A 56,215-nucleotide genomic window follows, 5' to 3' on the forward strand; every position below is an offset into this window, starting at 1 on the left:
ACCTGGCCGGTGACCGATGCGTCCGCGCGCGCATAGCGCTCGTTGCTCACCACCGTGATGCCGGCCTTGGGCGCGGCCTTCATCATCGCGGTGTAGACCAGGTCGCCCCACGCGTCGGAGAAACCGATGTAGCCGACCGTCTTGACGTTGTTGCGCTTCATGCGCTCGACCACCGCGTCGATCATGAGCTGCGTCGGCTGCGCGACCGTCATGACCCACGGGTTGTCCGCGGCGTCGAGCAGGATCGGCGTGAGGCCGATCATCGGCGTCTTCGTTTCCTTGGCCACCTGCGCCATCGCGATGGCGGCCGGCACACCCGAGGTACCCATGATCACGTCGACCTTTTCCTCCTCGATCAGCTTGCGCGCATTGCGGCCGGCGGTGGTCGGGTCGGAGCCGTCGTCCAGCACGATGAGCTGCACCTTGCGCCCGTTGATCTCGCCCTTGTAGGCCTGTGCGGCCGCCATGCCCTTGGAGTACGGCACGCCGAGCGAGGAATTGGGACCGGACAGCGAAACGCTCAGCCCGACCTTGAGATCGGCCGCCAATGCGCTCGCGACGCATGCGGTCATCACGGCGATCGCCACCGTGCTGCGGGTCAGGGTCTGCATCAAGCGATTCATGGAAGAACTCCTCGTGGTGTTGTGGTTCGGGAAATGGAAAGAATCAGATGAAGAGTTGCACGGCCGGCAAGGCGCGCTCGGCGCCCAGCAGGTTCACGCGCTTCTGCCGGATGCGCAGCCCGTCGGCGGTGCGCACCAGCGTGTGTTGGTAGCTGCCGGCAAGCATCAGTTGCTGCTCGCCGCGCGACTCGATATAGAGAAAGGGCGTGCGCAGCACGGCCGTGCCCACGTGCGCGTCGCTGTGCTCCAGGCTCGCCGCCTGCAGCACATGCTGGCAATGGCTTGTCGGATGCTGCGAATGCGCACGCGGATCCTTCAGGCGCTCGATGCGCAGGCGCAGCAGCAGCTTGTCTTCATAGGCGATCGAGTTGTGCGAATACGGGTCGGCCTGCATGCGGCCCAGCAGCGGCACCCAGTAGCGGCCGTCGTCGGCGAACAGGTCCAGCCAATCGTCGAAGCGGCGCTCGTCGAGCAAGGCGGCCTCGTCCGCGACGAAACGGCATAGCGCGGCTTCGTCGAGGCGATGATGCGCAGCGGTGGTCAAGCTGTCGCCTCCCTGCCCAGCGTCATGAAGTGCGACCACGCACGAAACTGGTTGCGCATCAGCAGTTCATTGGTGCCGTTGGTGTCCTGCGTCGACACGTCGAACTCGCCGGCCTTGAAGTCGCGATGCAGGCTCACCCATTCATTGCCCTCGGCGCGCAAGCCCTGCTGCATGCTCTCGAACAGATGCACGTCGTCATGCGCCACCATCGACATCGGCGAGAACACGAGCCGGTTGTAGCTCATGGCCCGCTCGAACAGGATGTCCGGCGCACCGGCCGCGCGGAACGCGTAGGCCTCCACCAGGGTGCGGTTCGCAGCCAACGGCCGGATCACGCGGATCGCTTGCGGCGAGCCCTTCACCGACAGGCTCGGAAACAGCACCGAGTTCTGCGGCGAGCGTTGCAGGATCTCCGTCGCACGCTCCGCCCCGTGGGCCTCGCGCATCGCTGCCTCGTAGTCCGGAACCTGCGCATAGTTGGAGTGGATGCTGAAGTTGATCCCCAGCACGCTGTGTCCGTTCGCGAACACCCGCCCGCCCATCTTGTCGAAGAACTCGTAGCCGGCGCCAAAAGGCAGGATCTGCTCCATCGCCATCGGCTTGGGTTCGTCCGCCGCATGGCCTGCCCACACCGTGTTGGCCGCCCGCGTCGCCGACTCGTGCGTCGACATCGGATGCACCGTGTCGTTGATGTTCTCCAGGTACATCTTCCAGTTGCAGTGGATGATGTTGCGCATCGCGCCACCGGCGAGCGTGAGCTTGCCTTCCGGCGAACGGTCGACCATGTTGTCGATGGCGCGCAGCACCTCGCCGAAGTAGTCCTCGAAGCCCGGGCCTTGATCGCTGAGCCGCACGAACACGAACTCGCGGTACACGGCCACGTGCTTCAGGTCCGTGAGCCCCTGCCCCGACGCGCACTCGCGAAGCTGCGTGCCTTCGTAACCCGCCTTGATCGGAATCGCGAGCGGCGAGCCATCGAGCTTGTAGGTCCAGGCGTGGTACGGGCAGCGAAAGAACTTACCGGTGTTGCCGCAGGCATCGCTGACAAGTTGCGTGCCCTTGTGCGCGCAGCGGTTGTAGAACACGCGAATGCCGCCGTCGGCTTGGCGCACCATCAGCAACGGCTTGCCCGCGATGTCCTGCGCCAGAAAGTCGCCCGCATTCGGCACCTGGCTCGCATGGCCGAGGTAGTTCCAGGTATTCGAGAAGAAGTGCTCCTGCTCCAGCGCGAACAGTTCGTCGCTCAGGTACAGGTCGCGATGCACGCGGTCGTCCTGCACCAGTGCCCGTATCGCGTCAGGGCGGTCGCGGTAGTTCATGCGCACCCTGCCTTCGCAGCGACGGAAGAGCCTGCTGCCGTCGAACACCCTGAGCCCGGCGTGCGGTGCGGGACGGGAGCCGCCTCTGTGCCGCCGAAGCGCGCAGCGATCCGCGGATCAGGGCCACGTGCTGTTTGAGCCGAAGGCGAGTTCACGTGGACCCCGCGGATCGTGAGCACTGCAGGGGAGCCCCGCAGGGGCCGGCACAGTGAAGGCGCCCGGCGCGCACCGCATGCCGGGCGCCCTGTCCAACGACAACGAACAAGAAGGAACGACATAAAAAACGGTCAGGGGACCAGCTTCCACTGCCCCTTCTCCATCCGCACGATCACAACAGCACGCTGGTCCGACCCATACCGGTTGTCCGGCTTGAAGTTGTAGACCCCATGCGTCCCTACCAGCTCCTTCGTATTCACGATCGCATCGCGCAACGCAGTGCGGTACTGCGGCGTCCCCGGCTCCACCTTCACGCGCGACGCGGCATCCGCCAACAACAGATACGCGTCATAGGTGTACGAGGAAAACGCATCCGTCGGCACCACCCCGTTCGTCTTCTGGTAGGCCGCCCGGAACCCCATCGACACCTTCTTGATCGGGTTGGCGTCAGGCAACTGGTCCGCCACCAGCACCGGCCCGCTCGGCACCTGCAAGCCCTCGATCGAAGCACCACCCACGCGCACAAAATCCGCATTGATCAGCCCGTGCGTCCCATAGATCTGCCCCTTGTACCCCCGCTCGGCCAACGCCAGATACGGCAGCGCACCCGGCGTCCCCGAGTTCCCCGCAAACACAGCATCCGGCTTCTGCGCCACGATCTTCAGCACCTGCCCCGCTACCGACGAGTCCGAGCGCGCATAACGCTCGTTCGCCACGATCTTGATGCCGGCCGGCTCCGCGCTCTTCACCAGCGAGTCATACGCCAGGTCGCCCAGCGCATCGGAGAAGCCGATGAAAGCGACCGTCTTCACGCCCTGCTTCTTCATCCGGTCCACCACCGCCGCCACCATCAGCGGAAAGGGCTGCGACACCGTGACCGTCCACGCACCCTCAGGCCCCGGAATCACCACCGGCGTCGGCGAGATCAACGGCGTGTTCAGCTCATTGGCCACCGCCGCGATCGCCATCGCACCTGGCACGCCCGAGGTGCCGATCAGCACATCCACCTTGTCGTCCACCACCAGCTTGCGCGCATTGCGCCCGGCCGTCGTCGGGTCCGAGGCATCGTCCAGCACGATCAGTTCGACCTTGCGCCCGCCGATCGTTGGATGCTCCGCAATCGCCGCGCGGATGCCCTTCTCATACGGAATACCCAGCGCCGCAACCGGCCCGGACAAGGAACTGACCAGCCCGATCTTCAGGTCCGCCGCGAGTGCGCTCGACATGCCGGCGACCAGGGCCGCGGCGAGAAGAATCCGGTTGAGTTTTGGCATGGACGCTTTCAAGGAAAAGGATCGATTTCAGGATGGCCGCGTTGCCGGATTCGCCGGCCCGCTGGCATGCAAGACAGTGGGCCACGCAAGGAAGGCGCGCGCAGCCCGGGCACGGTTCAGGGCACCAGTTTCCACTGGCCTTTTTCAAGCTTCACGATCACGCGCGAACGGTCATCGGAGCCATAGCGGTTGTCCGGCTTGAAGTTGTAGACGCTGTGCGTGCCCACCAGCTCCTTCGTGTTCACGATCGCATCGCGCAGCGCCACGCGGTACTGCGGCGTGCCCGGCTCGCCCTTGGTGCGCGAAGCCGCATCCAGCATCAGCAGCCAGCCGTCGAACGAGTAGGCCGAGAACGCATCCGTCGGCGGCGTCCCGTTGGCCTTCTGGTAGGCCGCGCGGAAGTCCATCGCCACCTTGCGCATCGGATTGCCTTCCGGCAGCTGCTCGGCCACGATCACCGGCCCGGTCGGGGCCAGCAGCCCTTCGACCGATGCACCACCCACGCGCACGAAGTCCGGATTGATCAGCGCATGCGTGCCGTAGATCTGGCCCTTGTAGCCACGGTCGGTCAGCGCCAGGTAGGGCAGCGCACCCGGCGTGCCCGAAGTGCCGGTGATGACCGCGTCGGGCCGCAGCGCGACGATCTTCAGCACCTGCCCGGCCACCGACGTGTCGGCGCGGGCATAGCGCTCGTTGCTCACCACCTTGATGCCAGCCGGCTCGGCCGCCTTGTTCAGCGCGTCGTACACCAGGTCGCCCCAGGCGTCCGAGAAGCCGATGTAGCCGACCGTCTTCACGCCCGACTTCTTCATCTTGTCGACCACCGCGCTCACCATCAGCGGCGCCGGCTGCGGCAACGTGACCATCCATGCGCCCTCCTCGCCCGGCAGGTTGGCATTGGCGATCGAGATCAGCGGCGTCTTGGTCTCGCGCGCCACGGCCGCGATGGCCAGGGCGCCAGGCGAGCCAGCCGTGCCGATGATCAGGTCGACCTTGTCTTCCTCGATCATCTTGCGGGCGTTGCGCGCGGCGGTGGTCGGGTCGGATGCGTCGTCCAACTGAACCATCGTGATCTTGTGGCCCGCCACTTCGGACTTGTAGGCCATGCCGGCCTTGATGCCCTTTTCATAGGGGATGCCGAGCGAGGACACCGGCCCCGAGAGCGAGGTGATGAAGCCGACCTTGAGGTCGGCGGCAAATGCGCTGGCAACGGCCAACGCGCTGAGACCCAGCGCGAGGCCGGTGCGGATGCAAAGACGGGTCGAGACTTTCATGGCTTTTCCTCAGGTGACAGACAGAGTTGATCGTGACAACAACATGATTTGTGAAATGTTTAGCTCTAAACAATATTAGCGAGACGAGGTTTGGGCAACAAGAGGAATTCCCTAGGGTCTTGCTAGCAATTACAGAGCCAGGCTGCCCACACTCGTTCCACCGCAGACGTACAGCACCTGCCCGGTCACGAAGCTGTTGGCCGGATCGGCAAAGAAGCTCACGGCGCGCGCCACGTCGGCCGATTCGCCGAGCCGCTTGACCGGCACCGAAGCGGCCAGCGCGCGCTCCTTGTCGCTGCCCTCCTGCACCACGTCGTAGAACATGTCGGTCTTGATCGGACCGGGCGCAACGACGTTGACGGTGATGCCTTCCGGCGCCAGTTCCAGCGCCCAGGTGCGCGCCATGCCCAGCATGCCGGCCTTGGTCGCGGAATAGCTGGTGCGCGTGGCCAGGCCGACCGCGGCGCGCGACGACAGCAGCACGATGCGGCCGAACTTCTGCGCACGCATCGCCGGCAACGTCGCCTGCACCAGTTGAATCGCGCAGCCCAGGTGCAGGTCGACCAGCGCGTCCAGGTCGTCGAGCTTCACGTCGGCCAGCAAGGCGGCGCGAATCACGCCGGCGTTGTGCACCACCGTGTTCACGTCGAACTGGTGCGCCAGCTGGTGCACGGCCTGCCCGGTGGCCACGCGGTCCATCAGGTCGACCTCGATGCTGTGCATGTGGGGATGCACGATGTCGCTCTTGCGGCGCGCGAGCGAAATCACTTCATAGCCCTTGGCCAGCAGGTCCTCGCAGATGGCCTTGCCGATGCCGGCGCTGCCGCCGGTGACTGCTGCAACTTTGCGGATCGTCATGGTTCAGCCCTCCACCAGTGCAAGGACTCGCAAGGGGCTGCCGCTGCCCTTCTGGATCTTCAGCGGCGGGCAGATCAGCACTGCACCGGCCGGCGGCAACTGGTCGAGGTTGCACAGGCATTGCAGGCCGTAACGGCCGGCGCCGTGCATGTAGTAGTGGCAGGGGTACGGCGGGCGCAGGTGGTAGCCCTGGCCTGCGTCGGTGCCGATGGCCTCGGAGCCGAAGCCCAAGACGTCGCGCTGCTCGACCAGGAAGCGCACGGCTTCCGAACTCGGGCCGGGCGTGTGCTGGCCGGTCTCATCGAAGTTCTGGTAGGCCTCTGGGTCTTGGCGTTGCGACCAGTCGGTGCGCATCAGCACCCAGGCGCCCTTGGGAATGCGACCGTGCGCGGCTTCGTAGCGTTCGATGTCCTCGACAGTCATGAGGTAGTCATGGTTGGCCTTCACCTGTTCCGAGCAGTCGATGACGCAGGCCGGCGCGACAAAGTGCTGCGCGGGGATGGTGTCGACCGAGTTGTTCGGCAGGTCCTTGCCGGAGATCCAGTGGATGGGCGCGTCGAAGTGCGTGCCGGTGTGTTCGCCGCAGGAGAAGTTGTTCCAGTACCAGCCGGGGCCGCGCTCGTCGTAGTGCGAGACCTCCTCGATGCGGAAGGGCCAGCATTGGCCCATCTCGGGCGGCAGCGCGATCTGCGGGAACTCGGGCGTGAGCGTCTGCGTGAGGTCGACCACGCGGATCTGCCCCGTGGCCATGGCGCTCACCAGGCCGCCCAGCAGTTGGGCGGTGGATGTGAGGGTGCTTGTTGTCATTGCTTCGAGTCCTTGTTCTTCAGCTTCCGCCGGCGGCGAGTTCGCGTTCCAGCACCTTCGGGTTGTCGCGCCAGCGCTCCAGCCATTCCTGTGCCACATCGCCGGGGTACACGTCCTCCACGCCGTCGCGCAGCGCCTTCACGATGGCATTGGCGAGCGTGCCCGACAGCAGCTTCGGCGGCGGCACATGCTGGTTCCATTCGTCGTCGATCGGGCCGGGGAACACGTTGATCACGCGGATGCCGGCCGGCCGCATCTCGGCGCGCAGGCATTGCGCGAGCGAATGCGCCGCGGCCTTGGAGGCGCTGAAGGTGCCGTGTGCCGGGAAGTTGCTGAGCGCATAGACCGACAGCAGGTTGACCCAGGCCGTCGCACCGGTCTCGCCATCGGCGGAGCGGCCCTTCAACGCCGGGCCGAACTCCTGCGCCAGCCGCAGCAGGCCGAAGTAGTTGATGTCCATCTCGGCCTTGGCCACGTCGGTGCCGCGCCGTGCGCCGATGCCGAAGGTGCGGTGCACCTCCGCGTTGTTGATCACGATGTCGACCTTGCCGCCGATCTCGCCGGCCAGCTCGGTCACCGAGCGGCCGTTGGTCAGGTCCAGCGGCACCAGCGTCACCTGCGGCAGCGCCGTGATGTCCTCGAGGCCGCCGGTCTTCTTCCACGGCTCGGCATGGCCGACCCAGACGATGTCGGCGCCAGCCTTGACCAGCGCACGGACCAGGGCCTGGCCCACTTCGGTCTTGCCGTCGGTGACCAGCACCTTGCGGAATTTGGGGTCGCTGGTCATTTCACGCAGCATCTTGTCGTCGGCCATATGGGCGCTCCCTTCGTTCGGAAATCCAATCAATACCGCTTGTCCGGCCCGGTCCAGCCGCGCGCCCACCTTGACGCGCGATGGGGCATCGCCCACCTCGCCATGCATGTGGACCATCAGCGTCGGGCCGGCGTCCAGGTGCACCAGGCCCAGGCGCCAGGGCAGGCGCTCGCGGAAGTACATGTCGTTGCTGTGGTGCAGCGTGGTGGTGGCGAGCAGGTTGCCTTCGCCCGACTGCTCGCGCCAGCGCAGGGACGCCGAGAGGCACTTGTGGCAGGCCTCGCGCGGCGGGTACTGCACCGTGCCGCACTCTTCGCACTCCTGCAATTCGAAGCGACCTTCGGCTGCGGCTGCCGTGATGCCCAAGGCGACGCGGCCGCGTGCCCACGGGGGCAGGTTCAGCTGCCGGGTGCGAAGGACCGGGTTCTTCTTCTTGGGGCGCATCAAGGGCATCGTCATGATGGCCTCCCGAGGATGACGGCGCCTGTGCACAGGCATCTGTCGTAAGTCACCATGCCGAAGCCGGCGACCAGGCCCAGTTGCGCATCCTTCACCGACCGCGCGCCGGCGGCATCGGTGAGTTGACGGATCGTCTCGGTCATGCCAAGGAAGCCTCCGGCCGCCCCCGCCTGCCCCGCCGACAACTGCCCGCCGCTCGTGTTGTTGGGAAAGCTGCCTGCTTGGGTCATGTCGTGCGATTGCACGAAGGCCGGGCCCTCGCCCTTCTCGCAGAAACCCAAGTCTTCGAATTGCATCATCACGATCACCGGATAGTCGTCGTAGGTCTGCACGAAATCGAGCGCCTGCGGCTGGATGCCGGCTTGCGCGTAGAGGTCGTCACGATCGACGCGCCAGCCGCCGCGCACCATCACCGGATCTTCGGCAAAGGCGTTGTGGCGCTCGATGGCGCCGCGGATCAACGCATGCGGCAGGCCCAGGTCGCGCGCACGTTCCTCGCTCATCACGAGGAAGGCCTCGGCGCCTGCACAGGGCATGACGCAGTCGAACAGGTGGATCGGGTCCGAGATCGGCCGCGCGGCCATGTACTCGTCCAAAGTCAGCGCCTTCTTGAACATCGCATGCGGATTGCCGAGCGCGTTGGTGCGCTGGTCCACGGCGATGCGGCCGAAGTCCTCGCGCTTCGCGCCATAGGTGCGCATGTAGTTCGCCGTGATGAAGGCGAACACCGAGTTGGGTCCACCGGCGCCATAGGGATAGGTCGCATCGCGCGCGAAGTTGCTGAACGCGCCGAGCGTCTGGCGGAAGGAGTCCACATGGTTGGTGTCGGCCGCCACGCAGGCCACGACATCCGCATCGCCCGACTGCACCGCACGCGCCGCGCGGCGCAGGCACATCACGCCGGAAGCGCCGCCCGTGGGCACATGGTCGAGCCAGCGCGGCGACAGGCCGATGTGCTGCGTCACGCCGACGGCCGTGTCCGGCACCAGCGAAAAGCTGCTGAGGCACAGGCCGTCGATCTGCTCCTTCTTCAGGCCGCTGGCCTTGACCAGCGCATCGACGGCGTGGCCGATGAACCAGTGGGCCGTGCGGGTCGAGTAGCGGACATAGGGGACTGTGACCGGCACGGCCACCGCGACACCCTCGTAAGACATCCGCCTGGTCATGGCTGCCCCCACGCTCGGCACTTCGTGTCCTCGCTGCCCCCCGAGGGGGCTTTCACATCTTGGAGCGGTCCTGCGATGTTCATGGCTGCCTCTTCTTCATCGACCGCGTATCGATGCAATTGGCCTGCCCGGGCAAGGCATGCGCAAGCTCTTTCAGTTGCCCGCGCTGGATCTTCTGCGACGGCGTCAGCGGCAACGCATCGACAAAAGCGACGTATCCCGGCGCCTTGTAGTACGCCAGTTGCGACAACGCATGCGCGACGATGCTGGCGGCGAGTTCCGCTGATGACGTAGTGTTTTCGCGCATCACGATGCAGGCCAGCACTTCGTCGCCGCGCACCGGATCGGGCGTCGCCGCCACGGCCGAGGTCTTCACGGCCGGGTGCTGGTTCAGCACGCTCTCCACCTCCACCGCCGAAATGTTCTCGCCGCTGCGGCGGATCACGTTCTTCTTGCGGTCGACGAAGAAGAAGTTGCCGTCAGCATCGCGGCGCACCAGGTCGCCCGTGTGGAACCAGCCATCGGCCCAGGCTTCGCGCGTGGCTTCTTCATCCTTCAGGTAGCCGGAGAAGAAGTAGCGGCGCGGATCGTCGCCGGCCGAACGCACGAGCAACTCTCCCGGCGCATCGACGGCGGCGTCGCGCCCCTCTTCATCTACCAGCCGCACTTCCAGGAAATCGGGCTGGCGGCCGAAGCAACTGCTGCCCACCAGCCGGGGCTCGCGGTTCGCCATCACGCAGGCGCCGGCACCGGTCTCGGTCATGGCCCAAGCCTCGACCAGCGGGAAGCCGAAGCGCTCCTCGAAAGGTGCGTGGTTCTTGCGATCGACGCCGGCACCGAAGCCCCAGCGGATCGCGTGGTCGCGGTCCGCGGAAGAGGCCGGCGCGCTCAACAGCATCGCCGGCATCACGCCCAGGTAGTGCACGATGGTCGCGCCACTCTCGCGCGCGCTTTGCAGCCAGCTCTTCGGATGGAAGCGATCGAGTTGAACCAGGCAGCCGCCAGCCAGCAGCACCACCATGGTCGAGAACGCCATCGCGTTCATGTGGTTCAGCGGCAGCGGCGTGATGACGCGCTCGGTATCGCGGCGGATGCTGCACACGCCATCCAGCGCCGCATACCACTCGCCGGCACGCAGGAAGTAGCTGTTGTCGAGGATGCAACCCTTGGGCCGACCGGTGGTGCCTGAGGTGTAGAGCAAGCCGCATTCGGTGTTCGCACCGACGGGGTCGCCCATGCGCGGGGGCGCCGTGCGGGCGCGCGGCACTTCGTCGTCGGCCAACATGGTGTCGAAGGCGACGCCAGCCTGCGCCGCAGCGGAACGCAAGTCTTCCGCGCGCTCAGGCAGCGTCACGGCCAGGCCGATCTCGCTGTGGCCGATCAGGTAGGTCAGTTCGGCCGAGCGCATCTCCGCATTGATCGGCACCACGCTCACGCCCAGCGCGTTGAGCGCGAACCAGTGGAAGAGGAAGGCCGGCCGGTTCTCCAACAGCAGCCCGACACGATGGCCATGGCCCCAGCCGGCGCCACGGTAGGCCGCGCGCAGGCGCTCTACCTCGGCCGCAGCGGTGCCCCAGCGAATGGCGCCCGCATCGATGCCGTAAGCGGCAGCCGTCACCGATTCGGTGAACAGGAAATCCGCATCGGGCGTGCGCGCCGCCGTGGCGCGAAAGACGTCGTAGACAGTGGTGTGCATTGAATGAATCAGATGAACAGCTGCACCGCGGGCAAGGCCGCGTCGCAGTTGAGCAGGTTCACGCGCTTGAGCGTCATGCGCAGCGCGCCATCGCTCAGGGTCAGGTGATGGAAGAAGGTGCCGACGTAGAACTGCAACTCGTCGCCTTGCGACTCCGTGTAGTGGAACTCGGTGCGCACGACGAACTGGTTGCCGGCCTCGTCGAAGGACTCCACGGTGGGCGTCTGCAACAGGTGATGGCAACGGCTCGGCGGCTGCTGCGAGAAGGCGCGCGGGCTCTTCAGGCGCTCGATGCGCAGCTCGCGCAGCAGCTTGTCCTCGTACATGTGCGAGGTGTGCTGGTAGCCGTCTTCCTGGTCCGGGACCAAGGGCAGCCAGTAGAAGGCATCGTCGGTGAAGAGCTGGTTCCACTCCTCGTAGCGCTTGGCATCGAGCAGGCGGCATTCGTGGACGACGAAGTCGATGAGGTCCTGGCGGGTCAAGGTCATTTCTATCGTCCTCTCACATCGACGACGTCATGTGGCGTTCCCAGGCGCGGTACTGGTTGCGCATGGAAATCTCGCTGGTGCCGATGGAGGTCACGTCCTTCTGGCCGACCTCCGCCGCATCGAAGTTGCGATGCAGGCTGACCCATTCATTGCCGCCGGCATGCAGCCCGGCCTGGATGCCGCGATAGGCCTGCAGGTCGTCATGGCCCACCACCGAGAAAGGCGAGTTGATGAGCCGGTTGTACATCGTCGTGCGATGCAGCAGCTCCGGTGGCGCACCCTTCAAGCGGAAGGTCCAGCTCTCGACCAGCGTCTTGTCGACGGCGATCGGCTTGACCACGCGGATCGACTGGATCGCGCCCTTGATCGTCAGGTTCGGGTAGTACACCGTGTTGTGCCGCGCCAGGCCCAGGATCTGCTGGGTGCGCTCGGGGCCGTACTTGGCCTGCATCGCCGCGTCATAGGCCGGGATGGCCGAATACTTGCTGTGGATGCTGTAGTGCACGCCCGAGAAGCTGTGGCCGTTGTCGAACACTCGCACGCCCATGTCCTCGAAGAACTTGTAGTCCGACATGAAGGGCACGAACTGCTCGATCGCCATCGGCTTGGGCTCGTCCGCCGGCTTGCCGGACCACATGGTCTTGGCGGTGCCGGCCGAGGACTCGTGCGCCACCATCGGGTGCATGGTGTCGTTGAGGTTCTCGATGAACATCTTCCAGTTGCACTGGTGCATGAAGCGCAGGCAGCCGCCGGCAATCTCCAGTTCGCCTTCGGGCGAGCGGTCGGCCATGTTGTCGATGGAGCTGAGCGAATCGCCGAAGAACTCCTCGAAGTCCGGCCCGGTGTCATTGAGCTTGACGAAGATGAAGCCGCGGTAAAGCCGCACGTTCTTCACCTGCGTGAGGCCCTTGGACGATTCGCACTCGCTGAGTTGCGTGCCTTCGTAGCCGTTCTTCAGCGGGATCGACAGCAGCGAGCCGTCGGTCTTGAAGGTCCACGCGTGGTACGGGCAGCGAAAGAACTTGCCGGTGTTGCCGCAGGGCGCGCTGACGAGGCGCGATCCCTTGTGGGCGCAGCGGTTCATCATCACGCGCACGGTGCCGTCGGTGTGGCGCACCACGATCAGCGGACGGCCGCCGATCTCGTTGCTGATGTAGTCGCCGGGCTTGGGCAACTGGCTGTCGTGGCCGACGTAGTTCCAGGTGTTGGCGAAGAAGTGTTCCTGCTCCAGGTCGAACAACTCTTGGTTGATGTAGAGGTCGCGGTGCACGCGGTCCGGTTGCACCAGCGCGCGGATCGCTTCGGGGTTGCCGCGGTAGCTTGTCATGTGGGGTCTCCTGAATCTTCTTGGCTCAGACGTCCAGCACCAGGCGCGCACCCTTGGCGCGCGAGATGCAGATCTGGATCACGTTGCCAGCGGCCTTTTCGCTGGCCATCAGCACGTAGTCGCGATGGTCGATCTCGCCTTCCATCACCGGCGTCGCGCACACGCCGCATTCGCCGCGCTTGCAGTCGTACATGGGGTCGCAGCCTTCGTCGATCATGCAGTCGAGGATGGTCTTGTCGGCCGGCACCGTGAAGGTCTTGCCGGACATCGCGAGCACCACTTCGAAGGGATGGTCGCCCTCTTCCACCACTGGCGTGGTGAAGAGCTCGAAGTGCACGCGGTCGTGCGTCCAACCGCGCTTCTGCGTCGCGGCGAGCACCGCGTCGAGCATGACCTTGGGGCCGCAGACGTAGAGCTGGTCTTGCGCTTCGCAACCGTCGAGCAGGGCCTCGATGTTCAACGGGGCGCCGGCTTCGACGTCGGTGTGAACGACCAGGTCATCGGCCAGCAGCGTTTGCAGTTCCGGCAGGAAGGCCATCAGGTCGCGGCTGCGGCCGGCGTAGTGCATGCGCACCGGGGCGCCCTCGGCCTTGCGGCGCGCGGCCATGCTGATCATGGGCGTGATGCCGATGCCGCCCGCGATCAGTACCGCGCGCGGTCCGCCCTCATGCACCGGGAAGTCGTTCTTCGGGGCTTCGATGGTCAGCGCATCGCCTTCCTTCAGGGTCTGGTGCATGAAGCGCGAGCCGCCGCGGCCCTCGTCCTCGATGCGCACTGCGATTGCGTACTCGGTCGGCGCGTCGGTCACGCCTTGCTGCGCGGCGGGGTTGATCAGCGAGTAATGGCGCCAGTCTTCCTTGCCATCGGGCAGCGTGACTTTCACACGGATGTGCGCCCCGGCGGTGAAGCCGGGCAACGCGCGCCCATCGTCCGCTCGCAGGCGGAACGTGCGGATCAGCGGATTGAGCTGGCGCGCCTCCGCGACGCGCAAGGTCAGCGTGGGCAGTGGTTCATGTGACATGGTGTGTTGTCTCCCTTCAGTTTCAGGCGAGTGCGTAGCGGGCCAGCACGTCGCGCAGCTTGTTGCCATGCTCATCGGCCAGCGCGGCGTCGCGCAACTCGCGCAAGGTGGCGGGCGCCAGCGCGCTGCCTGCGCGCTGGGCGGCGCCCATCACCAGTTCGTAGTTGCGCAGGCCGCGGACATGCGTGTCGCTGTAGCCCTTGACGAGGCGCTGGCATTCGGCGATTTCCAGCGCCAACGCCGGGTTGATGGCGGCTGTCTGCGCGATGCGCTCCAGCCACTGCTCGATGAAACGGTTCTCTTCCGCGAAGCGTGTGGTGGACCGGCGCCAACGCGCGGCGGCCGCCACGCAACGCAGCAGCAGGTAGCCATGCACCGAACTCGTCTGGACGACGCGCCCCTTCTGCGTCATGCGCTCGACGATGCGCCGCGGCACGCCCGAGTTCATCAACCACCGGCCGATGCCACCGGGCAGCGTCTCGCAAATCTCTTGCAGGCGCGGATGCATGTATTCGTTGATCGCCACGACCTGGTCCGCCTTGGCGGACGACTCGCTGCGCACGCGCTCGAATCGTGTGGAACGCGTCTTCAGCGCTGCAACCCGGGCGGTGTCTTCGTAGGACATCCAGAGCGCCAGGTGACGCGCGGTGCTCTCGACGAGCCGGCCGCCATCGTTGAGTTGCAACGCATGGACCTTCGCCATCCGGTCGAGGTAGATGCCAGCATAGGCCACGTCCTGGTAGTCGATCAGGCGGCGCACGCCTTCGAGCAGCAGGAAGTGCGCGAATTCAGGAAACTCGCGCTGCACACGCTCCACCAGCGCACGCACTTGCGGATCCTTCGGTGCCGGCGCCGCACGTGCAGGCAAGGCCGCTGTTGGTGCGTCCGCTTCAGACCCCGACTGCACCCACTCAAAGGCACCGCCAAAGGCCTTGAGACTGGGCTTCACACCCACGCCCCCACGCTCCACCGTCGCCTCGAACTGCGCGCGGCTGAACGGCAGCACACCCGATCCGGCCAGCGCGCCGAACAACACCGCACTGATCACACTGCCCGCCTGTTCTGCAGCCTGCGCCATGTCGAAGCGGATGAAGCGCTTGGCCGCCTTGTTTGCATGGTTGACAAGCTGCTGGCTGTCGACACGCCCATCGCCCATCGCCGACTTCTCGGCAATCGAATAGACCCGATGCGTGGACGCGATCAGCGTGGTGCGGTCCTGCGTGACCAACCCGCGCTGCACCGCACGCCCGGCTTCCATCAGTTCCGAAGCCAGCACCAGGTCGACATCGCCCGGCAGCGGCATCAGCGCCAGCACCGGCTTGCCGCCATCGGCCTTGGCACGCGCCTCAGGGTACAGCTCGACGTAGTAGATGGTCGCGCCGGTGCGTTGCGCCACGCCGGGTACGGAAGTGGTCTGCGCGATGTAGCCGTTGTGCTCGCCGAGGTCGACGATCCAGTCGGCCAGCACGCCGCCGCCCTCGCCGCCCATGGCCAGGATCGCGATCTTGATAGGTTGTGTAGCGTTCATGAAATCTCAGAAAGCGAAGCGTTCACGACGCTTGGCATCACCGCGTTGCATCCAGCCGATAACGGCGCCGCGCACGCGTTCCAGCAACTTGTCCCAACCGCTCGGGTTGCTCACCACCTGCGCCTTGTAGAAGGACGGACACAGCACGGCCGCATGCGACACATCGCCGCAATTGCCGCAGCCGACGCAGCTGTCGAGCACGGTCGCGATCGGGTCGGTGCGAAGCGGATCGGGATTGGGCTTGATCGACAGCGACGGGCAGCCAGACAAGCGGATGCAAGAGTGGTCGCCCGTGCAGGTGTCCGAGTCGATGCCGAACTTCTCGCGCACAACCCGCTGGCCCTCGGCCACCGCCTTGCGCACCAGTGGCTTCTCGCGGCGCTGCTTGTTCAGCATGCATTCCGACTGCGCGATCAACACCTTCGGGCCCTTCTCCTTGGTCGTCAGCGCGTCGCGCAGCAGGTCGCGCATGCCGGCCACGTCGTAGGTGCGACGCATCGTCTTCACCCACTTCACGCCCACGCCGCGCACGGCCTGCTCGATCTCATGGCCGGTACTGCGCGTCGGGTTGTTCGCCTTGGACGACAGGATGTCCTGGCCGCCCGTGGCCGAGGTGTAGTTGTTGTCGACCACGATGGTCAGGTTGTCGCTGCGGTTGAACACCGCGTTGGCGATGCCGCTGGTCAGCCCGTTGTGCCAGAAGCCGCCGTCACCCATCATCGAGATGGCGCGCTTGCCCGCGGGCACGTTGAGCGCCGCAGCGCCTGCCGCACCCAGGCCATAGCCCATCGTGGTGTTGCCGAGGTGGAAGGGCGGGAGGATCGAGAACAGGTGGCAGCCGATGTCGGCGCTGATGTGGTGCGGGCCGAGTTCGCGCTCGACCAGCTTCATCGCACTGAAGATCGGCCGCTCCGGGCAGCCGGTGCAGAAGCCCGGCGGTCGTGCATGCACGCTGTCCTCCAGCGGCGGCAACGGCAACTCGGCGGCAACCGGTGCGGCCGGCACCTCGATCAGCGGAATGACCTTGCGCACCGGCGCAGGGACCGCCAGGGACGCCACGCGACCATAGCGCTCGAAGAACTCGCGTGCGCCCTTCAACAGCACCGCGGCCGTGTACTCGCCCGCCACCGGCAGCATGTCCTTGCCGTGCAATGCAGCTGTCACGCCGGCTTGCCGCAGGATGGTCGCAATGTTCTGCTCGATGAAGTTGGGCTGCCCCTCCTCCACCAGCAGCACCGCGCGCTTGCCTTCGCAGAAGCGCAGCACCTCGCTGTCGATCACCGGGTAGGCCACGTTCATCACATAGAGCGGCACCTTCGAATTGCCGTACACGTCGGCCAGGCCCAGGCGCTCCAGCGCACGCATCATCGTGTTGTAGCTGCCGCCCTGCACGATCACGCCGACATCGTCCGTGCCGTCGCCGAAGAACTCGTTGAGCTTGCGCTCCTCGATGAATCGCACCGCCGCGGGCCAACGGTCCTTCACCTTCTCCTGCTCATGCACGAAGCTGGCAGGCGGCAGCACGATGCGGCTCACGTCGCGCTGCGGCGACTCCATCGCATCCTTGAGCGTGAACTTCGGCGGCACGTTGTCGGAGGCGACGAACTGGCCGTGCACGTGGCAGGCACGGATGCGCAGTTGCAGCATCACCGGCGTGCTGCTGGCCTCCGACAAATCGAAGCCCTGCTTCACGGCATCCACGATCGACGGCAGGTTGGGCCGCGGATCGAGCAGCCACATCTGCGACTTCATCGCAAACGCATGGCTGCGCTCCTGCATGATGGAAGAGCCTTCGCCGTAATCCTCGCCCACGATGATCAGCGCACCGCCGGTCACACCGCCGGAGGCGAGGTTGGCCAGCGCATCGGAGGCCACATTGGTGCCCACCGTCGCCTTGAAGGTCACGGCGCCACGCAGCGGATAGTTGACCGACGCGGCCAGCGTCGCCGCCGCCGTCGCCTCGCTCGCGCTGTTCTCGAAGCGGATGCCCTGCTCGGTGAGGATGTCCTGCGCGTCGGCCAGCACATCCATCAGGTGCGAGATCGGCGCACCCTGGTAGCCGGCGACATAGGCCACGCCGGACTCCAGCAAACCCTTGGTCACAGCCAGGATGCCCTCGCCGCTGAAAATATCTCCGGCGCCGAGTCGCAACTTCTTCACTTCCTCGACAAAAGACCGCTCAGCCATGGTGCTCCTAGTAAACCCTCGAACCGTGGGTGTCCGATGTGCGTATATTCTTTAGATCTGAATGTATGCACAATCATGAATAACCCTAGACTCGCAAGCGCTGTGCCAGCTTCCAAGCGACCCAAGCAGGCGGTTTCAGCCCCGCTGCCCGAGCCCCGGCACTTTGTCGATGACTACCTGCCGGCGCTGCTGGCCCAGGCCAGCCACCTGATCTCCTCGGAGTTCCACAAGGTGGCGCGGCAGCACGGTTTCTCCGTGTCGGAATGGCGCGTGATGGCCACGCTGGCGGGCGGTGACGCGATCAGCATCGGGCGGCTGGCGCAGGTCGCGGTGATGAAGCAACCGACCGTCACGCGCATGCTCGACCGCATGGCCAGCAAGGGCCACGTGGAGCGCCTGCCCCATGACAGTGACCGGCGCATCACCTTGGTGCGCATCACCGACGCCGGTGAGCGCACCGTCAAGCACCTGATGGAACTGGCGCGCGAGCACGAGCACCGGGTGCTGGAGCCTTTTGGGTTGCAGAGTGCGGAGGCGCTGAAGAACACCCTGCGCCGGATGATCGAGTTGCACGAGGATCCGGGCGCGACGGTCGAAGACGACGAAGAGTGATCCCGCCCGGGCGGCCGGGCGATTGAAGGCTGCGGCTCAGCCGCGCGGCATCGCGTGGCGCGCGTGGTACCAGCCCAGCAGCTTGCGCTCGACGCGCAGCATGCAGGCATTGATGGCCGGCGACACCAGCGCAATCACCACGATCGCCGCCAAGCCGCCCGCGATCTGGAACTGCTCTTGGGCGCGCATCAGGTAGTTGCCCATCCCGTCGGTGGACAGCAGCATCTCGGAGCTGACGCTGATCAGCAGCGCCATCGCCACGGCCAGGCGCACGCCGATCATGATGCGCGGCAGCGCGGCCGGGAGGTCGATGCTACGCATGATCTCGGCCCGCGACAGCCCGATCGATCGGCCGACCTGTACCAGCAGCGGATGGTTCGAGCGCGTCGCGTCGATGGCGTTGATCAGCAGCGGAAAGGCGGCGCTGTAGAAGATCACGCTGATCTTGGCGGCGCTGCCGGTGCCGGCGAACAGCATCGCCACCGGCACGATGGCCAGCGGCGGCAGGGGTCGCAGCAGGTCGATGGCCGGCTCCACATATTGGCCGAAGCGCGGCGTGCGGCCGATGAAGATGCCCAGTGGCAGCATCGTCACCAAGGCCAGTGCAAACCCGGCAGCGGCCCGCAGCAGCGTGATGCCGATCTGCTCGACGAACACCGGCGCGTCCGCCACCAGCTTTTCCAGGACCATCAGCAGGCTCGGATAGCTCGGCGAAGCCACGGCGCGGGCCGACACTTCCCAGGCCAGCAGCAGCGCCAAGGTGAAGACGATGCCGGGCACGTTGATGCGCGAAGAATTCATGTGAGCATCCTTCAGGCTTGCGCCATTGCGGCGAGCTTGTCGTGCCAGCCCGCGAGCGCCCGGCGCAGGCGGACGATCAACGCGTTCACCAGCACGCCATTGAGGCCGGCCACGGCCAGCAACGCGAACATCTCCGGAATGCGCAGCGCGAAGGCGGTGTCGTAGAGCATGAAGCCCAGCCCGTCCTTGCCGGCCAGCATCTCGGCCGCCACGGTCGCCATCAGGCTGCCGGCCGCGGCGACGCGGATGCCGGTGAAGATCTCCGGCAACGCCGCCGGCAGGCGCACCCGCCACAGGGTGTCCCACCCGCCGTAGCCCAGCGTCCTGGCCACATGCAACTGCACGGGCTCGCTCGCGGCCAGGGCGCTCTGCGCGTTGACGTAGATGTTCCAGACCGCCGCGAACCAGATGATGAAGGCGAACAGCTTGGCCCCGAGTCCCAGGCCGAAGATCGCCAGCGGCACCAGCGCCGCCGGCGGCAGCGACAGCATCACCTGGACCAGCGGCGACAGGGCGCGGTCGATCACGCGGTAGCGCGCGCCGAGCAACGCGGCGCCGACGCCGGTCAGCGTGGCCAGCAGCAGTCCGCCCACGGCGCGGACCAGCGTCAGCCCTTCGCTGGTCCAGAAGTCGCGGTCCGTCAGTTGCACCCACAAGGCCTGGGCGACGGCAGGCACGCCGGGGAGATACTCCTCCGAAATGCCTCCCACCAGCACGACCGCCTGCCACAGCAGCAGGAAGCCGGACAGCCCGATGAGGGGTTTGCTCCACGCAGGCACGGCCATGCCCTGGGATCGCAGCGCGGTCATTGGAGGTCCAGCCTTCAGTCCAGCGACATCACGAAGTCTTCCGCCTTCGCATCCGCCTTGAGCATGCCGTTGCGCTGCATCGCAGTGATCAGGGGCTGCACATCGCGCGGCTGCGCGGCGATGTCGCCGAAATCGAAGTAGATCGCGATCTGGTTCGCCACCTCGGGCTTGAGCTTGAACTCCGCCACCATCTGGTTGCGGTAGGCGGCCGGATCCTTCTTGAAGTCATCCGTGGCCTGCGTGACGGCCTTCACCAGCTTGCGCAGCACCTCCTTGTTGGCCTTGCCCCAGTCCTCGCGGACGAACATGCCGTCCTGCGCGATGCGCGTCTTCGCATCCATGTCGGCAATCATGCCGGCGGCCACGGCACGCGCCTTGACGTTCGGCGCGATCTTCGCGGCGGCGAAGAAGGGCTCGGTCAGGCAGGCCGCATCGGCATTGCCGGTTTCGAGCGCGGCCTGCATCTGCGGGAACGGCAGCACGACGACCTTGACCGCATCGAAGCGCACGCCGGCCTTCGCCAGGTGATCGCGCACCAGCAATTCGCAAAGCGCGCCCGAGGCGTTGATGGCCACCGTCTTGCCCGCGAGATCCTTGGGCTCCTTCACCGCGCTGGCGCCCTTCACCGCGATCCAGGTGCCCTGGTGCCCGGCCTCGCCGGTCTCGGTCGCCATGGTCATGAACATCTTGTAGGGCTGGTTGTTGGCCCGCGCGAAGATCCCCGGCACGATGGCCGAATAGCCGACGTCGACCGAGCCGCTGACCACCGCCGAAGCCACCGCCGGGCCGGAGCCCAGCATGGTGAACTCCGGCTTGAGGCCTTCCTTGGCCAGGTAGCCGGCGCGCTGGGCGTGGTAGAGGCGGATCATCGAATCGGCGCGCAGTCCGCCGATGCGGACCACCTTCAGCTCATCGGCCGCGGCCGGCGCGGAGAGGCAGGACAGCGCCGCCGCAACCACGGCGCCGCAAATTGAGAAACGCGAAAGAAAACGCATGGACAACACTCCCTGTGGACAAAATTCGGTTCAGGCGGCCTGCCGCATCGATCGGATCATCGTGATCACCTCGTGGCGCAGGTCGAGGTAGGCGCGCTCCTCGCGCGTGGCAAGCTGGTCGCGCGGCTTGGGCAGGTCGACGGGGATGTCGGCCACCACGCGCGTCGGGCGGCGCGACAGCACGATGATCCGGTCCGCCATGTAGACCGCCTCGTCGACGTCATGGGTCACAAGCACGCAGGACTGGTTGAAGCGCCGCGCCAGGTCCAGCAGCAGGTCCTGCAACTCGGCGCGCGTCTGTGCATCGACCGCCGCGAGCGGCTCGTCCAGCAGCAGCAACCTCGACTGCGCCGCCAGCCCGCGCGCGATGGCCACGCGCTGCTGCATGCCGCCGGAGACCTGCCACGGATAGTGCTTGTCGAATCCACCCAGTCCGACCGCCGCCAGCAGTTCGCCGGCGCGCTGCCGCTTCTCGGCCTCCCCCCAGCGTCGTCCGCTTCATGCCGAACATGACGTTGTCCAGGTTGTTCTTCCACGGCAGCAGCGAGCGGCTGTAGTCCTGGAACACGACCGACAGCCCCGGCGGCGGCGCGCTCACGGCCTGCTGTTCGAAGCGCACGCTGCCGCTGTCCGAGCCGTAGAGGCCGGCGAGGCACATCAGCAGCGTCGTCTTGCCGCAGCCGCTCGGGCCGACCACGGAGAGGAACTCGCCCGGCCGCGCTTCGAAGCTGAGGTCGCCGATGATGACCTGGCGCGCGGCGCCTTCGCCGAGCGACTTGCGCAAGTTGCGGACTTCGAGGATGGCTGTGTCTTGCATGTTGGACTCCCTTCTGGCTTGTTCAGGTGCGGCCGGCCGCATCGATCGCGGCGTGCAGGATGCGCACCGTTTCATCGACGTCGGCGCGGCTAAAGACCAGCGGCGGAGACAGGATCAGGCGGTTGCCCTGCACCCGCACGATGGCGCCTTCCTGGCGCGCGGCGGCCACGAGCTTCTGGATGAAGGGATCGGGCACGGCCAGCGGCGTCTTCGTCTCGCGGTCGACCACGAACTCGATCGCCGCCATCAGCCCCTTGCCGCGCACGTCACCGACGTTGGGGTAGCGCATGAATTCCTGCAAGCGCTCGCCAAGGTAGCCGCCGACCTCCAGCGCACGACCCGGCAGGTCTTCCGCCTCCACGATCGCCAGGTTGGCATTGGCTGCCGCGCAGGCCAGCGCATGGCCGCTGTAGGTGTAGCCGTGCATCAGCGCGGCCGGCGCCTCGGGCTTGTGGAAGGCACTCGCCACGCGCTCGTTGATCAGCGTCGCGCCCAGCGGCACATAGCCCGAGTTGATGCCCTTCGCCATGGCCATGATGTCGGGCGCCACGCCCCAGGCACGCGCGCCGCACATCGCGCCGATGCGGCCGAAGCCGGTGACGATCTCGTCGGAGATCAGCAGCACGCCGTACTTGTCGCACACCGCGCGCACCAGTGGCCAGAAAGACTCGTGCGGCACGATCACGCCGCCAGCGCCCAGCACCGGCTCGGCAATGAAGGCGGCCACGGTGTCCGGGCCCTGGTAGACGATGGTGCGCTCCAGATCGTCGGCACAGAGCCTGGCGAGCCGGGCCGGGTCCGTCTCGTTCCAGGGGTTGCGATAGGGATAGGGACAGTTGACCTGGAAGCAGCCCGGCAGCGCTGGCTCGTAGGCGGCGCGGAAGGCCGGGTTGCCGTTGACCGATGCGCCGCCGATGTGGACGCCGTGGTAGCCGAGTTGCAGCGAGATGAACTTGGTGCGACCGGCCTGGCCTTCGAGCTTCCAGTACTGGCGCGAGATCTTCAATGCGCTCTCGACCGCATCCGAGCCGCCAGAGCTGAAGAAGACCTGCTTCATCTTCTCCGGCGCGAAGATCTTCATGAGCCGCGCCGACAGCTCGATCGCCGGCGGATTGCTGGTGTTCTGGAAGGTGGAGTAATAGGCCAGCCTGTCCAGCTGCTCGACGATGGCCTTCTTGATCTCCGGCCGGTTGTGACCAACGTTGACATTCCAAAGGGAAGCCACCGTGTCGAGGTAGCGCTTGCCGTCGATGTCCCACACATGCACGCCATCGGCCCGCTCGACGATCAGCGGCGGGTTCGCCAGCGCCGCCTTCGGGTCGATCATCGGGTGCAGCTTGTGGCGGGCGTTGGCCTCGCGAAGGGCTTCGACGGTGGGGGATGTGCGGGCTTCCATGCCCTGAAGGTAGGGCACCGACCATCAGTGTCAAAAATCAACTATTCTTGGGACAAACCCGAGTCCCCACGCCCCATGCCCGAGAGAGTGCCCCGCTGGATGGTCGATGAAGTCGGCCCTCCGACGCTGCGGGAGCCACGCAGCATCCTCGACCTGGTCAACTACCAGATCCACATGATCGAGAGTTGCAGCGCTTCCGCCGTGACGCGGATGTGCGAGGGCGAGTTCGGCATCACGCGGCGCGAATGGCGCTTCATACGCGTTGCTCGCGGCACTCGGTCCGATGGCGCCATCGGACATCGCCGTGCGCGCCGGCCTCGACCGCTCGCGCACTTCCAAGGCCTTGATGGCATTGCTGGCCAAGAAGCTGGTCGAGCGCCAGGAGCTGGCAGGGGATCGGCGACGCGCGACGGTGAACCTCACGGCGGACGGGCAAGCCCTCTACGCGCGCATCTTCCCGAGGGTCGTCGAGATCAACACCTCGTTGCTGTCGGTCCTGTCCAGCGAAGACGTGGCCACGATGGAGCGCGTGCTGCCGTTGTTGCGCCGGCAGGCCATCGGCATCGCGAATTCTGACCTCGTCGAAGCGCAGGCCCATCGCCGCCGGGGCGGAAGCCTGAAGATCTGGAAGGGCGGCCGGTAGAAGCCGAGGCGGCCCTTGCTCCTTGCTCCTTGCCTATTCCAGGCCGTCCAGGAAGTCCAGCACCGCCTCGGCGAAAGCGTCCGGCAACTGGTCCGGCAGCGGCACCATCCCGCCTTCGATGTCGACGATGCGCGCGTCCTGCAAATGCGCCGCCAGCTCGGCCGCATGCGGTGACGCAAAAGGATCGTCCGGCGCGCGCAGCACCAGCACCGGCTGCGTGACGCGCCCGATGCGTTCTTCCATCCGATACGACGCCACTGCGCGATGGCCGCCTTCCAGGTCGCCGCGCACCTTCAGCGCATCGAGCACGAAGGCCTCCAGAAGATCGGGCCGTTCCGCCGGATAGAAGCCCTGCCGGTTGCGCCACATCTGCAGGAGATGCGCGCCGTCGCCGCTGCGCTCGACCGCGTCAATGGGCTTGCTCCCCGCACGCGCCGCGCGGAAGGCCGCATCCGTGAAAGGCGTGGAAGACAGAACCAGCGAACCCACATGCTCCGGAAACGCCGCGGCCAACTCGACGGCGATCACGCCGCCCGTGTGATGCCCCACCACATGCGCCTTGCCGATGCCAAGCGCCGCCAGCAACTCCGCCGCGACAGACGCCCAGTGCTCGATGCTCGGCACCCAGGGCGCGGGCGCCGAATCACCGAAGCCGACCGTGTCCATCGCCACCGCGAAATAGCGCTGCCCGACGAGCGGCAGGACCGCGCGGTATTCGGTCCAGCTGCGCGGCGTCTGGTGCAGGAACAGCACGGCCGGCGCACTCGGCTCGCCGGCGCAGGCATAGTGAACCTGCCCGACGGAAAGGTCCGCGAACGCGCGGCGAATGTCGGGCCCGTTCACGCGCTTATTCCTGCGTCGCCGTCGCCGGCGGCCGCCACAACCCGGCATGCTTCAACATGCCCAGCGTGCGCAGCAGCACGTCGCTGCGGTAGGCGCCGACGTCGCGGCCGGTGTAGTCGTAGAAGCCGCTGCCGCTCTTCAGCCCGAGCCGCCCCTCGCTCATCATCGTGTCGAGAATCGCCGGCGCCTTGTAGCGATTGGCATCTATGGAAGCCGACATCTCGCGGCTCGCATGGTGCAGGATGTCGCTGCCGCCGAAGTCGATGAACTCCACCACGCCCAGTGCCGCGAAGCGCAGGCCCAGCCCATAGCGCGTGGCCTTGTCGATCTCCTCGGCCCTGGCCGCGCCCTCCTCGATCATCCGCGCCGCCTCGTTCATGATCAGCGCCTGCAAGCGCGGCACGATGTAGCCCGGCGTCGGCCCGCACACCACGGGCAGCTTGCCGATCTCTTCCATCAAGGCCTTGGCGCGCGCCAGCACGGCTGGGTCGGTACCCGCGTGGCAGCTCAGTTCCACCACCGGAATCACATAGGCCGGGTTGAGCCAGTGGATGTTGAGGAAGCGCTCCGGCCGCTTCACGAACTCGGCGATCTGCGTGACCAGGATGCTGCTCGTGGTCGAGGTGAGGATGGCGTCGGCGCTGCAATGCATGTTGATGTGCTGGAAGGCCTCGCGCTTGGCTTGCAGCGTCTCCGGCACGCCTTCGAACACCAGCTCCGCCGCGGCCAGCGCACGTGGCGCTTCGTCCGCCCGCACCACGTCGATGCGGGCCACGATCTCCGGCACGCGTTCGCTCGCCATCACGCCCAGCGACGCCAGGCCGCCCAGGCTGGTTTCGATCTCCGCGCGCACTTCGGCATGCAGCTTCTGCCAGGCCTCGTCGCTGCGCTCGCGCAGGTCGACCAGCGACACGCGATGGCCCGCATACGCAAAGGCGATCGCGATGCCGCGCCCCATGCGCCCGGCGCCCACCGCGGCCACGCGCGGTCCGGCCATCACCGCGGCATCAGACGCCGTCATGCAGCCGCTCCTTCAGCGCATCGCGGCTCAGGTCGTTGAGCCCGAGCGCGTCGAAGGTGCGCGGTCCCTTGCGCAGGTCGCGACCGAGGAAACCGCCCACGATCGCCAGCAGCCCGTGCGCAATCGGCGCGTCCACGCCGGCATGGCGTGCGGCCGAGGCCAGGAAGGCCAGGCCCAGTTCCGTGTCCTCGGTGATGTAGCGATGCCCGTAGAGGTCGATGTTCTCGCGCCAGTCGCCCGACTTCACCAGCTTCTTGTGCGCGTCGCCGTACATCCACTTGTCGTTGTTGTAGTGGTCGGCCAGCGGATAGTGCGGCCCGGCATGGCCGAAGGCCTCGCGTACCGCGATGCGTTCGTTGTCGAGCTGGTCGGTGACGGCGCGCACGGCCTTCTGGGTGCCTTCGTTGTGGATGTCCCAGCGCTCGAAGTGCTGCAGCGGCGCGGCGTTCATCACCATCAGAGGCGGATGGATGACCGGGCCGGCATTCATCAGCGCGCCCGAGAGCGCATCGCCGCAGCCGTGCACGCTCGGGTAGGCCTGCCGGATCACCTCGATCGCCTGCTTCTCCTTGCGCGCCGGGTAGACACCGGTCGGCAAGTGGATCGCGCGGATCGTCACGTTGACTTCGCGCTCGCCGTGCTTGCGCGCCAGGTAGGGCAGCGTGCCCGTTTCGGCCCAGGCGACGTCGGCCTTGCTGCCAGCCTCGCGGGCGATGTGCGCCATCACGTAGCTGCCGAAGGTGCCCGGCGGCAGGAACACCACCTGCCCATCGACCAGGTGCGGCGCCATGGCGCGCGCGATGTCGGCCTGCGCGATGGCGGGCGACGGGATCAGGATGAGCTCGGCGCCGCGCATGGCCTCGCCGATGTCGGCCGTGGCCTTGGCGATCGGCACGTCGCGCGCGCCCTCGGCGTCCTTCAGGCGGATGGAACCTGCCGCGATGACGGCCCCCAGCGCCGCCGCGTCGCGCCGCCAGAGACTGATCTCATGGCCGGCCTCGGACAGGTCGGCGGCGGCGGCGTAGCAGCCGTGGCCTCCGCCCAGGATTGCAATTTTCATGAAGCTTCACTCCGCAGGATTCGTGATGGGATGGATGGCCGGCGCCGTCGGCGTCGCGCACAGGTACATTACTTTTCACATATTCATATGTCAATCGGTTTCAGCCCGAGAGCGAAAACCCTGCAGGACGGGCCATGCATTGCCGCTCCACGTCGCTTACGCTCGCGCTTTGCATTTGCGTTTGCAAAGGGGAATTTGCGCATGGCCAGCTTCAAGAAGTACCGCGTCGGCAAGTCGTTCCACCTCGCCGACATCCAGCCGGGCGCGACGCCCTTCTCGGAAGGTTCACGCAGCGAGCAGATCGAGTTGCTCGACACGCTGGCGCTGGACCTCGACAAGTTGCAGAACCTGCTGCATGCCGAAGGCAGCCGCAAGATCCTGCTGGTGCTCCAGGGCATGGACACCAGCGGCAAGGACGGCACCATCCGCTGGGTGTTCTCGCGCACCTCCCCGCTGGGGGTGCGCGTGGCCGCCTTCAAGGCGCCGTCGCTCGAGGAGAAGGCACGCGACTTCCTCTGGCGCTGCCATGCCGTCGTGCCCCGCAGCGGCGAGATCATGGTGTGGAACCGCAGCCACTACGAAGACGTGCTGGTGCCGGTCGTCGAAGGCTGGATCGACAAGAAAGAGCTTGAGCGCCGCTACGCCCAGATCAACGACTTCGAACGCCTGCTCAGCGAGACCGGCACGGTCGTCATCAAGTGCATGCTGCACATCAGCAAGGAGACCCAGCGCGAGCGCTTGCAAGACCGCATCGACACGCCCGGCAAGCACTGGAAGTTCGACATGAGCGATCTCGATGCACGCAAGAAGTGGGGCGACTATCAGCATGCCTACGAGAGGCTGCTGGTCGCCACCTCCACCCGGCATGCGCCCTGGTACGTGATCCCCTCCGACAGCAAGACGCATCGCAACCTGATGATCGCGCGCCTGCTGATCCGGACGCTCGAGGACATGAAGCTGAAGGAGCGGCCGGACGACCCGGCGCTCAAGGGCCTGATCGTCGAATAGCCCGCCTGCCGCCGACCCGCCCCGCCAGCGCGTTGCGCCGGGCACAACGGCGCGCCTGAAACGTCTGTACAAACTGTCGGTCTCGCGTCATATTCCGGACACGTTGCCTGTAGGACAGATCCTTACAACCGCCCCTTTTTCATCCCGCGCAGCCCGGCGCAAGACCCAAGGAATATTTTCGGATGCCAAAGCTCATCGTGATGACCCAACCGGGCAAGACCAAGCTGGTGCCTTTGGCGGCCGAAACCCAGATCGGACGGGCCACCGGCAACGACCTCGTCATCGACTCGGAGCGTGTGAGCCGCTTCCATGCGCTGGTGACCGTCGAGAATGGCGCCGTCTGGATCCGTGACCTCAAGAGCAGCAATGGCACCTTCGTCAACGGCCACCGCATCGTGTCGCGCGCACTGTCCAACGGCGACGGCATCCTCATCGGGGATTGCCAGATGCGCTTCCTGGCCGGCGAGCAGGATGTCGCACCCGCCGAAGCGCTGCGGCTCGTGACGATTCCGGGTGTGTTGACGGAACTGGACCTGGACAAGCTGCGCAAGCCGGGGCCACGCTAGAACCGCCAATCCTTTCACCCGAACAATCGGAGACCGCATGACAGCGACCCAACGCATGACCGAGCCCTACGTGCGCATGGTGGCGCGCGACGCCTACTTCTGGGCGTGGCCGATGATCAACGTCTACAACCGGCGCCTGGCGTTCAAGGACGTGCCCGTGCCAGGCCTGATGGGCGGTGTTGCACCGGCGGCGCCAGTCAACCACCTGTCGATGCTGTCGAACTACATCGAGCCCCAGGAGCGTGTCGTGGCCTGCCCGAACCAGGACGTGGTCTATGGCGGCTGCGCCCTCGGGCTTGACGAAAGTCCGGTCATCATCCAGGTGCCCGATTTCGGCAAGCGCTTCTGGGTCTACCAGATCGTGGACCTGCGCACCGACTCCTTCGCGGAACTCGGCGCGATGTACGGCACGCCCCCCGGTTTCTATCTGCTGGTCGGGCCTGACTGGAAAGGCGACGCGCCACAGGGCATTGCGAAGGTGTTCCGCGCCACCACGCAAACCGGCTTCGTGGTGCCCCGCGTGTTCCAGGAAGACACCCCGCAAGACAATACCGCCGTGCGCTCAATCATCAGCGGCATCGACCTCTATCCGCTGGCGATGTACGACGGCCAGATGAAGCGCCGCGACTGGTCGAAGATCCCGAACTTTCCCACCGATACGTCGAGCGAAAGCGAAACGAAGTGGGTCGTGCCCGAAAGGTTCGTGGACGAGTTGCCGCTAGTCATGAAAGATGCCCCGCCGCTGCCCGGCGAAGAGGCACGCTACGCCCGCATCCGCGCCGTGCTGGCCGCCGCGCAGTCCGACCCGGCGTTGAAGCAGGTGATGACCGACGAAGCGGCCAAGGCCGAGCAGGAACTGGTGGCGCCGCTCTTCGAGTTCCGCAACTACGGCATCGTGCTGCCGCATCACTGGAGCAAGCAGGACAACGGCGCGATGTTCGGCACGGACTACCTCACGCGGACCGCGGTGGCCAAGTCGAACATCCTGGTCAACAAGCCGAGCGAGACAACCTACTTCTACCAGGACCTCGATGCCTCGGGCGACCGGCTCGATGGCGCCAACCGATACACCGTGACCTTCCCCATGGACGGACTGCCGCCAGTGCGCGGCTTCTGGTCGCTCACGCTGTACAACGAGAACCACTTCTTCGCACCGAACGACCTGAAGCGCTATTCGCTTGGGACCAAGAACAAGGGGCTCCAAGCCAACGCCGACGGTTCGCTCACCCTCTACGTCCAGGCCGACTCGCCGGGCGCCGGCAAGGAGGCGAACTGGCTGCCCGCGCCGAAGGGGCCGTTCTCTTTGTACGTGCGAGCCTACTGGCCGACGGAGGCGATCACGTCGGGGAACTGGACGCCCCCGGCCGTGACGCGGGCGTAGCCGACGAATCCGCCCGCAACTTCCTATTGAGGGCTGTCCGGTTGCGCGACCGGGAAGCTCCAGCGCCCCTCCAGGATCTCGGCCCGCGGGCGATAGAGCCGCACGGTGTAGTTCCAGCCCGCCATGATGGGCAGGCAGTTGGCAGCCTGCGCGTCGCAGCCGCCGAACTGGATCGCGATCGAACCGTCTGCACTCTTGCGCGCGGTGAGGTTGTTGAGCGTGTAGGCGTTGGCGGCGTTCTTCTCGTAGTAACCGTCCGCGTTGTAGACGCTCACCGACCAGAAGCCATCCACCGGCACGTCCTTGACGGTCAGGCGGTACACCGTCGTGCCGTCGTTCCTGGCGGGGGTAACGTTCAGGTAGCTCGCGTTCTTCTCGGGGATGCCGCCCCAGGCCGCGGCCGACCCGAAGAGGCGGCGCACCGGGTCCACTTCCTCCTTGGTGCCGAAGGCCTTGTTGAAGTCGGGCGCGGTGCCGGCCAGCACGAGCAGCGCGTCGCGGACCTTCTTGTGGCTGACCGGATCCCAGTCGGGAAGCACGAGCTTGCCCGGTGAGGCCTGCGTGACTTCGACCGCATCCTGCAAGGCATACGCAGCCCGGAGGTCGGCCGGATCGGCCGGGTCCGCGAGCGTGCGAATGCCGACGGCGGCATAGCGCGTGCCGACGCCGGCTCTCGTCAATGTGTACGTGCCCGCGGTGTCGACCATGTACGGCACATAGTGGTCCTGGCTGATGACCTGCATGGACATGTAGCGCTTGCCGGCGTCCGGCATGCGGATCGTCACCGGCCCTGCGTCCAGGTCGAACACGCCCGACGAATAGAGCGTGTCGCGGTTCAGGCGAATGATCGGCTGGCGCTCGATCGAGGCCAGTGTGCGGCGGTGCATCAGTTTGCCGACCCCGCCGCCTTGCGTGGCCAGCGTCTTGAGGTACCTGTCGGATTCCGAGCGCACGAAGTTGTCGATGGTGACGGGGACGGTCGCGCCGGAAGTCGCGGTGGCCGCCGGTTGGGCATGGGCGAGGTTTGTCATGGCGAACAGGGAGACGATCGCGGGGATCGCAAGCAGCTTCTGGAATGGGGGCATGGCATCGTGTCCTTGGGTCTTTGTCGCGCCCCGCACGCACACCTTGCGTGCGGGGCAGTTGCTTTATTGCGGGCCGCCCGCCACAGCGATGGTCTGGCCTGTGATGTAGTTCGATTCGGGCGAGCAGAACAGGTACACCGAACCTGCGGCCTCTTCCGGCGTGCCGCCACGACCCAACGGCGTCACTTGCGCGTGCGCCTTGATGATTTCCGGGTTCACGCCGACGCGGATGTCGCGCCCTTCGATCTTGATCGTCGCGCCGGCCTTGGCGTCGGCAGTGGTCATGCGCGTGTGGATCAGGCCGAAGGCGACTGCATTCACGTTGACCTTCAGGCGACCCCACTCGCGGCTCAGCGTGCGCGTCATGCCGATCACACCGGCCTTCGCAGTCGAGTAGTTCATCTGGCCGGGGTTGCCGTTGAGCGCCGACACCGACGAGATGTTGACCACCTTGCGGAACACCTCGCGGCCTTCCGCGGCCTCGGCTTGCGCCTTGGCCTTGATGACCGGATAGGCCGCGCGCAGGATGCGGAACGGTGCGCCGAGGTGGCAGTCGATGATGGCGTGCCACTGCTCGTCCGTCATCTTCTGGAGCACGTCGTCCCAGGTGTAGCCGGCGTTGTTCACGACGATGTCGATGCCGCCGTAGTTGTCGACCGCGGTCTTGATGAAGCGCTCGGCGAAGTCGGGTGCCGTCACGCTGCCGACGCAGGCCACCGCGTCGGCGCCTTGCTTCTTCAGCGTCTCGACCGTCTCGTGCGCCGGATCGGCGTCGAGGTCGTTCACGACCAGCCGCGCGCCTTCGCTGGCGAGCTTCATCGCAATGGCCTGGCCGATGCCGCGGCCGGAACCGGTGACCAGTGCCACCTTGCCGTCAAGTTTTCCCATGATGTGTTTCTCCGTGTGGGTTGATGAGTTGGATTTAGAGAGCGACGACGGCGTCGCCGAGGATCCGGGTGTCGCCGTACTGGTTGGTGGTCTGGATCTCGAGCCGCGCGCGGCGCTCGCCGTCGTGCGCGAAGGTCTCCGTGACCTTGCCGGTGCAGGTCACGATGTGGCCCAGGTGCGTGATGCCGGTGAAGCGCACGCCGAAGTTGCGGATCTGGCGCTGGTCGACCCACTGCGTGAGCAGGCGGCCCAGGTAGGCCATCGACAGCATGCCGTGGGCGAACACATCGGGCATGCCGGCCTTGCGGGCGTAGTCGGTGTCGATGTGGATCTGGTTGTGGTCGCCGGATGCGCCTGCGAACAACGCGAGCGTGGTGCGATTGATGGCGGGCAGCGTCAGCGGCGGCAAAGCATCGCCGACTTGCACGTCCTTCAGATGGGTGTTGGTCATGTAGCTGTCCCTTTCAGCCGTTGCGTTGCACGAGCACGCTGTGCAGGTCGGCCACGTGTTCGCCCTTGCCGTTGGTCACGCGCGTCTCGCGCACCACGAACTGCAGCGCGCCACCCTTCTTGTCGTAGATGTCCGCGATGCGGCTCTCGTAGGTCAGCGCGTCGCCGGCATGGGCCGTGCGGTGGTAGGTGAACTGCTGTTCGCCGTGCAGCATGCGCGGCACTTCCACGCCGATCTCGTCGATCCACGCGTTCGAGCCGCTCGTGAGTTCGATCGAGAACAGGAAGGTCGGTGGCAGCGGCAGGCTCGGGTGACCTGCTGCGCGCGCGGCGGACTCGTCGAAGTAGACCGGGTTCGTCTCGCCGATCGCCTTGGCGAAGAAGCGAAGCTGCCCCGCCTCGGCCACCGCCGTGAACGACGGCAACACCTTGCCGATGTGCTTCTTGTCGATCATCAGGCGGCCTTCTTGTAGATCGTGACGACGCCCGCGCCGCCGAGGCCGAGGTTGTGCTGCAAGGCGATGCGTGCGTCCGACACCTGGCGTGCCTCGGCCGTGCCGCGCAACTGGTGCGTGAGCTCGTAGCACTGCGCGAGTCCGCTGGCGCCCAGCGGATGGCCCTTGGACAGCAGGCCGCCCGAGGGATTGACCACCCACTTGCCGCCATAGGTGTTGTCGCCGTCGTTGACCAGCTTCTCGCCCTCGCCTTCCTTGCACAGGCCCAGGCCTTCGTAGGTGATGAGTTCGTTCTGCGCGAAGCAGTCGTGCAGCTCGACGACGTCCACGTCTTCCGGGCCGACGCCGGCTTGTTCATAGGCTTGCTGCGCACCCGAACGCGTGATGTCGAAGCCGACGACGCGGATCATGTCGCGCGTTTCAAAGCTGCTGGGGGTGTCGGTGGTGAGGGCCTGTCCGGCGATCAGCACGTCGGTGCGCAGGCCGCGCTTGCGGGCGAACTCTTCCGAGACCACGATGGCCGCCGCGCCACCGCAGGTCGGCGGGCAGGCCATCAAGCGCGTGAGCACGCCGTCCCACAGCATGGGCGCATTCATGACGTCCTCGGTCGTCACGACGTTTTTGAACACGGCCAGCGGGTTGTTGGCGGCGTGGCGGCTGGCCTTGGCGCGGATCTTCGCGAAGGTCTCCAGCTTCGTGCCGTACTTCTGCATGTGCGACAGGCCGGCGCCCGCGAACTGGCGGATGGCATCGGGGATCTCGGGATGGCCGACCAGGTCGTCGGTGAGATCCAGTGCACGCTCCAAAGCGGATTCACGGTCGGGCCACATCGATCGCAGCGCGCCCGGGCTCATCTGCTCGAAGCCCACGGCCAGCGCGCAATCCACCGCGCCGCTCATCACGGCCTGGCGCGCCAGGTAGAGCGCGGTCGAACCGGTGGAGCAGTTGTTGTTGACGTTGACGATCGGGATGCCCGTCATGCCCACGTGGTACAGCGCCTTCTGGCCGCTGGTGGAGTCGCCGTAGACGAAGCCCGCATAGGCCTGCTGCACGTCGGTGTACGACAGGCCGGCGTCCTCCAGCGCCTGGCGGATCGCCTGCGCGCCCATCTGGTCGTAAGGGGCGCTCGCGCCCGGCTTCGTGAACTGGATCATGCCGACGCCGGCGACCAACACATTGCGTGTCATTGCTTCTTCCTTGGGTGGTTGGAGTGGGAAATCAGAGCTTTCGCGAGATGAGGTCGCGCTGCACTTCGCTGGTGCCGCCGTAGATGCGCGTCACGCGCGCATCGGCAAAGGCCTGGGCGATGGGGTACTCCAGCATGTAGCCGTAGCCACCGTGGAGTTGCACCATCTCGTCCAGCGCCCGGCCCAGCGTCTCGGTGGAATACAGCTTGGCGATGGCGGCCTCTTCCAGCGTGAGGCGGCGGCGCATGTGCTCGCCCAGGTAGTGGTCGGTCATGGTGCGCACCGCGACGGCCTGTGCCTTGATGTCGGCCAGCTTGAACTTGGTGTTCTGGAAGTCCCACACCGTGCCGCCGAAGGCCTTGCGGTCCTTGACGTAGTCGAGCGTGTGCTGCAGGCAGGTTTCCAGTTGCGTGGCGGCGCCAAGGGCGATCAGGAAGCGCTCCTGCGGCAGTTCGTGCATCAGCGCGTACATGCCCTTGCCTTCCTCGCCCAACAGGTTGCTGACGGGAACGCGCACGTTGTCGAAGAACAGCTCGGCGGTGTCCTGCGCCGGCTGGCCCACCTTGTGCAGCTTGCGACCGCGGCGGAAGCCCGGGCGGTCGCATTCCACCAGGATCAGGCTCATGGCCTTGGAGCCGGTGCCCTTGGGATCGGTCTTGCAGACCAGCACGATCAGGTCGGCCAGCAGGCCGTTGCTGATGAAGGTCTTGCTGCCGTTGATGACGTACTCGTCGCCTTCGCGCGCGGCGGTCGTGCGGATGCCCTTGAGGTCGCTGCCCGTGCCCGGCTCGGTCATGCCGATGGCCAGCACCACGTCGCCGCTGGCACAGCCAGGCAGCCACTTGCGCTTCTGCTCTTCGGTGCCAAGGCGCTCGATGTAGGGCGCGATGATGTCCGAGTGCATGCCGAAGGCCGGGCCGGTCACGCCGGCGCGAGCCATCTCCTCGCCCAGCACGGCCGCATGGCCGAAGTCGCCACCACCGCCGCCATACTCTTCCGACAGCATCGGGCACAGCAGGCCTTCGCGGCCGGCCTTGCGCCAGACCTCGCGATCGACCTTGCCGGCCTTGGCCCACGCCTCGTTGTGCGGGACGCATTCGCGCTCGATGAAGCGGCGCACCGTGGTGCGGAACATTTCGTGGTCGTCACGAAAGACAGTGCGTTCAATTTGCACGGGTAACTCCAGTTGGTTCAGGAAGAAAGAGGGATGGAAAAGGAGGTCAACCGACCTGGCGCGCGTGGCCTTCCCAGAAGGGCTTGCGCAGTTCGGTCTTGAGCACCTTTCCGGTGGCCGACAGCGGGAGCGTCTCGGTGCGGAAGGTGTAGGAGCGCGGGCGCTTGTAGTTGGCGATGAGCTGGCTGCAATGCGCGGCGAGTGCTTCCTCGTCAACCTGATGGCCGTCGCGCAGGCGGAGCACGGCATGCACTTCTTCGCCCCATTGTTCGCTGGGGATGCCGATCACCGCGCACTCCAGCACGGCGGGGTGTTGCGCCAGCGCGTTCTCGACTTCGGCCGAGTACACGTTCTCGCCACCAGAGACGATCATGTCCTTGAGGCGGTCGACCAGGAAGATGAAACCCTGCGCGTCCATGTAGCCTGCATCGCCGCTGCGCAGCCAGCCGTCGACGATGGCGGCCTGGGTCTGCTCGGGCTTGCGCCAGTAGCCCAGCATCACGCTGGGGCCGCGGGCCACGATCTCGCCGATGGTGCCGCGCGGGACTTCCTTCATCTCGTCATCGACGATGCGGATGTCCAGCGTCGGGTTGGGCCGGCCCGCCGCGCGCAGCAGGCGTGCATTCGGTCCTTCCACGGCGTGGAACTCCGCGCCGAGCACGACCACGCCGCCCGCCATCTCGGTCTGTCCATAGCCTTGGTAGAAAGCGACGTTGGGCAGGGTCTTCATGGCGCGGCGCAACAGCGCTTCGGAAATCGGGGAGGCGCCGTAGAGCAGCTTGCGCAGCGACCCCATGTCGGCGGGATGCGCCTGCAGGTAGCGGTCGACGAAGTCCACCATCGTGGGCACCAGCAGCGCAGTGTTGACCTGCTCGGAAACCACCGCCTCCACCACGAGGGCCGGGTCGAAGCGCGGCAGGATCACGTGAGTCGCGCCGACTCCCGTGTACGAGAGCACCGAACACATCGCGGCCAGGTGGAACATGGGCGCGGAGTGCAGGAACACGGCGTCCGCCTCGTAGGGCATGACCAGGCTGAAGCTCATGAACGCGAAGGTGATGTTCGCGTGCGAGAGCATCACACCCTTGGGCCAGCCGGTGGTGCCGCCCGTGTACATGATGATGGCCATCTCGTGGCCATGCGTCGAACGGTCTTCGAGCGGCTCGTTGCCCTCGATCAGCTTTTCGAAGGACACGAGGTCGGCCGGCGCATCGTCGCCCATGAAGACCGTGCGCGCCGGATCGAAGCCGGGCAGGGTGCGTGCCATGGCGGCGAAGTCCTGGTCGAGGATGAGCAGCGACGGTTCGCTGTCCTTCAATGCGTACGCATGCTCGGCCGGTGCCCAGCGCGTGTTGCCCGGCACGGCCACGCAGCCCGCCCAGAGAATCGCGTAGGTCGCTTCGAGGTAGCGGTCGCTGTTGGAACCAAGGATGGCGATGCGCTCACCCGGCTTGACGCCCAGGGTGGCGAGGCCTGCCGCCAATCGGGTCACGCGGTCGAAGGTTTCGGCCCAGGTGCGCCGGCGCTGGCCGAACACGGTCGAGGTCCGCTCCGGAAAATACTGCGCCGCACGGCGCAAGCCCTGCGTGAGGGTGATGTGAAGTTCGTGGTTCGTCGTCATGGTGCTCGTCTCTGTTTCTTGGGGCAAAGGAAGGGCCACCCGGGCCACCAGCAGGTGCTTTGGCCAAGGGGTCCGGGGATGTGGATATGGGTTAGGTGTTCAGGGCTTCCGCGACGCCATAGGCCTGCATGCGCGCCTGCACGGCGGCCACGTCATGGCTCAGCACGGCGAGGTCATGGCTGCTGCCGTCGCGGTCCTTCACGTGGTCACGCAGGACGGCCTCGGCGCTGAAGCCAAGCTCTTCGAAGACGGCGATGGCCGCCTGCTGGTCCACCGTCATCTGCACCATGAGCTTGTCGAGCCCGAGACCCAGCGCGAGCATGAAGCTCTGCTGGATCAACTCGCGGCCCAGGCCGCGGCCACGCCACGACGGCGCCACGATCACGCGCAGCTCGCCCACATGGCGCGACCACGATTGCGCATCGGTGACGATGGCCGTGCAGCCCACGACCTCGTCGCCGTCGCGGGCGACCAGGCTCGTGATGCTGCCTTCCGCGATCGACCGCAGCCATGCGGCGGTGACCTTGGGATGGCTCAGGTCGCGGCGCGTGAACAGCAGGTCGTGCGTCGGCAGCGTCTTCACGAAGGCGTCGAGTGCGACGGCGTCATCGGCGCCCATCACGCGGATGTCCACCTTCGTGCCGCCGAGGGATACGGTGCGCGGATAGCCGCGCGATACGGTTTTCTTGTTGCTCATACGGATCTCTTTCCAAGCCATTGATCGAGTGCAGGCCACATGCGCTTGACGGCGTTCGGGCCAGCCACCAGGCTGACGTGTCCGCCGGGCAGCACCACTTCCTGCTTGTCGCGGGAACCCACGCCTTCCAGCAGCGGACGCGCGCATTCAGGTGGCACCAGCGTGTCGTGCTCGCCGATCACGTGGAGGATCGGCACGGTGATGTTCTTCAGGTCGACCAGTCGTCCGCCGATGCGCAGCGTGCCTTCGCACAGGCTGTTCTTCCACATCAGTTCCTTGACGATCTGGCGGTAGTACTCGCCGGCCTGCGGCAGGGTTTCGGAACCCCAGCGGTTCATCATCCGGTGGCCCTTGACGTACTCGTCGTTCCACATGTTGTCGAGCAGGCGGATCTGGCCCGCGATGCGGCCGGCGGGGCGCTGGATGTCGAAGGCGTTGATGACGAAGTCGGCGGGGATGTTGCCCACCGCATCCACCATGCGGTCGACCTCGAAATGCCGCTGGTCGCTCATGGCCTGGAACAGGGGCATCTTCTTCCAGTCGACCGGCGTGGTGAAGCACACGAGGTTCTTCACCGGGCCATCGGGATTCAGGGCGGTATAGATGGTCGAGAGCACGCCGGCCATGCAGTAGCCGATGAGCGTCACGTCCTGCTCGCCGGAGTCCTGCTGCACGCGTCGCAGGCAGTCGGGGATGAAGTCGAGCGCGTAGTCCTCGATCTTCAGCCGGCTCTCTTCGCGCGTCGGCGCGTTCCAGTCGATCACGTAGACGTCGTAGCCGCGCGCGAGCAGGTACTCGATCATGCTTTGGCGCTTGGCGAGGTCGAAGATGTACGCCTTGTTGGTCGGCGCCATCACGAACAGGATCGGCACGCGGTAGACCTCTTCGGTGGTCGCGTGGTAGTGATAGAGGCTCAGCGTGCCGCGGCGGTGCAGCAGGGTCTTGGCGCTCGGGCCGACGGCGGGGGACGGCGAGCCGAGGTAGCGCAGGCCCTTGAGGCTGCGCTGGATGGTGCGCTCGACCTCGGTGCGCAGGCGTTGCGTGATCGCGCTGTCGGCGGGCTTCCTTGCGGACTGCGCGGAGGCTGGCTTGGCGACGGGCTTGGCAACGGCGGTCATGCCCTCGCCCCCTTGCGTTTGCGCGCGACGGCGAGCTCGGTCACGGGTGCAACAGATGCGACGGGCGCCACCGGTGCAACAGGCGTGACGGCCGCATGCGCCTCTTCCGGCGGACGGCGCGTGCGCGCAGGCCGCGGTGCGCTCGACGGACGGGCCGCAGCAGGCAGCAGCATGTCGATCTTGTCCTCGAGACGCTGCACCGCCGCCGCGAGCGCGGCGAACTCGGTGCGACTCGGCATGTCGAGCCGCTTCTGCGTGCGCGCCAGCACCTGGCTGTACGCATGCTGCATGCCGAGCGAAACCTGCGAGAACTGGTTCAGCACTTGCGAGAACTCTTCGCTCTCCATGCGGCGGGCGCCGAGCGTGTTGACACTGTTCTCGAGCTGGTCGAAGGCAGTGCGCCACCACTGCATGAGGTCGGGTATCTTGGGTAGGGTTGGATTGGCCATGATTGGCTCTCGGTCAGGTACCGGCTGTGGGATAGGTCTGGCGCGCCGCAAGCCGGCCGAGGCGCGTGACTGCTTCATTTCGTGCAAGGGTTGCCGGTGCCAGCGCGGGCTTCAACAACATGCGGGTGGCGCCGGCCGCCGCGGGTGACAGCAGGCGCAGCAAGGCGGCCAGCCAGCGCTCGGCCCCCACCCAGGCGGTCAGCGTCGTGCTGGCCACCTCGACGGAGCTGTCGAGCGCGCTGCAGTGGGCTGTATCCGACGCTTCGTCGGCGATCTCGATCGTGCGGTTGACGGGCTCGGCATCGCCGAACGCGTGGGCCAGCGCCGCGCCAATGCGTTGCAAGGCATCGCGGCCGGCACCCATGACGGCATCAAAGTTCAGGAAGCCGTGGAACTGGCCGGCGTAGTGCAGCAGGTCCACCGGCACGCCCGCGGCGCGCAGCCGGCCGGCATAGTGCAGGCCGTCGTCGCGGATCGGGTCGAAGCCGGCGCTGATGACCACCGCGGGCGCCAGGCCGCGCAGGTCCGTGCTGCGGGCGGGCGACAGCCACGGATCCGTTGCGTTGGCGGGGACGCCTACCAGGCTCTGGACATGTGCCAGCGTCTCGGCCGTCACCATGTAGCCGCGTGCGTTCTCGGTCGCCGACGGAAAGGCCTGGACCAGGTCGGTGGCCGGATAGGCCAGCACCTGCAGGCGCAAGGCCTGCCGGCCACGGCGCACCATCTCCTGCGCCACCGCCGCGGCGATGTTGCCCCCGGCCGAGTCGCCGCCGACCGCGAGCCGGGTGGTGTCGATGCCCAGCGCCTCGCCTTCGTCGGCCACCCATTCCAGCGCCGCCAGGAAGTCCTCGCGGCCCGCATTCAGGTCATGCTCCGGCGCAAGGCGATAGCGCACCGCGATCACGATGCAGCCCGCCTCGCTGGCGATGTTGCGGCAGATCGAGTCCGCCGAATCCAGTCCGCCGACGACGAAGCCGCCGCCATGGCACCACAGGAAGGCAGGCGCCGGCTTGGCACCCGGACGCGGGCTGTAGACCCGCATTTCGATCGGGCCCGCGGGACCGTCGATGACGCGCTCGATCACCGAGGTAACGGGCACGCGGCGACCCAGCGCCAGGGCCATCAGCTTCCACAGCAGGCGCAGCTGCGCCATGGAATAGGCCTTGGGCGGCCGCCGCGATGCCAGGTTGAACCAGCGCAGGAAGGCACGCGCCTCGCGATCCGGCCGGCCGGCGCGCCGCTCCTGGGGCATGCCGGCGGCGATGGCGGTCGATGCTGAGACCAGGCTGATTTGCTTGTGCTTCATTTCTTCTTCTGGGGAGTGGGTGGATTCAAAGACCGGAAACCAGGTGACCGCCATCGACGGCGATGAGCGAGCCCGTCATCCATGACGACGCCGGGGTGGCCAGCAGCAGCAGCGCGCCGTCGAGTTCCTCGGGCTTGCCCAGGCGTTGCATGGGGATGCGCTGGATCAGCTCTTGGCCGAGGGGCGTGTCCCACGCGGCTTCCGTCATCTCGGTACGGATGTAGCCGGGCATCAGTCCGTTCACGCGGATACCGAAGCGTGCCCATTCCAGCGCCAGGCTCTTCGTCAGGTGGATCACCGCGGCCTTCGAGGCCGAGTACGCGGCCACGCCGGCCATCACGCGCTCGCCCTGGATGGACGCGATGTTCACGATCGCGCCACCGCGCTTCGCCGCCTTCCAGCGCCGCGCCGCCTCGGTCGCGACCAGCCAGACGCCGCGCAGGTTGGTCGCGATCACGTCATCGAAGGACGCGATGGATTGCTTCATCGCCAAGCCTTCGGAGGCGATGCCAGCGTTGTTGATCACCACGTCGGGCAGTTCGCCGGTGGCGGCCATCGTGTCGAAGGCGCTGACGACGGAGGCCTCGGAGCTCACATCGAGCTCGATCACCGTCACCTGCTGCGCGCCGAGCGCGGGCAGGTCGGCGGCCAGCGCTTCGAGCCGCGCCTTGCGACGCGCGGCGATGACGACCTTCGCGCCGCAACGGGCCGCGAGTCGCGCGAAGTGGTCGCCCAGTCCCGACGATGCGCCGGTGATGAGGATGCGCTGACCTTGCAGCATGGCACCTGTGTTCATGTCTTGATTTACCTCGTTGAACAGGCGCTGTGTGTGCTTGCGCCCGGATGCCTCAACGATAGGTTTCAAGCCCTCCCCGCCTCCTCCCCGTGCTCGGGGGGAGGGTTTCTACCAAGAGGTTCTGAGCAAGTCCACGCGCCGGCGCGCTGGCTCAAGGCGTTGACACCGAAGACGACCTGCAGTCGGCTGTCGAGGTGCGCATATCGGCTCCATGCCTGGACTCGCAGGTGTGCGATGCAGCATGTCCAGCGCCGGACACGGCCCACCCCTGGCCCGGCGCCACCCCGGGGCCGGATGGCAGTTCGGCAGCGCTCGCGGCCGTAGCCTTGGCGTTGGCGACCGATTCAGCATCGGCCAGGAGCCGACCTTCGCGACACAGTCGGCTGCAGGCGAAGAGGCCGGCGGTCAAAGCGCCCCGCAGCCTCTCAACGTACGACCTCGTCGGTGCGCAACAAGAGGCTGCTGGGCACCGCGACACCGACCGCAAGGGCAGTCTTCAGGTTAGCCCGCGCCGCGGGCGGTGACGCGCCAGATGACGTCGCCCACGTCGTCCGCCACCAGCAACGCGCCGTCGGGCCCGATCGCGACGCCGACCGGGCGCCCGTACGACTCGCTTTCATCGGGCGACAGGAAGCCGCTCAGGATGTCGCGCGGCAGGCCTGCCGGGAGGCCGTTCTCGAACGGGACGAACACGACCCGGTAGCCACTGAGCTTGCTCCGGTTCCACGAGCCATGCTGGCCGATCGCCATGCCCGCGGGCCAGCCAGGCAATGTGCCAGCGGGCAGCCAGCACAGGCCGAGCGACGCAGTGTGCCCGCCGAGCGCGTAGTCAGGTGTCAGCGCGCGCGCGACCGCAGCCTGGTCCTGCGGCACGCGGTCGTCGACCGTGCGGCCCCAGTAGCAGTACGGCCAGCCATAGAAGCCGCCGTCGCGCACCGAGGTCAGGTAGTCGGGCGGCGTCTCGTCACCGAGCCCGTCGCGCTCGTTGACCACGGTCCACAACTGACCGGTGGTCGGTTCCCAGGCGAGGCCGACCGGGTTGCGCAGGCCGCCGGCGTAGAGCCGGGTATGGCCGCTGGCGAGGTCGATCTCGTAGATGCAGGCGCGCCCGGTTTCGACCTCGAAGCCGTGTTCGGCGATGTTGCTGAGCGAACCGACGCCAGCATAGAGCTTGCTGCCGTCGGGGCTCGCGAGCAGGCTGCGCGTCCAGTGGCCGCCCGGCTTGAATTCGTTCAAGCGGCGGCCCGGCGCGTCGATGCGCGTGGTGCCGGGGGTGTACGGGAACGCCACCACGCCGTCGGTGTTGCCGACATAGAACGTGTCGCCGACCAGCGCCATGCCGAAGGGCTGGCTCAAGCCCTCGAGCAGCGCCGAACGGACCTCGGCGACGCCGTCGCGGTCGGCATCGCGCAGCAGCGTGATGCGGTTCGGGCTGGGGCCGATCGCGGCGGCGCGCCGCATGGTGCTGACCATCGCGTAGTCGAACACCGTCTTGCTCGGGCCCGGCTCGAACAGTGCCTCGGCCACCGTCACGTCGCCATTGGGCAGCACGTGGATCCAGCGCGGATGCTTCAGTCCGGTGGCGAACGCGTTGACCTCGAGCCCGGGCGCAGGCGTCGGCTTGTGCCCGTTGGACCAGCCGCGCGCAGTCGGCATCTTCAGTGTCGGGATGCGGCCCTGAGGGCGTGCGTCGGGGATCGTCGGCGCGGCTCCGACCGCCTGCGTGGGATCACCGGTCTGCAACCGGCGCCACTGCAGCGCCGCGTTCCCGGCCACCGCAACCATCTGCGCGAAAACGCTCGACATGCTCATCAAGGTTCCTCTCGTCCCAGGTCGATGTTAGGCCGCGTCGCCGCTTCGTACACTCGCTCGCGATGATCTCAGCGCTGCTCATCGCTCAAGCGAAGCGCAGGCGCTTGCCGTGTCGCTGACAACCTCGACGCCCGACACGGTGGCCAGATGATCAGTATCCGCATTTGCAAGATGACCGGCAACGCCGCGCAACCCGTCGTCGATGCCACCGAGGTGCTGCTGGTACGCGAAGTGAAGTATTCGGAAGGAGCCATGACTCCCAGCCATACCTCGACCGTCACGTCAGCCGCATCGCCGGATGGGTTCAATCACGTCCGTTCGGCGTGATCACGATGCGGCCTTCGACCTTCCCGTCTTCCAGCAGGCGATACGCCTCGGCAGTGTCCTCGATGTCGAAGTACTGGACGTTCGTGCGGATGCGCCCCGCCTGCGCCAAAGCAACAACCTCGCGCAGTTCGCTCGGGCTGCCCCAGTAGCTCGAGCCGATGCTGGCCTCGGCCGGCATGTCGAACAGGTTCCACTTCAGCGAGCCGCCGCCGACGCCGAGCACGTCGATGCGCCCGCCGATGGCCACGGACTTGGCCGCCAGCTTCAGCGTGGCGTCGACGCCCACGATGTCGAGCACCAGCGCAGCGCCGCGGCCCTGGGTCGCCTCGCGAATCACCTTGGCCGCGTCGTCGTCGGCCGGCACGGTCACGCGTGCGCCCAGCGACTTCGCGAGTGCCAGCTTTTCAGGGCTGCGGTCCACGGCGATGACCTGTGCGGGCGTCAGGGCCGTGAGCAGTTGCAGCGCCATCTGGCCCAGCCCACCCACACCGATGACGACCACGCTGCTGTTCGGCCGCAGCCGTTCCAGGTTGCGTCGGATGCTGCGGTACGGCGAGAGCGCCGCATCGGTCAACGGCGCAGCGCTGCGGGGGTTCAGGTCGCCGATGGGAATGATCTGGCGGGCCGATTTCACAAGCATGTACTTGGCGATAGCGCCGTCCGCGCCGAGGCCCAGCGCGGGGTTGGTCATCGCATGGGTCTCGCAGAGATGGTCCTGGCCGTCATGGCAGGCGACACAGCGCCCGCAAGACAGCGACGGATAGACGATGACCGGCATGCCCTTCTCCAGCCCCGGGATGTCGGAGCCGAGCGCTTCGATCCATCCTGCCGCCTCGTGACCGAGCGTGAACGGCGGCTTGCGCGTCAGGTACGGCAAGGGCGGAAAGCCGGCATGCATGCAGTGCAGGTCGGAGTGGCACAAGCCCGCGCCGCCGATCTTGACCAGGATCTCGCCCGCCTTGGGCATCGGCACGTCGACATCGCGCAACTCGCCCATCTGGCCGGCCCGCAGCAGCTGGAAAGCTTTCATGGCGCTGCCTCGGCGGAGGTCGCGACCTTCATCGCGGGACGCTTCCACCGGCCATCGATGGCTTCGGCCTTCGGCGCGTACAGGCGCAGTGCCGTGAAGAACGCGCCCTCGGGTGCAGGCAGCCAGTTCGCTTCCTTGTCCTTGCCGGGCGGGTCGTGCTGCACGTACAGCGTGATCCCGCCGTCGGCATCGCGCTGCAGCGAGGGCAGCATCGGCGAATTGACGAGGTAGCGCTTCAGCGGATTCGCCACCAGCATGCGCGACGGGAACTCGTACATCGTGAGCGACCAGAACGAGTCGACCGGTGGCAACTGGCCCGGCGCGAAGCGCAGCGCATAGCGGTTCTTCGCCGCGTCCAGGCGCGCGCCGCCGGCGTCGGTGAAGTAGGACAGGTACACCGCCTCTTCCTGCGAGAGGCCGTAGATGCCGCGCTCCGCGCCGAACATGCGGTACAGGTAGTTGTTCTTCAGGTGCTCGCGGCTGCCAAAGACTTCGCCACTCTTCACCTGCCCTGCGTTGACGCGCTTCTCAAGCCCTGCGAATTCGACCCAGGCCTCGGCCATGCCGCGCTCCATCGCGGCGCGGGTTTCCGCTGGCAACGTCTTGGCGTCGAAGCCTGCGCGGCCGTCGATACCCAGCCTGGCCAGCCGCGCCCGGAGTTCAGTCTCCGAAGGATGCACCGGGCAGAAGCGCAAGACGAAGTTCAGCACGTTGAAGAACTCGATCGACGTGCGCTCCTGTCCGGCCGCGAGCGGCTTCGCGAAATCGACGGCGGGCACCGTGGCGGTCACGGCCTGTCCGAGGTACTCGGCCAGCGTCTGGACCTTGTAGCCCGCCTGCACCGCCTTGACGTTCTCGATGTCGGCGGCGTCGAACAACTGCGTGCGATAGAACACGAACGCAAATTCGGTCTCCGAGCGGATCACACCGTCGATGCCCTCCGGCACCTTGCCGTTCCAGCCCGGGCCGGCCAGCAGGAAGCGACCGGCCTTGCGGCCCGTCGCACGATTGCCGGCGTAGGCAAAGTTGTGGGTGTAGAGGTCGACGAACTGCGCCGAGAAGTAGCGGCCCTCCGCCACCGCCGGCATGCTGATGACCAGCGGGCCGGCGCGCAGGTCGGCACCGAGCTGGGAATAAGGCGTGTCGGAATTCGGCGTCTGGATCGCCTTGTCATCCGGCGTGTAGACGCGGGCCTCGTTGGCAATCCTGTTCCAGGGCGCCTTGAACTCGGGGCTGCTGCGATCGACGAAATAGGTGTGCAGGACGCGGTAGTTGTCGACCAGCGGAAAGCCGTAGATGGTTGCTTCCTTGGCAATGGCCTGCGCCTCTGCGGCCGAGACGGTCTGGGCGATCGTGCGTCCAGGCATCACGGCCGCCACCAGCAGGCTGGCGGCAAGCATGACTGCCTTGACGGCCGAGCGCTGCGGGAGGGTTTTCATGTCGATTCCTGATCGTTGGGGCGGTTGCGAAACCAGGCGCTTGCGTGCTTGCGCCTGGGTGCCTCAACGATAGGAGCCGAGCCCTCCCCGCCTCCTCCCCGTGCCGGGGGGGAGGTTTTTGCCTACCCCTCACCCCATTGCAGGTCCCGGACCCTCGCTACCGCTTCGTCGCGGCCCGCAACGCCGAGCTTGAGATAGATGTTCTTCAGGTGCCACTTCACCGTCTCCGGCGACACCCCCAGCGTGCGCGCGATCTTCTTGTTGGGCATGGTTTGCGCGAGCAGCCGCACCACGTCGCGCTCCCGCTCGCTCAAGGCTTCCTGGCCGGCAATGGGTGCAACCGATGGCGCGGCCGTTCCCGCCGGCACCTGCGACGCACGAGAGGCTGAAACCAGCCGCTCGGCATAGAAGGCCAGCACCGGGTCCAGCGCCGGGTCTTCACCCAGCTCGCGGATCAGGTCCTGCGCGACAGGGTCCGCATCGACCAGCGTGCGCATGAGGCCCACCCGGTGCCCGCCGCGCAAGGCATCGAGCGCACATTCGACCGCCAGCGTGTGACGGCCGCGGCGCAACTCGATGACCGCGCGCAGCAGCTGGAGTTGCGCATTCAGCCGATAGCGGTTGCGTGACTCCACGAACGCAATCAAGGGCTCGATGCGCATCGCCGCATGTTCGAAATCACCCTGTGCCATCAGCAGGCGGACCCGCGCCCGTTCGGCCATCACGAAGATCTCGTCGCGGATCATTCCCCCGACGTCTCGGTGCCGGGCCTCCAAGTCATCGAGTCGCTTGACGAGACCCTCCGCCGCCAGCAGATCACCCATCAGGATGCGGTAATGAACCTGCATGCCCAGGCTGTGCGCCAGCAGGCGGTCGAGGTCCACGCCCGTCGCGAAATCCTCGAGGCGCTCCAGGTACGCCATGCTTTCGAGTTGCCTGCCGGACGTCCAGTGCGCGATCGACAACATCAGCAGCAGCCGCAGCACCGAGTCCGGAATGGAGGCCCGCTCCAGCACGTCCACGCGGTCTTCCAGCAGTCGCAGCGCCGCGTCGATCTCGTCGATTTCAACCAGTACCTCCCCGAGCAGCGCCGTGGCCAGCAACGCCGGCTCGACGCACGCGGGCCCGCCAGACTCCGCCTCCCGCAGCACCTCGCGGTAGATGCGCTCGGCCTGCGTCATGCGGCCCTCGAGCGCAAAGCTGAGGCCGATGAGGCAGCGCCCCTGCAAGGTGCCCGACGAGGTACCGAGCAAGGGCACGCCGTCGACCAGTCGCAGCGGGTTGTCGAACTGCACCTGGCGCGCGCGCTCGTACTCGCCACGGTACATGTAGAGCCACGACAGGATGTTGTCGCGGCCGCCCACCAGCATGGCGTCGGCTTCCGGCGGTGTTTGCAGCAGGCGCGGCAGCACGGCCATCGCCGCATCGGGGTCGTCGCGCTGCACCGCGAGCGTGGCCTGCAGGATCGCGAGGTAGAAGCGGTTCGGCGCATCGCCCTCCGGGATGTCGGCCGCGAGCCGCGTGATGCTTGCCGCACATCCGTCGAAATCGCGGCTGTAGAGCGCCAGGCGGATCATCCACAACCGCAATTCCACGCGCGCCTGCACCTGCACCGGCGGCAACTGGCGCACCAGTCCGATCAGCTTGCGCAGGTCGCCCCGCTTTTCCAGGGCCCGCGCCGTACGCTCCACCAGGTCGGCCGCCGCGTCGGCTTCGCCAGCCAGCACGCCATGGCGCACCGCCTCGTCGAGCAGGCCATTTTCCCGGAACCAGTTCCATGCGGCCAGATGGATGTCGCGCCCGTGCTGCGCACTGCGCCGGCCCAGCCGCTCGTGCAAGGTCTCGCGCAACAGCGGATGCAGGCGATACCAGGTGTCCCGCTCATGGCTCTCGACCTGGATGATGAACAGGTTGTCGGCCTCCAGGCGCGTGAGCAGCACGACCATGCTGGCAACTGTTGCGTCCCGGCCGACCAGCACCGCGCACAGCGGCGCGCAGAAGCGGTTGCAGATCGAGACGTTGATCAGCAACTCCAGCTCCGCCGGCGCCAGGCGCGACAGCACTTCACGCTCGAAGTAGGCGCTGAAGGCCTGGTCGTTCTGCACCTGCGCACGCACGAAGTCCGCCGGTGCGATCGCCTCACCGCCGGCCTGCCGCCACCGCTGCTTCCAATCGACCGCAAGAAGCTGCAGCCCCGCGACCCAGCCATCCGACAACTCGTGCACGCGCATCGCATCGCGATGGCTGATCGCGCCGACCCGGCTGCGCAGAAAGCGCTCGGATTCCGCGGGAGAGAAACGCAGGTCGCGCAAGTCCAGTTCGAGCACCAGCCCGCGCGAACGCAGCCGCGTCAGCGACACCGCCACGGCGCCACGCGAAGCCAGCACCAGGTGCAGGTTGGCCGGGGCATAGTCGATGAGCCACTGCAGCGCCTCGTGGATGCGCGGATCGGCCAGGTGCTGGAGATCGTCGAGCATCAGCGTGATCTCGCCCCCGTGGCGCGCCATGCCCCGCACCAGCGCGATGACGAGGCGCTCCACCGCTTCGCCATCGACACCGTGGCCCGCCAGCTCGGTGGCCTCGCGGACAATGTCCTTGTCCACCTGCGCGATGCTGGCCACCAGGTAGTCGAGAAAGCGCGTGAGTTCGTTGTCCTCGGGCGCCAGCGTGAGCCACGCCACGTGGAAGCCCAGCGGCAGCAAGGCCTGCCGCCAGGCCACCAGCGTCATCGTCTTGCCGCAGCCCGCCGGCCCCTGCAACACGAAGCAGCGCAGGCGGCGCGCCTCCAGCAGTTGCGTGATCAGCTTGTCGCGCTCGACCATGCGCCCGGCACTGCGCGGCGGGACCAGCTTGGTCTTGACCAGCGATTGCAGCGCGACGGTTGCGGGTGCTTTGGCTTTGGGTGGCATCGCGGCATCCTGCCATGGCATTCCTGAACCGGGCTCACCCAGGAACGCATGGCGAACAGGCATAAAAAAACGCCCCGTGAGGGGCGTTTTTACTTGGCTTTTGGCGGAACCGGAGGGATTCGAACCCTCGATGAGGCTCTACACCCCATACTCCCTTAGCAGGGGAGCACCTTCGGCCACTCGGTCACAGTTCCTGAGCCATCGATTATGCCATCTTTGGCGACGTTTTACGCCGGAGGTTGATCCAGGTCAAACGCCTTGTGCAAAGCGCGCACGGCCAGCTCCATGTACTTCTCGTCGATCACGACGGAAGTCTTGATCTCGCTGGTCGAAATCATCTGGATGTTGATGCCCTCTTCGCTCAGCACGCGGAACATCTTGCTGGCCACGCCGACGTGGCTGCGCATGCCGATGCCCACGATGCTGACCTTGCAGATCTTGGCGTCGCCCACCACTTCGGCGGCGCCCAGCTTCGGCAGGACCTTTTCCTTGAGCAGGTCGATGCACTTGGCGAAATCGTTGCGATGCACCGTGAAGCTGAAGTCGGTCTTTCCACCCTTGCTCAGGTTCTGGATGATCACGTCGACTTCGATGTTGGCATCGGCCACTGCACCCAGGATGTGGTACGCGATGCCCGGCGTGTCGGGCACACCGAGCACCGAGACCTTGGCCTCGTCGCGGTTGAATGCAATGCCGGATACGACGGCTTGTTCCATGTTTTCGTCTTCCTCGAAAGTGATCAGCGTGCCGGACTTGGCTTCTTCGTTGATGTCGATGTCCCACGGCGTGAAGCTCGACAGCACGCGCAGGGGCACCTTGTACTTGCCCGCGAATTCGACCGAGCGGATCTGCAGCACCTTGGAGCCGAGGCTCGCCATCTCGAGCATCTCCTCGAAGCTCACCGTGTGCAGGCGGCGTGCATCGGGCTCGACGCGCGGGTCGGTCGTGTAGACGCCGTCGACGTCGGTGTAGATCAGGCATTCATGCGCCTTCATCGCCGCGGCAATGGCCACCGCCGAGGTGTCGCTGCCGCCACGGCCGAGCGTCGTGATGTTGCCCGCGTCGTCCACGCCCTGGAAGCCGGTGATGACCACCACCTTGCCGGCCTCGAGGTCCGCGCGCACGCGCTCGTCCTCGATGCTTTCGATGCGTGCCTTGGTGAAGGAACTGTCGGTGCGCACCGAGACCTGCCAGCCCGCATAGCTGACCGAAGGCATGCCCTCGGCTTGCAACGCGATCGCCAGCAGCGCCGACGAGGCCTGCTCGCCGGTCGAGGCGAGCATGTCGAGTTCGCGGTTGTAGTCGTCGCTGGTGCGGCCGGGCGCAAGCTCCTTGGCCAGGCTGAGCAGGCGATTGGTCTCGCCGCTCATCGCGCTCGGAACCACCACCATCTGGTGGCCGGCGCGTGCCCACTTGGCAACGCGCTTGGCAACATTGCGGATGCGCTCGGTCGAGCCCATCGACGTGCCGCCGTATTTGTGAACGATCAATGCCATGGGTGAAGTATGGGAAAGAAGGAAAACCGGCCCCGGGGCGACTTGCCCTGCGGCGGTACACCCTTGACGATCAGCGCGAAGCCTCTGTCGGGGGCGAGGGATTGTACCAATGGAGCAATACCCCGCGCCGCTCGGCGAAGCCGGTGCCGATCTTGATGTGCAGCCGGTGGCCGCGCGTGGTGCAGGTTTCGAGCTGGTCCAGCAGTTCGTCGAGCTGTGCCGTGCTGGGCGTGCAGCCGTGGGCTTGCAGCAGCCAGTGGCGCAGGACGTTGGCCTGACGAGCGCGCGAAAGCTGGCGCAACGCGGCGATGGCCGGTGGCGTGCCGATGGCTGCGAGATCCTGCTGCGCCAGCTCCACCAGCAGGCCATGCGCCTGCGCCGCATGCCGCGCACTGCGGGCGAAGGTCGAGCGGAATTGGGGGAAGGCACGATCGAGCGCTGGCAGCAGTTCGGTGCGAATGCGGTTGCGCGTGAAGCGCGCATCGGCATTGCTCGGGTCTTCGATCCACGGCAGGTCGCGTGCTTGCAGCCACGCGCGGATCTCCTCGGCCGGCACGCTGAGCAAGGGGCGGTGGAACACCAGGCCGTCGCGCTGTGCGATCTCCGGCATGGCCGCCAATCCGGCCAGCCCGGCACCGCGCGACAGCGCCAGCAGCACGGTCTCCACCTGATCGTCCGCATGCTGGCCAAGCGCAATCGATTGAATCCCTGCACGCGTGCCCTCGGCACTGGCCAACGTCGCCAACGACGCATAGCGCGCCCGTCGCGCCGCGTCTTCCGGACTCTCCCCCGGTGCATGCCGCGCATCGACGCGATGCACGCGGAGCGTCACGCCTAATCGCTCGCAAACCGCCGCGCAATGCCGCTCGAATTCATCGGCCGCGGCTTGCAGCCCGTGATGCACATGAAAGGCCTCGACCTGCCCCGGCCAGCGCGCGGCACAGGCCACCAGCAACGCGGTCGAATCCGCGCCGCCGCTGTAGGCCACGGCAAGCGGAAGCGCCGGCTCGAAAGCCGCAATGGCCTCATCGAAATTCATCGGGGGATTGTGCGACGCGTGGCCCGCGCATGCGGGCCGTCGCCAGTGTCCGAGCAAGGCGCCCACGCGTGGCGCCGCAGCGACTACTTGTCGGCCTTGAGGTCGTTGAAGCGGCCGTAGCTCTGCAGCCGTTCGTAGCGACGGTCCAGCAGTTCCTTGACCTTCATGTCGCTGACCTGCCGGAACGCATCGCCCAACGCGCGCTTCAGGAAGGCGGCCATCTGCCGATGATCGCGGTGCGAACCACCCACCGGCTCGCTCACGATCTTGTCGACCAGGCCCAGCGCCTTCAGCCGATGGGCCGTGATGCCCAGCGCATCCGCCGCTTCCTTCGCCTTCTCGGAAGTCTTCCAGAGAATCGAGGCGCAGCCTTCCGGACTGATCACCGAATAGATCGAGTACTGCAACATCAGCAACTGGTCGCCCACCGAGATCGCCAGCGCGCCGCCCGAGCCGCCCTCGCCGATGATGGTGACGATGATCGGCACCTCCAGTTGCGCCATCTCGAAGATGTTGCGGCCGATCGCCTCGGACTGCCCGCGCTCTTCCGCATCGATGCCCGGGTACGCGCCCGGCGTGTCGACAAAGGTGAAGACCGGCAGCTTGAACTTCTCCGCCGTCTTCATGAGGCGCAGCGCCTTGCGATAGCCCTCGGGCTTGCTCATGCCGAAGTTGCGCGCCGTGCGCTCCTTCGTGTCGCGGCCCTTCTGATGGCCGATAACCATGCACGGCGTGCCATTGAAGCGCGCGAGTCCACCCACGATCGACAGGTCGTCCGAGAAATGCCGGTCGCCATGCAACTCCACGAAATCCGTGAAGATCTCGTTCACATAGTCGAGCGTGTAGGGGCGTTCCGGATGCCGCGCGATCTTGGTGATCTGCCAGGGCGTCAGGTCGCTGTAGATGTCCTTGGTGAGTTGCTGGCTCTTCTTGCCGAGCTGGTCGATCTCTTCGGAGATGTCGACCGCCGATTCGGTCTGCACATAGCGCAGTTCTTCAATCTTGCTTTCGAGCTCCGCGATGGGCTGCTCGAAGTCGAGGAAGGTTCGTTTCGCCAACGTCTTCTCCTTGTTGTTCAGTACGCGACCGGTGCCGGGTCGAGCGAGCGCCAAATATACCAAGTTGCCACGCTGCAATAAGGTGCCCAGGCGACAGCCACCTCGCGCGCATCGCTGCGGCTGACCGGGTCGCCGGAGAAGTAGTTGTGGCTGATGCCGGTGATGAGTCCAACGTCGTCCAACGGGAGCACATTGGGCCGCATCAGGTGAAAAATCAGGAACATTTCGGCCGTCCAGCGGCCGATGCCACGGATCGCGACGAGCTCTTCGATGATCAGCTCGTCCGCCATGTGCTTCCACGCATTGACATGCACCGCCTGCGTGTCGAAATGGATCGCCAGGTCGACCAGGTACTCGACCTTGCGCGCCGACAGGCCGCAGGCGCGCATGTCGTCGACCTTGAGCTTCAGCACGTTGGCCGGCGTCATCTTGCGCGGCAGCAGGGCCTCGAACTTGTCCCACACCGTTTGCGCGGCCTTCACCGAAACCTGCTGGCCCACGATGCTGCGTGCCAGCGTGGTGAAGGCGTCACCGCGCGATTCGAGCCGCACATCGCCGAACTGCGGGATGAGCCGCTTCATCACGCGGTCCTTCCTGGCCAGGTGCTTGCACGCTTCTTCCCAGTAATCGGGCGTGAAGATCTCGACGGTTGCTTTCTTGACAGGCGCCACGCTGATCCTCAATTCACTGCGCCGAAGCCCAAGTGGTTCCGGTGGGTGAATCCTTCAGCACGATGCCCTGCTCCAGGAGATGCTTGCGGATGCGGTCGGCCTCCGCGAAATTCTTTGCGGCCTTGGCGGCGGCTCGTTCGGCGATCAACACCTGGATGGCCGAATCGTCGAGCGCGCTGCCGGCTTGCAGGAACGCCTGCGGGTCGCCCTGCAACACACCCAGCGTGCCGCCGAGCGCCTTCAACAAACCCGCAAGTTCGGGCGAGCGCGTGCGATTGACTTCGCTCGCCAGATCGAACAGCACCGCGATCGCTTCCGGCGTCCCGAAGTCTTCGTCCATCGCCGCCTTGAAGCGTGCCGCATGCGGCTGCGACCAGTCGATCGCAACGTCGGCAGCAGCCACGCCATCCAGCGCCGTGTACAAGCGCTTGAGCGAGTTGCGCGCGTCGTCCAAATGCGCATCGCTGTAGTTCAACGCGCTGCGGTAGTGCGTGCGCACCAGGAAGAAGCGCAGGCTCTCCGCGTCGTACTTCTGCAGCACCTCGCGGATGGTGAAGAAGTTGCCCAGGCTCTTGGACATCTTCTCGTTGTCCACGCGCACAAAGCCGTTGTGCACCCAGAAGCGCGCCAGCGGCTTGCCGGTGGCGCCTTCGCTCTGCGCGATCTCGTTCTCGTGGTGCGGGAACTGAAGGTCCGCGCCACCGCCGTGGATGTCGAAGGTCTCGCCGAGCGTCGCGCCGCACATGGCCGAGCACTCGATGTGCCAACCCGGCCGGCCCACGCCGAAGGGGCTGTCCCATTTGGCATCTTCGGGTTCAGTCGGCTTCGCGGACTTCCACAGCACGAAGTCCAACGGATCCTCCTTGCCGTCCAGCACCGCCACGCGCTCGCCCGCATGCAACTCATCCAGTGACTTGCCGGACAGCTTGCCGTAGCCCGGGAACTTGCGCACCGCATAGTTCACGTCGCCGTTGGTCGAGCGATAGGCCAGGCCCTTCTGCTCGAGCTTCTCGATGATGCCGAGCATCTGCGGCACGTACTCGGTCGCGCGCGGCTCGATGGTCGGCGGCTCGATGCCCAGCGCGCCGATGTCCTGGTGCATGGCCGCCACCACTTCCTCGGTCAACGCGCGGATCGTGATTCCGCGCGCCAGCGCGCGCGCAATGATCTTGTCGTCGATGTCGGTGATGTTGCGCACGTAGGTCACGTCGAAGCCGCTCGCGCGCAACCAGCGCTGCACCACGTCGAAGGCCATCATCATGCGGGCATGACCGATGTGGCACAGGTCGTACACCGTCATGCCGCAGACGTACATGCCCACACGGCCGGGTTGCAGTGGAGAAAAGTCCTCCAGTTCACGCGAAAGCGTGTTGTAGATGCGCAGACTCATGGAATTTGGAAGGCCGCCATTGGGTGCTCGTGCGTCGCTGAAGCAATGCCGAAAAATGGCCGCGTATTTCTGGGTGTTGGGGTTGTAGCGGCAAGGGCTGCCGAGCGGGCCCTCAGCTACAATTCATTTCAAGTATAAACGGCCGGCAGCGGGCATTTTTTCGGGTGTTTGTCGAGCCCCCATCCGCCCATTTTCCAGAGGCTTCATGAAGCACGCCGCACCTTCCATGCACACCATTCCCCGCATTGTCTCCGCCCTCGCCTTCGCGCTGCTGCTGGGTGCGGCCCATGCGGACGAATATGCCGACGTCAACCTGCTCTTGCGGCAGGGCAAGCAGGCCGAAGCCCTCAACAAGGCAGAGACCTACATCGTCAGCAAGCCGCGCGACCCGCAAATGCGATTCCTGCGCGGCGTGATCCTCAGCGAGCAAGGCAAGGTGCCCGAGGCCACCGTCGCCTTCACCCAGCTCACGCAAGACTTCCCCGAGCTGCCCGAGCCCTACAACAACCTGGCCGCGCTTTATGCATCGCAGAGCCAGTTCGACAAGGCCCGCACCGCGCTCGAGATGGCGGTCAAGCTGAACCCCTCCTATGCCACCGCGCATGAGAACCTCGGCGACGTGTACGCAAGGCTCGCCGCGCAGTCCTACACCCGTGCGCAACAACTCGAACCCGCCAACGCCGGCATCGCACCCAAGCTGACGTTGATCAAGCAGATCTTCACGCCGGCCAGCGAGCGCGCTGCGGGTACATTGCCGGCAGCAGTGCCGGCCGTCACCAAACCGGCTCTTCGCAAGTAACCCCCGCCGATGGCGCTGCTCCGGCGGTGCCGGTGGCACAGCCATGAAAGGGAGACTCTCTTGAACATTTCGCAACTGACCCGCCGCGCCGCCTTGACCTTGGGCGTCGCAACCTTGCTGACCCATGCCGCGTGGGCGCAGGACGCGTCCGCACCGCGCGTGAAGCTCGCCACCTCGATGGGCGACATCGTGGTGCAACTCGACCCGGCCAAGGCGCCGAAGACGGTGGCCAACTTCCTGCAGTACGTCAACGAGAAGCACTACGACGGCACCGTGTTCCATCGCGTGATCGATGGCTTCATGATCCAGGGCGGCGGCTTCACGCCTGAACTCAAGCAGAAGCCCACGCGTGCGCCGATTCCGCTCGAAGCCAGCAACGGCCTGAAGAACGACAAGTACACCATCGCCATGGCCCGCACCGGCGACCCGAACTCCGCCACCTCTCAGTTCTTCATCAACGTGAAGGACAACGCGATGCTGAATGCGCCCAGCCCCGACGGGCATGGCTACACCGTGTTCGGAAAGGTCGTCTCCGGCACCGAGGTCGTCGACAAGATCCGCGCCACGCGCACCGGCGTCAAGGGCGGCATGTCCGACGTGCCGGCCGAACCCGTCATCATCCAGTCCGCCACCGTCGTGGCGAAGTAAACACAGGACCACACCATGAGCAATCCGCAAGTCGAACTCCACATCAAGAACCTCGGCGTCATCACGCTTGAACTCGACCGTGCCAAGGCACCCAAGTCGGTCGAGAACTTCCTGGCCTACGTCAAGAACGGCCACTACGACAACACCGTGTTCCACCGCGTCATCCCCGGCTTCATGGTCCAGGGTGGCGGCTTCGAACCCGGCATGAAGCAGAAGCCGACCGCGGCCGAGATCGAGAACGAAGCCAACAACGGCCTCAAGAACGACAAGTACACCGTGGCGATGGCGCGCACCAACGCACCGCACTCGGCCACCGCGCAGTTCTTCATCAACGCATCGAACAACAGCTTCCTCAACCACACCGCACCGTCGGCCCAGGGCTGGGGCTATGCCGTGTTCGGCAAGGCCATCTCGGGCACCGACGTGGTCGACAAGATCGAAGGCGTGAAGACCGGCCGCAAGGGCTTCCATGACGACGTGCCGCTGGAAGACGTCGTGATCGAGAAGGCCGTCGTCACCGCCGAGTAACCCGGCCAATCAAGCGATGGTGCAAAGGCCCGCATGACGATCCATGACGCGGCTTTTGCCGAATGCGTTGCGCCGCCCGGGTGGCGCACCGTCGACCTGATTTCCGACCTGCACCTGCATGTCGACGAACCCGCCACCTTCGAGGCCTGGTGCGGCTATTTCGAGACCACGCCGGCCGACGCGATCTTCATCCTCGGCGACCTGCTCGAAGTCTGGCCCGGCGACGACGTGGCCGACCAACCCGGCTTCGAGGCGGAGTGCGTCGAGGTGCTGCGCCAGGCTGCGCAGCGCCGGCCGATCTTCGTGATGCACGGCAACCGCGACTTCCTGATGGGCGCGGACTTCGCCGC

The 56,215-nt window shown here is 66.3% G+C and carries 53 protein-coding genes, 1 tRNA gene and 1 pseudogene (2 of these 55 only partly in view); 10 read left to right on the forward strand and 45 right to left on the reverse strand.

The window, feature by feature from the left end:
• The 15 genes from WKW79_RS18410 to WKW79_RS18480 form a co-directional block, all read right to left on the reverse strand.
• Positions 1 to 623, reverse strand: the 5' portion of a protein-coding gene (locus WKW79_RS18410; protein ID WP_340336621.1) for an ABC transporter substrate-binding protein. Its footprint begins 535 nt before the window's first position; only the first 623 of its 1,158 coding nucleotides appear in the window; the start codon lies at positions 621 to 623; its stop codon lies beyond the left edge, outside the window.
• 43 nt (positions 624 to 666) lie between these two features.
• Positions 667 to 1,167: an aromatic-ring-hydroxylating dioxygenase subunit beta gene (locus WKW79_RS18415; protein ID WP_340336622.1), complete on the reverse strand. Its 501-nt coding sequence runs from the start codon at positions 1,165 to 1,167 to the stop codon at positions 667 to 669.
• The gene (locus WKW79_RS18420; protein WP_340336623.1) at positions 1,164 to 2,486 is read right to left on the reverse strand and encodes an aromatic ring-hydroxylating dioxygenase subunit alpha; all 1,323 of its coding nucleotides are present in this window, start codon (positions 2,484 to 2,486) and stop codon (positions 1,164 to 1,166) included. Before WKW79_RS18420 ends, WKW79_RS18415 begins: the two co-directional genes overlap by 4 nt.
• A 287-nt stretch (positions 2,487 to 2,773) precedes the next feature.
• Positions 2,774 to 3,916 (reverse strand): ABC transporter substrate-binding protein, encoded by a 1,143-nt coding sequence (locus tag WKW79_RS18425; protein ID WP_340336624.1) that lies wholly within the window; start codon positions 3,914 to 3,916, stop codon positions 2,774 to 2,776.
• 116 nt (positions 3,917 to 4,032) lie between these two features.
• Complete coding sequence (locus WKW79_RS18430; RefSeq protein ID WP_340336625.1) at positions 4,033 to 5,190, reverse strand: ABC transporter substrate-binding protein; 1,158 nt, start codon at positions 5,188 to 5,190, stop codon at positions 4,033 to 4,035.
• A gap of 129 nt (positions 5,191 to 5,319) precedes the next feature.
• Entirely contained in the window at positions 5,320 to 6,048 is a 729-nt protein-coding gene (locus WKW79_RS18435; protein WP_340336626.1) for an SDR family oxidoreductase, read from the reverse strand.
• 3 nt (positions 6,049 to 6,051) lie between these two features.
• The gene (locus WKW79_RS18440) at positions 6,052 to 6,855 is read right to left on the reverse strand and encodes a cyclase family protein (protein WP_340336627.1); all 804 of its coding nucleotides are present in this window, start codon (positions 6,853 to 6,855) and stop codon (positions 6,052 to 6,054) included.
• A gap of 19 nt (positions 6,856 to 6,874) precedes the next feature.
• Complete coding sequence (locus WKW79_RS18445) at positions 6,875 to 8,128, reverse strand: SDR family NAD(P)-dependent oxidoreductase (RefSeq protein WP_340336628.1); 1,254 nt, start codon at positions 8,126 to 8,128, stop codon at positions 6,875 to 6,877.
• Entirely contained in the window at positions 8,125 to 9,294 is a 1,170-nt protein-coding gene (locus WKW79_RS18450; RefSeq protein WP_340336629.1) for a thiolase family protein, read from the reverse strand. The genes WKW79_RS18445 and WKW79_RS18450 overlap by 4 nt, the downstream gene beginning before the upstream one ends.
• A gap of 79 nt (positions 9,295 to 9,373) precedes the next feature.
• Complete coding sequence (locus WKW79_RS18455; RefSeq protein ID WP_340336630.1) at positions 9,374 to 10,990, reverse strand: AMP-binding protein; 1,617 nt, start codon at positions 10,988 to 10,990, stop codon at positions 9,374 to 9,376.
• Between the two features lie 8 nt (positions 10,991 to 10,998).
• The gene (locus tag WKW79_RS18460) at positions 10,999 to 11,478 is read right to left on the reverse strand and encodes an aromatic-ring-hydroxylating dioxygenase subunit beta (RefSeq protein WP_340336631.1); all 480 of its coding nucleotides are present in this window, start codon (positions 11,476 to 11,478) and stop codon (positions 10,999 to 11,001) included.
• Positions 11,479 to 11,491: 13 nt separating this feature from the next.
• Positions 11,492 to 12,805 carry an aromatic ring-hydroxylating dioxygenase subunit alpha gene (locus WKW79_RS18465; protein WP_340336632.1) on the reverse strand — a complete coding sequence of 438 codons (1,314 nt, stop codon included), beginning with the start codon at positions 12,803 to 12,805 and terminating at the stop codon, positions 11,492 to 11,494.
• A 25-nt stretch (positions 12,806 to 12,830) separates the two neighbouring features.
• The gene (locus WKW79_RS18470) at positions 12,831 to 13,826 is read right to left on the reverse strand and encodes a PDR/VanB family oxidoreductase (RefSeq protein ID WP_340336633.1); all 996 of its coding nucleotides are present in this window, start codon (positions 13,824 to 13,826) and stop codon (positions 12,831 to 12,833) included.
• Between the two features lie 22 nt (positions 13,827 to 13,848).
• Entirely contained in the window at positions 13,849 to 15,354 is a 1,506-nt protein-coding gene (locus tag WKW79_RS18475) for an indolepyruvate oxidoreductase subunit beta family protein (RefSeq protein ID WP_340336634.1), read from the reverse strand.
• A gap of 6 nt (positions 15,355 to 15,360) precedes the next feature.
• Complete coding sequence (locus WKW79_RS18480) at positions 15,361 to 17,541, reverse strand: thiamine pyrophosphate-dependent enzyme (protein ID WP_340336635.1); 2,181 nt, start codon at positions 17,539 to 17,541, stop codon at positions 15,361 to 15,363.
• A gap of 102 nt (positions 17,542 to 17,643) precedes the next feature.
• Between WKW79_RS18480 and WKW79_RS18485 the strand changes: the two genes are divergently transcribed.
• On the forward strand, positions 17,644 to 18,153 hold the full coding sequence (locus WKW79_RS18485) for a MarR family winged helix-turn-helix transcriptional regulator (RefSeq protein WP_340336636.1): 510 nt from the start codon (positions 17,644 to 17,646) through the stop codon (positions 18,151 to 18,153).
• Between the two features lie 36 nt (positions 18,154 to 18,189).
• Here the strand turns inward: WKW79_RS18485 and WKW79_RS18490 are convergent, their stop codons facing one another.
• The 5 genes and pseudogenes from WKW79_RS18490 to WKW79_RS18510 all read right to left on the reverse strand — a co-directional run bounded on the left by WKW79_RS18490 (position 18,190) and on the right by WKW79_RS18510 (position 22,989).
• On the reverse strand, positions 18,190 to 18,954 hold the full coding sequence (locus WKW79_RS18490) for an ABC transporter permease (RefSeq protein WP_340336637.1): 765 nt from the start codon (positions 18,952 to 18,954) through the stop codon (positions 18,190 to 18,192).
• A gap of 11 nt (positions 18,955 to 18,965) precedes the next feature.
• Positions 18,966 to 19,763, reverse strand: a complete 798-nt coding sequence (locus WKW79_RS18495) for an ABC transporter permease (protein ID WP_340336638.1) — start codon at positions 19,761 to 19,763, stop codon at positions 18,966 to 18,968.
• A 14-nt stretch (positions 19,764 to 19,777) separates the two neighbouring features.
• Positions 19,778 to 20,758: an ABC transporter substrate-binding protein gene (locus WKW79_RS18500; RefSeq protein WP_340336639.1), complete on the reverse strand. Its 981-nt coding sequence runs from the start codon at positions 20,756 to 20,758 to the stop codon at positions 19,778 to 19,780.
• A gap of 30 nt (positions 20,759 to 20,788) precedes the next feature.
• Positions 20,789 to 21,650: pseudogene (locus tag WKW79_RS37055) on the reverse strand (ABC transporter ATP-binding protein).
• Entirely contained in the window at positions 21,598 to 22,989 is a 1,392-nt protein-coding gene (locus WKW79_RS18510) for an aminotransferase class III-fold pyridoxal phosphate-dependent enzyme (protein WP_340336640.1), read from the reverse strand. The pseudogene WKW79_RS37055 and the gene WKW79_RS18510 overlap by 53 nt, the downstream one beginning before the upstream one ends.
• Before the next feature lie 244 nt (positions 22,990 to 23,233).
• Between WKW79_RS18510 and WKW79_RS18515 the strand changes: the two genes are divergently transcribed.
• A complete protein-coding gene (locus WKW79_RS18515) occupies positions 23,234 to 23,614 on the forward strand; it encodes a MarR family winged helix-turn-helix transcriptional regulator (protein WP_340336641.1) in 381 nt (126 codons plus the stop codon).
• 33 nt (positions 23,615 to 23,647) lie between these two features.
• On the opposite strand, the gene WKW79_RS18520 is transcribed toward WKW79_RS18515, so the two are convergent.
• From WKW79_RS18520 to WKW79_RS18530, 3 genes are read right to left on the reverse strand one after another with little or no spacing between them, the layout of a single operon-like run.
• Positions 23,648 to 24,457 carry an alpha/beta fold hydrolase gene (locus WKW79_RS18520; protein WP_340336642.1) on the reverse strand — a complete coding sequence of 270 codons (810 nt, stop codon included), beginning with the start codon at positions 24,455 to 24,457 and terminating at the stop codon, positions 23,648 to 23,650.
• A gap of 4 nt (positions 24,458 to 24,461) precedes the next feature.
• Positions 24,462 to 25,478, reverse strand: coding sequence for a 3-hydroxybutyryl-CoA dehydrogenase (locus WKW79_RS18525; protein WP_340336643.1), 1,017 nt, complete (start codon positions 25,476 to 25,478; stop codon positions 24,462 to 24,464).
• Positions 25,465 to 26,538 (reverse strand): NAD/NADP-dependent octopine/nopaline dehydrogenase family protein, encoded by a 1,074-nt coding sequence (locus WKW79_RS18530; protein ID WP_340336644.1) that lies wholly within the window; start codon positions 26,536 to 26,538, stop codon positions 25,465 to 25,467. The genes WKW79_RS18525 and WKW79_RS18530 overlap by 14 nt, the downstream gene beginning before the upstream one ends.
• Before the next feature lie 201 nt (positions 26,539 to 26,739).
• On the opposite strand from WKW79_RS18530, the gene WKW79_RS18535 reads away from it, so the two are divergent.
• The 3 genes from WKW79_RS18535 (at position 26,740) to WKW79_RS18545 (ending at position 29,493) form a co-directional block, all read left to right on the forward strand.
• Positions 26,740 to 27,546, forward strand: coding sequence for a PPK2 family polyphosphate kinase (locus tag WKW79_RS18535; protein WP_340336645.1), 807 nt, complete (start codon positions 26,740 to 26,742; stop codon positions 27,544 to 27,546).
• A 182-nt stretch (positions 27,547 to 27,728) separates the two neighbouring features.
• Positions 27,729 to 28,112, forward strand: coding sequence for an FHA domain-containing protein (locus WKW79_RS18540; protein WP_340336646.1), 384 nt, complete (start codon positions 27,729 to 27,731; stop codon positions 28,110 to 28,112).
• Positions 28,113 to 28,149: 37 nt separating this feature from the next.
• Complete coding sequence (locus tag WKW79_RS18545) at positions 28,150 to 29,493, forward strand: DUF1254 domain-containing protein (RefSeq protein ID WP_340336647.1); 1,344 nt, start codon at positions 28,150 to 28,152, stop codon at positions 29,491 to 29,493.
• A 23-nt stretch (positions 29,494 to 29,516) separates the two neighbouring features.
• On the opposite strand, the gene WKW79_RS18550 is transcribed toward WKW79_RS18545, so the two are convergent.
• The 13 genes from WKW79_RS18550 to WKW79_RS18610 form a co-directional block, all read right to left on the reverse strand.
• A complete protein-coding gene (locus WKW79_RS18550) occupies positions 29,517 to 30,578 on the reverse strand; it encodes a DUF1214 domain-containing protein (protein WP_340336648.1) in 1,062 nt (353 codons plus the stop codon).
• A gap of 63 nt (positions 30,579 to 30,641) precedes the next feature.
• Entirely contained in the window at positions 30,642 to 31,466 is an 825-nt protein-coding gene (locus WKW79_RS18555) for an SDR family NAD(P)-dependent oxidoreductase (protein WP_340336649.1), read from the reverse strand.
• Positions 31,467 to 31,500: 34 nt separating this feature from the next.
• Complete coding sequence (locus WKW79_RS18560) at positions 31,501 to 31,917, reverse strand: MaoC family dehydratase (RefSeq protein WP_340336650.1); 417 nt, start codon at positions 31,915 to 31,917, stop codon at positions 31,501 to 31,503.
• A 13-nt stretch (positions 31,918 to 31,930) separates the two neighbouring features.
• Positions 31,931 to 32,371: a MaoC family dehydratase N-terminal domain-containing protein gene (locus tag WKW79_RS18565; protein WP_340336651.1), complete on the reverse strand. Its 441-nt coding sequence runs from the start codon at positions 32,369 to 32,371 to the stop codon at positions 31,931 to 31,933.
• Positions 32,371 to 33,558: a lipid-transfer protein gene (locus tag WKW79_RS18570; protein ID WP_340336652.1), complete on the reverse strand. Its 1,188-nt coding sequence runs from the start codon at positions 33,556 to 33,558 to the stop codon at positions 32,371 to 32,373. The genes WKW79_RS18565 and WKW79_RS18570 overlap by 1 nt, the downstream gene beginning before the upstream one ends.
• A gap of 31 nt (positions 33,559 to 33,589) precedes the next feature.
• Positions 33,590 to 34,732: an acyl-CoA dehydrogenase family protein gene (locus WKW79_RS18575; protein ID WP_340336653.1), complete on the reverse strand. Its 1,143-nt coding sequence runs from the start codon at positions 34,730 to 34,732 to the stop codon at positions 33,590 to 33,592.
• Between the two features lie 46 nt (positions 34,733 to 34,778).
• Positions 34,779 to 36,353, reverse strand: a complete 1,575-nt coding sequence (locus WKW79_RS18580) for an acyl-CoA synthetase (RefSeq protein ID WP_340336654.1) — start codon at positions 36,351 to 36,353, stop codon at positions 34,779 to 34,781.
• Positions 36,354 to 36,444: 91 nt separating this feature from the next.
• Positions 36,445 to 37,050, reverse strand: coding sequence for a GNAT family N-acetyltransferase (locus WKW79_RS18585; protein WP_340336655.1), 606 nt, complete (start codon positions 37,048 to 37,050; stop codon positions 36,445 to 36,447).
• Positions 37,047 to 38,168, reverse strand: a complete 1,122-nt coding sequence (locus tag WKW79_RS18590) for an alpha/beta fold hydrolase (protein WP_340336656.1) — start codon at positions 38,166 to 38,168, stop codon at positions 37,047 to 37,049. The genes WKW79_RS18585 and WKW79_RS18590 overlap by 4 nt, the downstream gene beginning before the upstream one ends.
• Positions 38,165 to 38,617, reverse strand: a complete 453-nt coding sequence (locus WKW79_RS18595; protein ID WP_340336657.1) for a hypothetical protein — start codon at positions 38,615 to 38,617, stop codon at positions 38,165 to 38,167. The genes WKW79_RS18590 and WKW79_RS18595 overlap by 4 nt, the downstream gene beginning before the upstream one ends.
• A gap of 13 nt (positions 38,618 to 38,630) precedes the next feature.
• Positions 38,631 to 39,923, reverse strand: a complete 1,293-nt coding sequence (locus WKW79_RS18600; RefSeq protein ID WP_340336658.1) for an alpha/beta hydrolase — start codon at positions 39,921 to 39,923, stop codon at positions 38,631 to 38,633.
• Between the two features lie 25 nt (positions 39,924 to 39,948).
• Positions 39,949 to 40,719 (reverse strand): SDR family NAD(P)-dependent oxidoreductase, encoded by a 771-nt coding sequence (locus WKW79_RS18605; RefSeq protein WP_340336659.1) that lies wholly within the window; start codon positions 40,717 to 40,719, stop codon positions 39,949 to 39,951.
• A 501-nt stretch (positions 40,720 to 41,220) separates the two neighbouring features.
• Positions 41,221 to 42,525, reverse strand: a complete 1,305-nt coding sequence (locus tag WKW79_RS18610) for a PQQ-dependent sugar dehydrogenase (RefSeq protein ID WP_422823915.1) — start codon at positions 42,523 to 42,525, stop codon at positions 41,221 to 41,223.
• A gap of 153 nt (positions 42,526 to 42,678) precedes the next feature.
• Between WKW79_RS18610 and WKW79_RS18615 the strand changes: the two genes are divergently transcribed.
• A complete protein-coding gene (locus tag WKW79_RS18615; protein WP_340336661.1) occupies positions 42,679 to 42,858 on the forward strand; it encodes a hypothetical protein in 180 nt (59 codons plus the stop codon).
• On the opposite strand, the gene WKW79_RS18620 is transcribed toward WKW79_RS18615, so the two are convergent.
• The 9 genes from WKW79_RS18620 to cysS form a co-directional block, all read right to left on the reverse strand.
• On the reverse strand, positions 42,836 to 43,888 hold the full coding sequence (locus WKW79_RS18620; protein WP_340336662.1) for an NAD(P)-dependent alcohol dehydrogenase: 1,053 nt from the start codon (positions 43,886 to 43,888) through the stop codon (positions 42,836 to 42,838). The genes WKW79_RS18615 and WKW79_RS18620 overlap by 23 nt on opposite strands.
• On the reverse strand, positions 43,885 to 45,327 hold the full coding sequence (locus WKW79_RS18625) for a DUF1254 domain-containing protein (RefSeq protein WP_340336663.1): 1,443 nt from the start codon (positions 45,325 to 45,327) through the stop codon (positions 43,885 to 43,887). Before WKW79_RS18625 ends, WKW79_RS18620 begins: the two co-directional genes overlap by 4 nt.
• Before the next feature lie 122 nt (positions 45,328 to 45,449).
• Positions 45,450 to 48,236, reverse strand: a complete 2,787-nt coding sequence (locus WKW79_RS18630) for a winged helix-turn-helix domain-containing protein (RefSeq protein ID WP_340336664.1) — start codon at positions 48,234 to 48,236, stop codon at positions 45,450 to 45,452.
• 101 nt (positions 48,237 to 48,337) lie between these two features.
• A tRNA-Ser gene (locus WKW79_RS18635) sits at positions 48,338 to 48,430 on the reverse strand.
• Positions 48,431 to 48,463: 33 nt separating this feature from the next.
• Complete coding sequence (locus tag WKW79_RS18640; protein ID WP_340336665.1) at positions 48,464 to 49,732, reverse strand: aspartate kinase; 1,269 nt, start codon at positions 49,730 to 49,732, stop codon at positions 48,464 to 48,466.
• Positions 49,733 to 49,802: 70 nt separating this feature from the next.
• A complete protein-coding gene (gene tilS, locus WKW79_RS18645) occupies positions 49,803 to 50,771 on the reverse strand; it encodes a tRNA lysidine(34) synthetase TilS (RefSeq protein ID WP_340336666.1) in 969 nt (322 codons plus the stop codon).
• Positions 50,772 to 50,854: 83 nt separating this feature from the next.
• Positions 50,855 to 51,829, reverse strand: coding sequence for an acetyl-CoA carboxylase carboxyltransferase subunit alpha (locus tag WKW79_RS18650; RefSeq protein ID WP_340336667.1), 975 nt, complete (start codon positions 51,827 to 51,829; stop codon positions 50,855 to 50,857).
• Positions 51,830 to 51,846: 17 nt separating this feature from the next.
• Complete coding sequence (locus tag WKW79_RS18655) at positions 51,847 to 52,500, reverse strand: DNA-3-methyladenine glycosylase family protein (RefSeq protein WP_340336668.1); 654 nt, start codon at positions 52,498 to 52,500, stop codon at positions 51,847 to 51,849.
• 13 nt (positions 52,501 to 52,513) lie between these two features.
• Positions 52,514 to 53,890: a cysteine--tRNA ligase gene (gene cysS / locus WKW79_RS18660; RefSeq protein ID WP_340336669.1), complete on the reverse strand. Its 1,377-nt coding sequence runs from the start codon at positions 53,888 to 53,890 to the stop codon at positions 52,514 to 52,516.
• A 226-nt stretch (positions 53,891 to 54,116) separates the two neighbouring features.
• Here cysS and WKW79_RS18665 point away from each other — a divergent pair, with 226 nt between their 5' ends.
• The 4 genes in view from WKW79_RS18665 to WKW79_RS18680 are tightly spaced (at most 33 nt apart) and all read left to right on the forward strand, a layout consistent with a single transcriptional unit that may run on beyond the window.
• Positions 54,117 to 54,689 (forward strand): tetratricopeptide repeat protein, encoded by a 573-nt coding sequence (locus tag WKW79_RS18665; RefSeq protein ID WP_422823916.1) that lies wholly within the window; start codon positions 54,117 to 54,119, stop codon positions 54,687 to 54,689.
• 9 nt (positions 54,690 to 54,698) lie between these two features.
• Positions 54,699 to 55,337 carry a peptidylprolyl isomerase gene (locus WKW79_RS18670; protein ID WP_422823917.1) on the forward strand — a complete coding sequence of 213 codons (639 nt, stop codon included), beginning with the start codon at positions 54,699 to 54,701 and terminating at the stop codon, positions 55,335 to 55,337.
• 15 nt (positions 55,338 to 55,352) lie between these two features.
• Positions 55,353 to 55,865, forward strand: a complete 513-nt coding sequence (locus WKW79_RS18675) for a peptidylprolyl isomerase (RefSeq protein ID WP_340336672.1) — start codon at positions 55,353 to 55,355, stop codon at positions 55,863 to 55,865.
• A 33-nt stretch (positions 55,866 to 55,898) separates the two neighbouring features.
• On the forward strand, positions 55,899 to 56,215 hold the start of the coding sequence (locus tag WKW79_RS18680; RefSeq protein ID WP_340336673.1) for a UDP-2,3-diacylglucosamine diphosphatase. It continues 457 nt past the right edge of the window; the window shows 317 of its 774 coding nt (coding positions 1-317); its start codon is at positions 55,899 to 55,901; its stop codon lies off the right edge, out of view.

The sequence above is a fragment of the Variovorax robiniae genome, assembly GCF_037889955.1.
In the GTDB taxonomy this organism is placed as follows: domain Bacteria; phylum Pseudomonadota; class Gammaproteobacteria; order Burkholderiales; family Burkholderiaceae_C; genus Variovorax; species Variovorax robiniae.

Excerpts from the sequence above, each read along its gene's own strand:
- WKW79_RS18440 (WP_340336627.1), bottom strand. The coding sequence starts at position 6,855 with ATGACAACAAGCACCCTCACATCCACCGCCCAACTGCTGGGCGGCCTG.
- WKW79_RS18630 (WP_340336664.1), bottom strand. The coding sequence starts at position 48,236 with ATGCCACCCAAAGCCAAAGCACCCGCAACCGTCGCGCTGCAATCGCTG.
- cysS (WP_340336669.1), bottom strand. The coding sequence starts at position 53,890 with ATGAGTCTGCGCATCTACAACACGCTTTCGCGTGAACTGGAGGACTTT.
- WKW79_RS18550 (WP_340336648.1), bottom strand. The coding sequence starts at position 30,578 with ATGCCCCCATTCCAGAAGCTGCTTGCGATCCCCGCGATCGTCTCCCTG.
- WKW79_RS18600 (WP_340336658.1), bottom strand. The coding sequence starts at position 39,923 with ATGAAGCACAAGCAAATCAGCCTGGTCTCAGCATCGACCGCCATCGCC.
- WKW79_RS18495 (WP_340336638.1), bottom strand. The coding sequence starts at position 19,763 with ATGACCGCGCTGCGATCCCAGGGCATGGCCGTGCCTGCGTGGAGCAAA.
- WKW79_RS18560 (WP_340336650.1), bottom strand. The coding sequence starts at position 31,917 with ATGACCAACACCCATCTGAAGGACGTGCAAGTCGGCGATGCTTTGCCG.
- WKW79_RS18615 (WP_340336661.1), top strand. The coding sequence starts at position 42,679 with ATGATCAGTATCCGCATTTGCAAGATGACCGGCAACGCCGCGCAACCC.
- WKW79_RS18535 (WP_340336645.1), top strand. The coding sequence starts at position 26,740 with ATGGCCAGCTTCAAGAAGTACCGCGTCGGCAAGTCGTTCCACCTCGCC.
- WKW79_RS18585 (WP_340336655.1), bottom strand. The coding sequence starts at position 37,050 with ATGAGCAACAAGAAAACCGTATCGCGCGGCTATCCGCGCACCGTATCC.
- WKW79_RS18455 (WP_340336630.1), bottom strand. The coding sequence starts at position 10,990 with ATGCACACCACTGTCTACGACGTCTTTCGCGCCACGGCGGCGCGCACG.
- WKW79_RS18590 (WP_340336656.1), bottom strand. The coding sequence starts at position 38,168 with ATGACCGCCGTTGCCAAGCCCGTCGCCAAGCCAGCCTCCGCGCAGTCC.
- WKW79_RS18500 (WP_340336639.1), bottom strand. The coding sequence starts at position 20,758 with ATGCGTTTTCTTTCGCGTTTCTCAATTTGCGGCGCCGTGGTTGCGGCG.
- WKW79_RS18465 (WP_340336632.1), bottom strand. The coding sequence starts at position 12,805 with ATGACAAGCTACCGCGGCAACCCCGAAGCGATCCGCGCGCTGGTGCAA.
- tilS (WP_340336666.1), bottom strand. The coding sequence starts at position 50,771 with ATGAATTTCGATGAGGCCATTGCGGCTTTCGAGCCGGCGCTTCCGCTT.
- WKW79_RS18580 (WP_340336654.1), bottom strand. The coding sequence starts at position 36,353 with ATGACGACGAACCACGAACTTCACATCACCCTCACGCAGGGCTTGCGC.
- WKW79_RS18555 (WP_340336649.1), bottom strand. The coding sequence starts at position 31,466 with ATGGGAAAACTTGACGGCAAGGTGGCACTGGTCACCGGTTCCGGCCGC.
- WKW79_RS18625 (WP_340336663.1), bottom strand. The coding sequence starts at position 45,327 with ATGAAAACCCTCCCGCAGCGCTCGGCCGTCAAGGCAGTCATGCTTGCC.
- WKW79_RS18545 (WP_340336647.1), top strand. The coding sequence starts at position 28,150 with ATGACAGCGACCCAACGCATGACCGAGCCCTACGTGCGCATGGTGGCG.
- WKW79_RS18435 (WP_340336626.1), bottom strand. The coding sequence starts at position 6,048 with ATGACGATCCGCAAAGTTGCAGCAGTCACCGGCGGCAGCGCCGGCATC.
- WKW79_RS18595 (WP_340336657.1), bottom strand. The coding sequence starts at position 38,617 with ATGGCCAATCCAACCCTACCCAAGATACCCGACCTCATGCAGTGGTGG.
- WKW79_RS18605 (WP_340336659.1), bottom strand. The coding sequence starts at position 40,719 with ATGAACACAGGTGCCATGCTGCAAGGTCAGCGCATCCTCATCACCGGC.
- WKW79_RS18420 (WP_340336623.1), bottom strand. The coding sequence starts at position 2,486 with ATGAACTACCGCGACCGCCCTGACGCGATACGGGCACTGGTGCAGGAC.
- WKW79_RS18540 (WP_340336646.1), top strand. The coding sequence starts at position 27,729 with ATGCCAAAGCTCATCGTGATGACCCAACCGGGCAAGACCAAGCTGGTG.
- WKW79_RS18430 (WP_340336625.1), bottom strand. The coding sequence starts at position 5,190 with ATGAAAGTCTCGACCCGTCTTTGCATCCGCACCGGCCTCGCGCTGGGT.
- WKW79_RS18570 (WP_340336652.1), bottom strand. The coding sequence starts at position 33,558 with ATGACACGCAATGTGTTGGTCGCCGGCGTCGGCATGATCCAGTTCACG.
- WKW79_RS18490 (WP_340336637.1), bottom strand. The coding sequence starts at position 18,954 with ATGAATTCTTCGCGCATCAACGTGCCCGGCATCGTCTTCACCTTGGCG.
- WKW79_RS18620 (WP_340336662.1), bottom strand. The coding sequence starts at position 43,888 with ATGAAAGCTTTCCAGCTGCTGCGGGCCGGCCAGATGGGCGAGTTGCGC.
- WKW79_RS18445 (WP_340336628.1), bottom strand. The coding sequence starts at position 8,128 with ATGACGATGCCCTTGATGCGCCCCAAGAAGAAGAACCCGGTCCTTCGC.
- WKW79_RS18530 (WP_340336644.1), bottom strand. The coding sequence starts at position 26,538 with ATGAAAATTGCAATCCTGGGCGGAGGCCACGGCTGCTACGCCGCCGCC.
- WKW79_RS18565 (WP_340336651.1), bottom strand. The coding sequence starts at position 32,371 with ATGATCGACAAGAAGCACATCGGCAAGGTGTTGCCGTCGTTCACGGCG.
- WKW79_RS18480 (WP_340336635.1), bottom strand. The coding sequence starts at position 17,541 with ATGGCTGAGCGGTCTTTTGTCGAGGAAGTGAAGAAGTTGCGACTCGGC.
- WKW79_RS18525 (WP_340336643.1), bottom strand. The coding sequence starts at position 25,478 with ATGACGGCGTCTGATGCCGCGGTGATGGCCGGACCGCGCGTGGCCGCG.
- WKW79_RS18640 (WP_340336665.1), bottom strand. The coding sequence starts at position 49,732 with ATGGCATTGATCGTTCACAAATACGGCGGCACGTCGATGGGCTCGACC.
- WKW79_RS18450 (WP_340336629.1), bottom strand. The coding sequence starts at position 9,294 with ATGACCAGGCGGATGTCTTACGAGGGTGTCGCGGTGGCCGTGCCGGTC.
- WKW79_RS18610 (WP_422823915.1), bottom strand. The coding sequence starts at position 42,525 with ATGTCGAGCGTTTTCGCGCAGATGGTTGCGGTGGCCGGGAACGCGGCG.
- WKW79_RS18670 (WP_422823917.1), top strand. The coding sequence starts at position 54,699 with ATGGCGCTGCTCCGGCGGTGCCGGTGGCACAGCCATGAAAGGGAGACT.
- WKW79_RS18460 (WP_340336631.1), bottom strand. The coding sequence starts at position 11,478 with ATGACCTTGACCCGCCAGGACCTCATCGACTTCGTCGTCCACGAATGC.
- WKW79_RS18475 (WP_340336634.1), bottom strand. The coding sequence starts at position 15,354 with ATGAACGCTACACAACCTATCAAGATCGCGATCCTGGCCATGGGCGGC.
- WKW79_RS18425 (WP_340336624.1), bottom strand. The coding sequence starts at position 3,916 with ATGCCAAAACTCAACCGGATTCTTCTCGCCGCGGCCCTGGTCGCCGGC.
- WKW79_RS18665 (WP_422823916.1), top strand. The coding sequence starts at position 54,117 with ATGCACACCATTCCCCGCATTGTCTCCGCCCTCGCCTTCGCGCTGCTG.
- WKW79_RS18470 (WP_340336633.1), bottom strand. The coding sequence starts at position 13,826 with ATGTCACATGAACCACTGCCCACGCTGACCTTGCGCGTCGCGGAGGCG.
- WKW79_RS18675 (WP_340336672.1), top strand. The coding sequence starts at position 55,353 with ATGAGCAATCCGCAAGTCGAACTCCACATCAAGAACCTCGGCGTCATC.